Origin of the sequence: Psychrosphaera sp. 1_MG-2023 (assembly GCF_030548245.1) — a bacterium.
Lineage (GTDB): Bacteria > Pseudomonadota > Gammaproteobacteria > Enterobacterales > Alteromonadaceae > Psychrosphaera > Psychrosphaera algicola.
The window spans coordinates 1-57,671 of sequence record NZ_JAUORW010000008.1; the positions used below are offsets into that span (position 1 = coordinate 1).

The window sequence follows — 57,671 nt, forward strand, 5'->3', positions numbered from 1 at the left end:
CCATCTTCATTTAGCCAATACCCATCCACTCTTTTAGGTTTTCGGTTGCCTTTTTCCGTCATGTATTGATATATTTCTATCCCTTCTATAATTCCGGATTCAAGTAACTCGGTACTTGTTTGTTCAATAAAGTTCAACAATGACAATGAAGGCGTTTCAATATCACCTGTTGTAAAGTTATCGTCATAATATTCTTCAAGTGAATAGTTCATAAAAATCATCCCTCACATTATTGATTCATTAGCTCTGAGAAAAAGCCTATATCACGGTTTTCAGGTGTGCCAACAACAAGAGTCCGGTCTAATCCGTTATTCATAACTTCACAGGCAGTCTCAGGTAACAAGCAACAAGCTTGGCAAGCCGTTAAATTTAAATATGATGATCCCTTAGCTCCTACACTCTCTGAACAGACAGGATCGGTAGAACACCAAGCTCCTTTTTCTATAGCCTTAGTAAAGATATTCCCAAAAATATCAGGATGTCCTAACTTTACCAAGCCTCCCAAACTTCCTTCTGAATCACCGGAAGCTGTATATATCAATATTGATGACATTGGGGAGTCCAGGTCATTAGATATATACAATCTTTCTTTTAATGAGGCTGTGCTATATCCGCACAGATAAACTAGCTCCTTAATCAATAGATGGGCTATAGAATGAATCAGCATATACTTTATAGCCCACTCTTTTGTAGCACCTTTTTTGGGAGATAAAATCATCCAGTAATCTGATAATCTAGTTACTAGTGCATCATCCATTCGATTATAAAGCTCACTACCTTTCTCTAATAACCAGTCATCTATTTTCTGATTGTCGAACTCAATATAGATCCCTTCTCCATAGGACTTTGTTGCAGGTAGCCAAGAATCCATTTCCCCCGGAGCATCCTTAAACAGTTGTTTAATAGCACCTTTAGCCATAATATGGGGCTCATCATTCTGCGGTTCTAACCTATCAAAGCCTAAGAATACTCTTGTTTCCCTTAATCTTTCGACAAGATTTATTTTTGAAATCCATTTACTCAATGTATTAGGAGGCGTAGAGGGGATAATCCGAAGTTCATCAGGATCTGAGGATATAGCTAAGCTTAAACATTCATGCTCAACTCTCCTATATGAAAGCATAGAACTTTCGGGTTCCGAAGGTTGTTTGGGAGACGCACCAATATTGGGGTTTTTACTTGTCAAATTACAAAAAGCTTTGACAATTTTCTCATCTGAGTAGTTTAAATCTGGATTGATTCCAGCAATCTTTGGCCTTAATGCTGAGCACATAGTATCTTTATCTAAGCTCCAAAATGTCTTTGCTATTGCTAATAATTTAGGAAATTCAGAGAGTATTTTTTGGAGCTCATTGGTTTCAACATCAGTTTCTAATGGAGGAATAAAAATTGATGATATTAATTTTGAGTAGAATAAGTTGGTTTGATTTATCAAGCCACCTATCAACTCTTCATCACAATCGTCCATTTTTTCTAGTGTACCAAGCCACGGTTTACATCCAGGACAGTCTATTCCCATCTTAGCCATCGTTGATGGGCTATCACCAGAACCTCTTGATGTTGCTCCTATCATAGTTTTAGTTTTATGGCACTCTGTACAAGTTACTCTAATAGAGTTCAGGTCAGCTCCACCAAAATCATTTATTTTCAAATGGGTAACGTCATCACAATCACACTTAATCCACTCTTTCCAAGGAAAGTCGGTAATATGTCCATTTTTGCAAAATGCAATAAACCGAACAGGCTTCCAAAACTCCCCTTTAGATAATACTTTTGTATTAAGAGTAAACCTTACTAAATCACCACTCTGATTTGTATACCATGTAGGAAACCTTAAAACTGGAACTTTCAATTTAGCATTAACTGGAGGCTTAGTATTTCTTCTTACTGCCTTATATTGCGGAGGAGTATAAAACCTTGGCATTTGCAATAATTCTGACAACCGTCCCTCTGTAATTAAAAATTCATTTTGTTCTTCGCAATTTTCCCAACCCCCATCAACGTACTCTTGCATCCAATGATCTAAACCACCGACTATTAATGGAGTACCGTAACTATCGATATAAATACTACCTGGACCAAAGGGAGCTAATAGTTGGCCTGCTCTAATTTCTTTACCTGACATCATTAACTCCTTTTAATAGTCTTCACAAATTTCTAACAATGAACTTGAGTCTACTTGTCGCATACTTGACGGAACAAAAACCCCTTTTTTCTTTTGAGGTTCGCTATAAAACTGACCAGGCCAGAGCATTAGGTATTCATCATCAGTACTTGGCGGGAATTTTTCCCATTCTTGAGGGTTTTTATCCCACTTTAAAATTAAATCATCGACTATGATATTAATTACATCAATTGCTCTTTCCATAGATGGGATATCGTCCCTTAGGACAGATTTGCATCTAGATAATATTAGTAGCTCACATTTTCTAATCACGGCTTTATATTCTGATTTATTTCTAATATCTGTACTTGTATTTTGCCTGACCCAAGCTAATACGACCCCCGGTAAGGCCCTTTTAATTGCAGATTCGGAAAAAGGAGTCACGGATGTGGCTTCAACTTGTTCATATAATCGGGCATGGTAACTATTAAACTGTTCATAGTGAGATCTATCTCGGCTTTTGGATGGATTATATATCGTCGATATTAAGCCAGGCCTTTCTTCCCACTTACGTCCTACACGGCCTGTAACCTGTATATATTGAGCTGTATTTTTAGGCTGTCCGATTACTGACATTAAAGAAAGACGATCTATATCAACTCCAACTTCAATTATATTCGACGCTAAACAAACATCTGCAGCCTCACTTTTACCTGACGAAGTATGCTTTTTGTTTAATATATCCATTAATTCAACAAGTTTAGATTGAGAAAGACGACTGGTTAACTCATAAACTTTATTTACGTACCGTCTACTACTAGTGGGCGCATTAACTTTTGAGTATAGATATTTTAACCTAGCAGGAATATCAGAGTCGAAAAGAGTCCTACCGCCTGAAAGTTCACGAATACTGTTGTAGAAACAAAGCAGAGTCCACCAAGGATCTCTTTTGTCTTCACTAAGGCAAGAGGCGTGAAATATAAGAGAAGAGAAACAACGTACCTGAGTTGTTTGAACCGATCCAAATTCTGCTAACACCCCTAAATACATCCGACCTTTCTTTAAGTCGCCATTTTTCTCTTTAGCATATCGACCAAAGAAAGAATCTCCCATATCTAATGCTGGGCTCGGAAATAATTGTAAATGATCTCTATTGTAAAGGTTATGTATCTGCTGTTCCGCCCCTTTTATTGTTGCCGTACTAGCAATTATCTTTGGCTTGATATATTTACCAGAACTAGATTTGTAAGTACAAAGTTCTTCAAATACCGATTCATAAATACCGTATAAAGTTCCTAGTGGACCAGAGATCAAATGTAATTCATCTTGGATGATTAGCCCTGGAGGCTTATATTGTTGAACAACTTCCTCACCTGATATTTTCCTACCAAATAAAGAGCCCGCAGCAGGCCTATAGGCTAACATTGCGAATTTATCTGCTGTAGCAATATACATAGAAGGGGGATATTTATAGATGCGCTCATCTACAACCTCAACTGGCAGCCAGTTTTCACCTCTTCTCCCACCAAATTCACAAGAAACATCCGAACATTTCAATAACAAATCATCGGAAATTCCATTATTAAAAACCCCAACGCCTTTTACTTTTAAATTATTCCAATCAGCATCTTTTCTAATAAATTTAGGTCTTTCACTTTTAGAAGCTTTTCCGATTTGACTTTTGCACCAAGGACATTCAGTTAATACAAATGGGTTGCCTAAACTATTAGAATCATCCGACCTCTTAAATTCCTTAAATTTCTCTTTGGCATCTTTCATATTATTTGGGCATGCAGCAGAACCAAGCCATAATCCCAATGAAAAACGCTTACCTTTAATAGTTAGCCCATTCATTAACGGCTCGCTTAAAGACTTTCTTCTTAAAAGCTCCATTGAACAAATTAAACTTGCTGCACGTTGAAATTGTTGTGTTGTTAGCATACGCAGTGTATATCGCATAAAGACATTAACGCCATCACGCTTCAATGTATCATTACTGCTAATAAGCATTCTCTGGTGAAACATGTAATAGGATGCTGCAGCTAAATAAGCTTCTGTTTTACCTCCCCCTGTAGGAAACCAAATGAGATCAACTAATTCTCTGTCATCAATACTATTTGATGTTAAATCCTCTTCTGTAACTCCCCTTAAAGACATCAATAAAAACGCAATTTGGAAGGCTCTCCATTTACCAATATACCCACTTTCCTTACGGCCGGTATAGATATCCCAAGGGGAAACCCTATCACCTGTAGGGGTAACATCATCAAGACCATTCCATACTAACGGCCTATGATGTACTTGTTTTGAAGCTATTTGCTGAAGGAGCATTGATATGTTTGCAAGTTTAAACGAATCCCGTACGTTTTTATCGGAAGCTAATAATGATAGTCCAGCCTTCATTCTATCCAAGCAGAGTAAACATTTCTTGATGTGCTCCTTTGCAACTATTTTATGACTAACATCTAGCTTTTGTATCTCAGATTTTTTACAGTCAATCCAGTACTCAAACTCAGATATTAACATTTTCAAACCTGACCATGTTTCATCATTTTGATCGTCACTAATATCTGCGCAATCCCTCATACTTAGTATAATTTGATTGTCATACCTATCAGAAATATCAGGAGTCATGCTTGGTAGTTCTGCAACAGGAAATACATCTAAAAATATTTTTGTAGGACGCCCTTTCGAATTATTCCAGCCCGCCGCACACCCATGGCCGATAGCCCAAATAGCAGAGTCGCGATATAGTAACTTAAGGGATGCATCATCTTTATCTGCATTTTCTTGAGATGAATTACTTTCAGGGTAAGGTGAGAATTCACCATTTGAAATACTTAAATCTAAATAGGTCTGGAATAAAGTTTCCTCCACTTTACTCCCTTTAGATTTAGTTTCATTGCGAATAACTACAGTCAGAAGCCAGTTATCACCAACTTTTCTTGGATAGATTTCTAAAATGAGATCTAATGCACACCCCGAGGCTATTATTTTTTCTTTAGGTACAGTAATTTTTTTCCCATGGATAAATTCTTTGTTATCTATCGAAACTGAACAATTATCCAAAAAAGCAGAGCTCCTTTTCCATGCTCCTCTTTCTCTTTCAGCCCCTTGGGCATCTTTACAAACTTGAGTACACTTTAAATAGCGGCCATTTACCTCAAATGCCTCGTCACTTTCTTGCCAATCAAATTTCACAAACCTAGGTAGATTAATCGAAAGCGCCCCATTTTCTTCAAAAGATGCAAAAATAGAAATAGCCATATTCGAAGGAGCTCTGGCATCTGTATTACTTAGATCCAGGTCATCAGAATCACCTTCCTCTGGGCCAACCGATTTAGAGTTTTTGGCCCATCGCTTCTGTAACTCATCAAGTTCATCTTTTGATTTTTTACTCTCTAACTCTTCTATTTCAACTTCTGACTTTTCATCTATCACAAGTGCTGCTGCTACCTCCGCACTTTGTACATCGGCCATCGGATGCAAAAGTCCGATTGCATAGCTTTGCGTTGGTGACTCTCCTTTGAAATAAACAATTTCTTGTTTGTATTGACCATCATTCCAGTGAATCAAGCCTTGTTCATCAAGTTCTCTATGAAACTTATTTTCTACAAGGGTTACTTCTTTTGACGGTTCAATTGTACGAAAAGGACCTACTAACTCCCCTCTTACAAACTCAACTAATCTTGCTCTACTTTCAATCATGACCTATTCCTTTATTTATCTTAGCTATCAATTAGCCATGATAGAAGCGCTTCTTTACTATCTTGATGTACAAATAGTCTAATCGCATCAGTGGCTCTTGATATTCCTGTATACATTAAGTTTCTTTTCTGAATGTTATTGGAAAGTGTAATATCAAAAAAAATGATTATTCTATTTTCCATGCCCTTAAAGGTGTAAATAGATTCAAGTGATATATGCTCCTGCCCAATAGAAAAACGTTTAATAGTGTTACCTGCAAGCCTATTCCCAACTTTTATTGAGGCTTTCCCTATCGGGGAAAAAGACAACAGTGTTATTTCACTCGGTTTATAACCACTTTTTAAAACACCTTTAATTGCTTTTTCTATTTGGTCAACTTGTGAATTTGTATCATGGTATTCCAATATTTCATAAAGAGAGATGCTTGGAAGTTTTGTCTTCACATAATTTGAATAAGGGCTATACTGCATTCCGGATAAGGCAACCGCCGCATCCCCGACCTCCTTGTAATTCCTACAGTTTTCAGTCAAATTCCACTTTGTTGGTATGTACTCTAACTCAATAAGTTCTAGGTTTTGCTCTAGGTTATTCTTATTAAATAAAGTTTGATTCTCATAGTCTCCAAAAAACACATAATTTCCATTTTGAAAGCCCCCTACAAAAAATGTATTTAGTGCTTCAACCCAATGATCATTGGCTAGAATATCTTGAGCTTCATCCAAAATAATAATGTCAAAAAGCTCTATTTCATCTTCTTTAAATCTATTTACTATTTTGGTAGGTAGCCCTTCCCAAAAGTTATCCTCTGGATTACTTGGAATTTTGATACCGACATGACGTGCTAATGTACTATTTATTGCCCCTGCAACAATCTTATCACCATTAGTTGAACTAACTTCAACTTGAGCTTGTGTCCAGTCGCCTACCAATTTATTATGACAAAAAAAACCAACTTTCATTCCTGATAAGGCCATATGTTTTGCTAACAGGATAGCAATAAGAGTTTTTCCTGTACCAGCTCCACCATTGACAATAACCCTAGGATTCAACTGGGCAAGCTCCCACACTACTTTCTGCTGATTTTTTAGAAGCTGGCTACTTTCCTGCTCTAAATAATCTATTTCCTCCCTTTTAGTTTGCCGTACTTTACTTAAAGGCTGGCAAATTTTAATTAAGCTGAGAATCTCCCTTTTAGATAACTCTTTTTTAAGAGGACGAATAGGGGTATTAGCTTCAAGCGCCTTCATAGTCATTTGTTTTAAATGATTTGTGAAGTCATTCGAAGTTTTAAAACTTCTGTAAATACCTTTATCAATTAACTCGTGTTCCTGCGCATGAAGGTTTGGGCCCATATAAAAGTATGAGTTAGGAAAAATACAGCAATGAAGAATAGGGATTTTTTTTGCTTCAGGCCACAATTGAATAAGAGCTTTATAAAATGTAGCAGCTGCACTGGAGGACTGAGAAAATGGTGATTTTTTGATGCTGTGAGGTGCCCATTGCCTCCCATCAAACGTGATGTTTTTATGGGACTTTACCTCTATACACATAATTCCTGTTTCTGGAATTATAACAATAAAATCAATTTCTCTTCTTCGGGAGCGATAATTCTGTTTTATCAAAGGGGATATATCAACAGAATGAAATGTAACCCAATCAGATGTTGCCTGTGATAATAGGTTAAACACATCCTTTTCCCCAGGAGGTGTTTCATCATCACAATATTGGGGGATCATTCTCATATTAAGGCTCCAGCTTATTTATATATTTCAATTTCATTGATAGGTAAAATTGTATTTATTAGAGAATTCGGCGCTTCATATCCCAACATAATTTTTTTAATGGGAAGAAATGTAATAGGGATATTCAAACTCGATAGCTTAAGTTCATAAGTCAAAATACTAGTGCTTGTTAGCAATCCTCTAATTTCATCTAAAGATTCAGGTAACATGTCATTTATCAACTGATGATATTGATCATGTTTAGACTTTCCTTCCGTTATAGCTTCTCCCCTAGACATTAGTATTTCGTTCCATGCTTCCTCGATCCATATATTAAAATTTTCACTTTCAATATTATATCTCTGAATGATGTCACCTTTTATAGCTTTTAAAAGTATAACAAAGTTCTCTTTGTCTCCTGGTGCATGAATTATATCTTGAGAGTATTCAATCCAACTAAAGACTCTATCTTTCAAATTTTTTATTTTAATTCCGTCACTTAATAATTTCCCTAATAATTCATCTAGGTCCTGCTCTCCTAAAACATCTTTCCAGATATCTTCATAATTAGCTTTAAAGTTACGGTGACTCTCCGTTTCCAAAGCAGCATAATCAATATTTAAGAAGTAGCTTTTACTTAAGTCATCATTTATATAACTTACTGCTAAGTCATGCCTTAAAGAAGAATTATCGTTACTAAGACGATCTAGAATAAATATTTTACTATTAGGTTTAATGAAGATTGCCTCTCTATTATTTAGGATTAGGGCAATTGCAGGCAATTTATCAATAGAGAGTATTTTTAACTTTTCAAATTCATCAAAAATTGCGCTGTCTGGCTCCTCTTCTTGCTCACGGTTCTGAAAGTGATGACTAGTGAATACTTCTTTTTGTATTGTAAGCCCTACTTTAATTTCATTATCTAAATGGGGTTGTAAAATCGTCCTAATATTAGTTAATGGGTTGTTGAAAGCTGAAAAATCATTTTGTCCGCCCTGCCAGATGAATTGAACCAGATTTTTCCATTTTATATTTCTTAGTAAATAACTTGGAACTGAGCTCATGGAATCCATTCTAATAGGGCCAACAACGACCAAATTTTCGAAGTTCTTAGTTCTCTTATATTCTGTAACATTCATGATGCATGTCGCATTTATATCAGGGATACCTTGCGAGAGACTCATAAAATCGGCGTGGTGTCGTGTTTTGCAATATATTTTTGTTTCTTGAACATCACTTACTTTAAATAAATAATTTTCTAATGCTAAAAATAATGGATTACCGTATTCTATTGTTAGCTTCAGATTCTCTTTAATATGGAGAACTTCATTATTAATATCTTTACCGTAAACATTTTCAATTTCTAGTTTACTATTTTCAAAAGGAGTCCCTAAGAACAAGTCTTTCCAAGACATTGAAGGAGAAGATAAATGATAAAAAAGATTGTTTTTTAATAGGTAAGCAAGCTCATTATTTTCAGTTTCTAACAACAAAGAGATAATTTTATATATCGAAAGGCGAATTTGCGCTATATAGTTAGATTGTAACTCAACAACTACATGATTTTGGGGCACAACATTTTCACTTGGGTTAATTTCCATAACTTACGTTTCATTCAGAACTAAAACTGAAAGTCCTTTCGTTGTTAGTTGGGAATTTTTACTTTTTGTCAGCTCTTCGTTAATTGAAAACCACTGTCTATTAGTTGAATAATAATCATAAAGACTTTCGAGTTTTTGATCTGACTCTTCAGAATTTACAATTATAAATTTTGGAATATTTTGAAAAAAGTTATGATCTATTAGTTTGAAGGAATAGATATCCTCGAAGACTGCTGTCTTGGGTTTAATATGTCCATCTAGACCTTTTAAGGTTAGTGCCGATATATATCGTAACCTAGCTGTTACCAATTTATTTAAAGCTAATAAATTATAGAGTGAGTATTCTTTATCATTTACTTTTAAAGAAATAGAATCGATAAGACGCTCAGAGGCCATTTTATTACAACCGATATATACTAACCCTGAATAACTAAAAGTTAGATTATCAGAACAGACTTTCCCTTTAGTTAATTTGTTATAAAGTTCATAGCTTAAAGCATTGTCAAAATCAAAAAGTAATTGTGATTGTTCTTTAAAATGCCAGTTTTCAGAATAGTTTTGTTGTATCTTCCGAACAGTGGTAGAAGGGAATGGTGTCTTTTTAGTAGCTTTATTTGAATAACTTACACATATTTCTCTCGATGAAGCAGACTCCAATCTATAAACCTTAGATTCCTTAGTATTCTTTAGTTCATTTTTTGCTTTACTTGTTCTACCACACTCAGCTAAATCAGGGTTACAGGCAAAATTACAATTTTTACACTGATTCAAATATGCTACCGCATTGGAGTAGAGCTCATTGAAATGTTCTGCTCTATCATTTTTCTTTGGGTCACATAAATCTCTACACATTAATCCTAATGTAATCATCCCTGCAGCACTTTTCATCTGAGGGGTGTTAATTAATATGGTTTGATTACGAGATTGTTCTTCCCAATTGAAACCAAGAATAAATAGCTCATTATCAATACTTGTATTATTGTCTAAGTAATTCACAAAAGGCTTTAATTTCCATTTAAATCCTACCAACTCATAAAATTAACTTACTCTTTTTCTATATAAAGTTCAAACGATTAAAGCTCAATTTCAAGTTATAACAGCTTTAAAGTAGAATTTTATTTCATAACTTCAGGCAACTTTATAAAAAGCCACTAAAGTATTGAAAATTAACAATTAAATCACCCCTCAACTACTGCATTTCTTTTAGTCTACCAAGTTGCATAATCAGTGCTTCAAATACATCTTCTATTGATGTGTTAGCTGAACTTAGCCCCGGTAAAGCAATATTAGCCTCGGCAAAAAATCGTTTACTTTGTCCTTGTCTAAAATCTAATGACTGCTCCACTTCTGTAATTATTAAAGGTTCAGCATTTACTCTGTATGCGGCTGACAGTTCTTTTATTTCCAAGTTTGTTCGGTTTTGGTTTTGAACTTCTATTTGGGTTTTGTTCTGACTAAGCCAAGCTTGTTGCCACCAATGTTGAATGCGTTCTTTTGATGCTTTTAGCTTGTGTTCTGTTGGTAAACGGTCACTTTTTTGATTATTAATTTCACTGTTTGTTGGCAGTAAATTCCATAAATCGTTATTAGTCCAACGAGCAAACGGCATGCTGTGATCTATATCGTATTTTTGTTTTAATGACTTTGACGACCAAACACATTGCGCTATTTCTGGACTTTCTTGCTTTAGTTGCTCAACGTGAATACACACTTCTGTTGTTGAGTTTAAGTTCTAGCCAGTTTAGTGCATGCTGCAAATGATACTGGTTCTCAGGTGCTGAAAACTGTTGATTGCCTGAATAGCTTGCCATTGTTTCTACCCATCCGCTTACAAGTACAGCCTCTATCCAACATGTATAACGATTAAAGGCTAACCAGGTAGATTCAGGTAATAAAAACTCGCCCCACTGCTCAAACGTTTTTAAATCTTTAGTGCCATAGTGATTTTGGCCACTTAATTGAAGGATATTACGAGATTTTTCAGTTCTAAATTTCCCTTATATTTTCAATCCCGAGTCGAGCTTTGGCGCTGCAAGCTGGGTTGCCACACATTTTCTCACAAATTAGTTATAGCGCTCCTAACCAACATTCCTTTATTATGAGTAATCACTTACTGGCTTTAAGGATTTGAGATGAGTGCGATTGGTAATTTAATCTGGTTTATATTTGGCGGTGTAGTCATGGGGTTGGCTTGGTGCTTTTTTGGGTTCCTGGCCTTTATAAGTATTGTGGGTATTCCGTGGGGTCGCGCTTGTTTTGTTATGGCGGGGTTTTCGTTTTTTCCTTTTGGCAAAGAGGCTATTGCCCGCGACGAATTAACCTTGCAAGAGGACGTTGGCACTAGTGAGTTTGGGGTTGTGGGTAACGTAATTTGGTTTTTGTTTGCTGGGCTTTGGCTCGCCATTGGTCATCTTTTTTCTGCTATTGCCTGTTTTGTGACTATTATAGGGATCCCGTTTGCTATCCAACACCTAAAGCTCGCTGGTATTTCAATTGCGCCTATTGGTAAAACCGTTGTAGACAAAGAAGTCGCGGCTGCAGCCCATGAAGCGAATGCTGCTGCCGAAGTGGCTAATCTGCGTCGTCGTTATTAACTAACGGCCTTGTTGTATTCGCGCCCACTTTGCTTGGTCAATTCTGCTTGGTCATTTCTGTTTGGCCAATACATTAGCGATACAAATTGCTGAGTGGGCGTCGTTTGCGGCGTATTGGATTTGGCTTGGTTTAAGTGGGTAAGCCCCCCAATTGGATTTTTGTGCGCCCTTGCCGAGTCGTGCGTTTAGTACCATGGCAACTGCGGTTCGAGCGCCAATTAGGTCTTTATCGCCAATCATTACTTTTAATGTCACAGCTAAGTCTTCTACATTGTTCAGTTCTATGTCGAGCTTATTGCGCAGCTCTTTTTTATCACCTCTTAGCCCAAAACCGACTTTTTTGATCTGTTCATTGTTTAAAATTTTTCGAGCGGCGGTTACTGCACACTTAAACCGAGTGGGAAATAAATAGCCATGTGAGTCGGTAGCCAGTTGGATCAAGGTCGGTCCAGGCCCGGTTTCACCTTTATTAAAAATAGGCTTCATTTCTGTATCAAACCCAACACAGCGCTCTTGGTTTAATGCCGCAAATGCTTGTTTTGCATCTTGCTCATTTTCAACAATGGTGATGTCTTGTAAATTTAGACCTAAGTACATAGGTAGCGCTCGAATTTGCTCTTTGGTTGGACGTTTCAAATTTATCTCTTTTATCTTTTTGCAAATAACTTAGTTATATATTACTGCTTCAACGTTACTCTTTAACTAGCTAAAGCAACCTAGTTGCCCATTTTCCAACTAATACACACTAACGCCATTGGGTCTCTGACACATTCAGTTTTCCCATGTTACACGCTTCACACAGGATTTGAAGATTGTCTAACTCTAGTGCTAAATGTGGGTATTTAGACCGTGGTTTTATGTGATCTACATGCAACACGGCTCCGGTGTCTGGGGTTGCGCCGCAGCAAGCACACTTATTTCCAAATTGCTCAAACGCTGCTGTCCGCAGGCGGAGCCATTTAGCCGTGCGATAAAAATCGGTTTCGGTTTTGGTTCCTTCATATGGCAGTTCGTTACTGTCGGTAAATGTTTGCGGCATGCTGTGTGGGGAGAAATAATTCACAGAACCTTTATTGGCATTAAGCCAATTCCACATTGCCTTCATTGCGCCGGATTCGGTTTTGTATTTCTTCTTTTTAGAAATGCTTTTAGCGCTGCCCTTTGCACCGCTATTCGAACTCGCAGAAGAATGGTTGTCGGTACCTTCGGCGGCATGGAAACTTACGGTATACATAGCTGACTCCCTGCATTTATGGCCATACCTAATGTGTTAAACGGCGGCTTAACTTTGCTGTAATTAGCTCAACAACGGTTATTTATTTAGTGCAAAGCAAGCCAAACTGTTTTGATTTCTTAGCAAAACTCTAGCAAAAAGTGTTTGTTTTGTTAAGTCACAAACCAATGTGTACGCGGATATATGAGCACCTATGTTGCGGGATAGCTGGGGTTAACTGTCTGGTTGATTTAGATTTAACTCTTTTTGTTTTATTTTGGTTAATCCTAACGACACTAAACGATAGGATTCAGACAAATAATATGTAAGTTGTTCGTCGAGTTCTGGGTTGCTTGATATCTGCTGGATCCATTTCATTCCGCGATTAGCTAAATATGGCGCTGGTCGATATCCTTCGCTTTCACTTAAAAATCCGTAGTTTTGTTCTGAAGTTTTAAATGTAAAGGCTGGGGTCTTGTCTTTTGTCCAACCTCCAATAGCAAAGACTTTGCCGCCCACTTTCCAAACATGAGAATTGCCCCATTGCACAACATATGTGGTGGCAGGGAATGAACGGCAATATGTATTAAATTCGTCGTAATTCATCATCTATCCAAAGTGGCGTTTTAAGCATTTATCTGAGTTTGCTCTACTTAATCACAATAGTGTAATACCATTTTGAACATTATAAAAAGTCAGTCATGAGAAACGCAAAAAGCCCTTAAAAAAGGGCTTTTTGGGGAATGTCATAGTTACCTTGTGGGTAAATGTGCATTAGTGTTCTTTTAAGGCTTTGTGCTTTTTCCAACTTTAAGTTTAGTGAAAGTCACTTGAGTGTAGTCACCATTGGCCTTGTCGATTTCCCAATCGCCCGTACCTGGACAAGCAGTATACCAACCAGCGACGTCATCTTTAGTGCTACATTGGTTGTAAGCACCGGCTTTAAAGTAATGCCAATCAAGCGTATAGCCAAATGGATTGTCTTTAAGGTCTTGGTTGCCGTACGCATCAATATTGTTACTAAGGTCGATTGCATAGTTAACCGTTGGTTTACCTGCGGCGGTAAATTCTAGGTACATGGTATTTTCATGGACGTTGATAACGTAACTAAATTCTTCACCAAGTTTTATGCCTTCTGCGCCTGGATCGGCAGGGTTTTTCCAAGTGTTACCCCAAACAGGATAAGCAATGTCGGTACGGTCTTTTGCTGTTTTTGGCAAGTTACGTTCGTAGGTCCAAAATACTGAGCCTGTATCGTGGTTTGGCCATTTTTTATAGAAGATCTTAATTGGTTCATTACCCCAACCAAACTGCTCGTTGGTTTTTTCCAATAAGTTTTTGTCTTTACCCGCGTGGATTTGACCAACTACTACTGAAAACGCCGGTGGCTTGTCTGGGTAACCTGCGCGTACTGCAACTTGGTCGACTTTTAAACTTGCTTCCATCTTGCCGCCAACTTGCGCAAATTTATCAGAAAATGTATGTCTCGCTATGGCAAAGTTATTTTTAAATGAGGCCGTTTTAATGCCCTTGTTGTCACCGCGTAACATATGTCGTAATTCACTACGCGTGTTTGATGAATTAGCAGAGGTCGTCGCTTTATTTGGTGTTGCGAATACCATGTGGCCGTTGTCGTCTAAATAGAAAAAGTCTGGGTGGGCGTAATCTTGGATCGCACGCACACCAACTTCGTCAATTTTACCGTTATTGTCTTCATCTAGAGGTAAAGTGATCTTCCATTCACGTAAGTCAAACTTAGATGCTGGCGCTTTTGAATTTGCTCTTTCTTTAAATGGTGCCGGTTGTTCTTCAGTCGCTGAACAAGCCAATAAACTTGTTGTTAACGCTGATATTACGGCGATTCTAGTTAAACGCATGCCTACCTCTGTTATTCTAATTTTATTTTTGATTGTAATCCTGTGGTGTATTGTTAACCAATTAACATCCAAAATACAAGTCATACTTACAATTTGGTTGACCATTTTTAAAATAAATTAGACGAAAATGCTTAAATTGGTTTGTTAACTTTATAATTAGAACGGCGATAAATAAAAATGCGCGCAATGCGAAAAAATTGAGAGAATGAATAAGTTAGTGGAAAAGACACGTTCAAAGACACACCTTAGTGCATCTTTGAACCGCTTTAATAAAAGACCAGAACAAAGGTCCTCAGTTTAATTATTGATAACAAACCTCAGTATCTGTGCCACATGGCGCGCCAGCTAAGATCCAGTCCAATAACATAGTGTATTGTTTTTCACCTTCCACCGTAGAACGGTCAATCACAACCCCACCACCATGATTTTCAGACGTGGGTTTAATTAAAATTGGACTGTTTGTTGGGTCGACAAAATCGATCCGCGAGCGTACGTCAAAGTATTGATCAGGGTTCGAATCGGCATAATACGCTGGGATATTAGGATAGCTGCCGGTGGGTCGGTGACATAATGAACAAGAACTATTGTCGCTAGTCCCCATAAGAGTCCGAATTTCGTTATCAAACGTCACTGGTGTTGCGTCTGCGGCATCAACGACGGTAACTTCTATCAGACTTGGGCTACTAGCGGTTCCTTCCTTATTGCTCACCACAAGCTCAAATTCGTATTGCCCAGGTGTCGCCGATAAAATTGCTAAGTTAGGCGTATTTAAATCTCCCAACACAATATCTGTATCATCTGCTTTATTAACTAATCGCCATGCATAGGTTGAGGCAAATATACTGCCTTCACCTATCACAAACCCCGGGGCAACAAGTGTTGATGGCGCAACGGTTTTGGCATAAGGAAATTGTGGTTGGGCGACTTGTCCGTTTTCATCTAAGACGTCAAACCCAGGTAAAAAAGATGCTAAGAATGTAGGTTTACCCTGTGGATTTTGCCAAAAACGTTCGTAATTTCTTAACGACATTGGCATTTGCCCACGGCGATATACGTAGTCGATAATTCGATCCGACATACTTATGAATTTTTCATAACTGCTAAAATTCACCGCATTGGCTAAACTGATTAACTCGCCATCAACTTCAACTTTTGTCGACTCGCCAATTTCTGTACCCCGAAGCGAATGGCAACTGACACAATGCGGTTCGATAACCGTTTTATATAAAGACGCTACGCCCGATGGACGAGAACCGTTTTGTTGCCACCCGGCGGGCACATATGCGGTATCAAAACTGCCGTTGTCTAAATCGTCACCGTAGCGACCTTTCGCAATTTCAATGGCAAAATCGGCTGACCAATGACCTTTAACACCCGTTTGATTTTTCTGTTGCTCAAACGTATCAGCGATGATGCTGTTGAATGTACGTAAATTTTCACTTTGTTCAAGTTGACTAAAGCCCGTTAAATCACTGTATTCAAATGTATCTATTTCCAATAGATTTAACTTTGCTGTTTGTAAAGATTGTAATTGAAACTCGCCATTTTTATCCAGCGGCAGCATAGCGCCACCGTGACAACTAATACAAGTGGTTGGCACTGGCTTAATGCCGCGTCCATCTAGATCTGCTTCAAGTAATCGTTCTTGCACACCGCTGCTATCGGCCGGTTTGAAAGTGAAAAATTTAGTGATCATTGGCGAGTTGGGGTCACTTGCGTCAATGGGGCTAAACTCGATGGCATTAGTGCCCGCATGATATTTTCTATTTTGTTCAACGGCAGCGTGTACATTAAGTGGGCCATAATTGGCCGGTGACGGACCGCCTAATTTAACAATATAATTATCAACGTATATCGCCGTACCACCGTCTGCGCGTTTACGGGCGAACATGCTGCGGCCGTATCCGAGATCTTTGGTATCTCTAAATGCCACATAGGTTTCATCACCTTGGTCAAAACCATTTGCGTCTAACCAACCCGCCAAGGTTGTGCGAGTGTTGTCTGGGTCAACCGCTCGATAATACGCATCAGAATAAGCTGCATTACTAATGTTACTTGCAGCAATCGAAATAACAGCGGGTTCGGTTGCGCTGGTTGTTTGTGTCGCCGCCATGAGTTGGTCGTTTTTATACAGGCCAATCGTCAATTCTGCCGATGACGCCATGGTAATTTCCACACCTATGGCTTGGTTTAGTAAAAAGGTTTCTGTACTTGTCTGACCGGAAATCCACTCACCGGTAAACGTTTCTGGCTGCAAATTTGAGTCGTCAGTTGCGGTTCCTTTTACGACTTCTATTTGGTAACTGATATTGTTGAAAGTGCCATTAGAAGACATTTTTAGTTGGTATTCACCTGCAGGTAACCCCGCTTGGGTGTTAACGTACTTTAAAAATTTATTGGCGTGGATCTTTGGAAAAGCACTTTCTGTTTCCGGCGCGACAGCGTCTTCACCGCAGGCCACCAGCATGACTGTTATTGCGCATATTAAAAATATTTTCATCATTAGAATCTCACCAATAAACTTGCTCGTACCAGCATTCGCTGATATTCAACCCAGTCTGACGCACTGCTATCGATTGCCGTGGCCGAAATATCGACACTGTACTTATGGCTCAGCGCGTAGTTAACCCCTAACGCTAAACTTGTTGTTGTTGCGGCCAAACGATACGCAAACCAGTCGCCACAAAAATGTTGATTAAATGAGTCGTCACGCCAAATTGCTTTTGATTCGCTAATTAAGGGATAGATGTCGTCTGCGGTAAGGCCGTTACAAAAGGTGGCCTGCGCTACAGAATAAACGTCGCCAGATATGACACTCCCGGTAAGATAAGCGACGAGCTCTCTTGACCAAAGATAGTCGACGTTGGCAAACAACCTGTGTTCCGAATTATCAAATACCGCATTGCCCGCTGTAACATTGGTATATTGATAACCTAGTCGGCCGGTAAAGTCGGTGCTAATTCGTCTTGTTGCAAATGCTTGAAAACTCAATATATCGGAGGTGCGGCCGGCACTATCAAACTCTTTGTGTTTATAGGTCAAGCTGGCACGGTAAAAAGGGGCTAAAAAACCAAAACTGTTTTGCCAACTGTAAGCAACTTCAACCCCAGCTGTGAGTGAATTGAGGGTATCAACCGTGTCGTAAAATTCAGACTCTGCTAAAGCACTCACCGACAACAAGCTTTTATTACTTTCCCAGCGATATTGAAATCGGCCGTTGAGTTGCACCACTTCATCTTCAACGGTATCTCGAAGGAATTTGGCTTTGCCGACGTTTGAATCGTAAAAGCTACCAATATCGGCATCGATAGACCAATTACGCTCTTCGCCTGCAGCGTTCACAGCACTGGAAAAACAGGCAACCAGTAAAGTGGCAGCAACACCAACTCTTGATTTACTTTTTGAAAGGGTGTTTAGCTTTAAAAAGGCATTGTTCATTTTGACATCTCCTTTTTAAGCTCGCGGCATGTGGCCATTGTTAATTTGCGACGTGTGCCAACTAAAAACGTTGCGAATAACAACCACAACATATTCATCGAACTGCCCCCTTCTGGTTGTTCTGTTGGTTTCTCAAGCACTGGTGTATCAAACGATACTGTCAGTTTGGTGGTTGTAATTGCTACCCCTCCTGGGTCAACAATGACGCCATTTACAACGCCGTCGGCGTCATTTGGTCCCCCGTCTGACAAGGTCAACCTTATGCAATTATCAAAAGAAGTTAATCCCGCGGTATACACATCGTCTTCTGGATCTGGGCATATTCCTGCAATCGTTTTTGCCGAGGCAATTGCGTTGTTTGCATCGGCCACAAAGTCGAGCCACTGACTGCCGTCAAACTTGCGATATGTCGCATTTAACGGAATTGATTGGCTAAGCGGAATGACCACTCGTGCTTGACGAATGGCATCATTTAGTCCTGAGACCTCAAAGTCATAAAGCCCGCCAATGACGGAGAAGCCATCATCTGCCACTTGTTCACCCGCGTCATTAACGATATTTTGCTGATTGATTAAAGCGCCACCAGAAAGATCTGCGGCCGCCAATTCACCTAACGATAATTGTAAGCCACCGTCTGTTGCTATGAGTTGGTCGCCTCCTATACTTGTGGCGATTAAACTTGGTTCATCAATTGAGTCTAAATAGTCCGGTACTTTGTCACCGTCACTATCGCCAAACCCTTCATCTGCGTCTGTGATGCCATCGCCATCGCTATCATTAGATGCGCTAAGTGTTGGTGCTGCAGCGACAATATCCAACCGCTTAGTAAGAGTTGTGACTTGTTGTCCATCGTCTGCGGTGGCGGTCACTCGCACAAAGGCTGTGTCGAGCAAAGTTGGGTCAAACGTAATTTCATTGTCGCTTATGGCGTCAAAAGTCACGCCATTTGTCATCGATATTGCCAGCGTAATTTGATCATTGTTGGCGTCAAATGAGCTGGCTGTCACTGTGACTAACCCCTGGTCTTGATAAATGCTCGCGGCAACTTGTGCATTTTGACGCGCCACGAGTTTTAGTTCTGGCGCAACATTGCGGTCTACTATCATTAGGGTTTGTTTTTGCTGATTGGCGATGGCATTTAAGCGCGCAAAACCGTCGACAGAAGTGAGTTGAATGAGCACAGATTCATCTTCTTCCACCAGCGTATCCGCGAATGTTGAAAACATAATTTTGCCTTCCTGTCCCTGTTCAATAACAACACTGCCATTAACCAGATCCATATCCTCACTGCTTGCGGTGCCTGACACTTCAAAACCAACTGTCACCGGATATTCAGGTGCCGAGCCGTTTAATCGTAAGGTCACTTCCACCGCCTGATCTTCACCAATCACCCGCGTACCATTAACACTGATAAGCGGTAATACATCGAGTCTTTGCGTTGTTGTAGCAACGTTGCCTTCCGCATCACGGGCTTGCCAAACCAAGTCATAACGACCCGGGCGGTAAGGGCCGACATTACTTAATGTGGCATCGACGTTACCAGAAACTAAGTCGTTTGCAGTGGCATTGCCGGTGAAATCAACTGCGGTAAGTAAGCCGGTTGAAACAACCGTTATGGCGTCGTTTTCCACCGTAATCACAGGTGGCACATTGTCGCGATTAAAGGTTGAACAACTTGTATCGCCTTCACTTTGACATAAAAGGTATTCGTCTAAATTAGACAAGCCGTCACCGTCTAAGTCGGTTAATGCATCGTCTTTATCAAGAGGGTTCAGCCCAAACGCCAATTCAATTTCGTCACTTAAGCCGTCGCCATCGTCGTCAGAATCACATACATCGCCGGCACCGTTCATATCGGTATCGAGTTGAGCTGTATTACCAACTAATGGGCAGTTATCGGCATAATCAGCAACCAAATCACCGTCGCCATCTAATAATAAAACGCTGACAACTAAGGTTTGTTGACCTAGATGATTGGTATCGCCGCCGTCATCCGCAACGACATCAACGGTATATTGACCTGCACTAAACTGCGGTGCTTGCCATGAAATTAGGCCATTTGCCGATATCGACATACCAAGCGGTGCGCCACTTAATGACCATGCGACCTCAGTAGAATCAACATCAGTCGATATGGCCTGAATGGCGATAGATTGTAATTCGGTGATTTGTTGTGGTTCAAATGCGCTCACCTCTGGTGCGTCATTAACGGCGGTAACGGCAATATCAAACGATTGTAGTTCAGTAATAAGTCCATCTGACAATGACAAATTAACACTGCCGGTAACAACGCCCTCCGTTGGTGTCCAACTTAATTGATTATCAACTAATGTCATGCCATTTGGGCCCGACAATAACAACAATGTCAGATTTTCAGAATCAATGTCGCTTGTAATAATATCGTAGGTATAAAGCGTATCTTCAACCGCAAGGGTAATAGGTTGTGAGTCAAAACTCGGCGCGTCGTTGACCAAAGTGACTATTATCGAAAAGCTCTGTTGAACGGTTAGTTCACCATCACTTACAACAACCACAATATCTGCATTTGTTGCATTGTTACCTGGCGTCCAGTTCAATTCGCCGTTAACGATCGTCATGTCCGTTGGCCCCTGAAGTAGGCTAAAGATCAGCGCGTCATTATCGTTATCTACATCGGTCGCAGTCACTTGGTAAGTATAAAGTTGACCTTCAGTCGCTTCAGTTATTGGGCTGCTATCAAACACAGGTGCGTCGTTAACTGCAGTGACCGTTATAACAAACATGACCGATGCTGCTTCCGCCCCATCTTCACCACCGTCAGCAACCTGAATAATGACATCGCCAGACGTTAATTGACCTTCTGCTGGTGTCCAATCGATAACCCCGGTAGCAGACACTGTCATGCCTATAGGACCACTAATTAACTGATAAGTGATATCTTGTCCGTCGTTTTGATCGTCAGGATCCGTAACCTCTAATGTATATTGATAAGGCATGTCTTCCGTTGCGTTCAGCGATGTCACCGCCGCAACTTCGGGACCTTGATTGACACTTGTGACACTTACTGTGAAAGTTTGTACAGCACTTGCCGCACCATCTTCACCGCCATCTGTCACCGTGATGATGATTTCACCCGAACTTAAATCGCCCTCTTGCGGGGTCCATGACAATGCACCACTGTCGGTGACATTAAGCGCGTTACCTAATGTTGAAACCACAGTCGTTGTTAATGCCGATGCGTCTTGAGTCACGTCGTCATCTGGGTCAACAATCGTTAATTGATACAGCCATTGTTGTCCTTCAAGGACCGCGAGTGTTGGCGTCGATGTAATTGTTGGCGCGTCATTGATTTGAGTAACAACAATATCAAATGCTTGTGTGGCCGCTTGGCTGTCATTCTCGCCACCGTCGGTCACTGTAAGTAATATGGCACTCGCTGATTCAACGCCCTCAAGTGGTGTCCATTGTATTAACCCTGTACTTGTCACAGACATACCGTCGGGGGCATTCGTTAATTCGAAATTGATGTCTGTACCGTTATTTTCATCGTCGATATCTTCAACAACCACTTGGTATTCATACAGCACATCTTCAGTCGCGGTAAGAACCGGTTCTGAGGTGATCTCAGGTGGAAAGTTAAATACACTAACCGTAATAACAAACGTTTGCTCTACAGCTACGGCTCCATCTTCGCCTCCATCGGTAACGGCAATGGTAATATCCCCAGAGCTTAAGTCTTCTGAACCTGGCGTCCAGGTTAGCAATCCACTCGCAGATAGAGTCATGTTGTCCTGAGTAGACGTTAACGCAAAGGTTAATTCGCTAACATCATCATCAACATCTGTTGCCACGACCTGATAAGTATATTCAACAAAACGTACCGCCGAGGTGCTCGGGCTTGATGTAATTATCGGTGCATCGTTAACGGCGGCGACCGTAATGGAATAAGATTGAATATCCTGTTGGATATCATTATCGGCACCGTCTCGTACTCGCACTTGAACATCAAAGTTACCGGTTTGTTCATCACTTGGCGTCCAGCTAATTAGCCCAGATGTATCGACTATCATACCTTCTGGTGCTTGGAGCAAAGTATAAACATGGTTAGCACCGCCACTTGTATCGTCTGAATCTACTACAGATAATTGATATTGGTATAAGGTGTTTTCAGTGGCTGTTGTGACTGCTGTACTTGAAATAAATGGGGCGTCGTCGTCTGCAATGACGTTTATAGTGAAGCTTTGACTTTCACTGCTATTGCCATCGGAGACCTCTACAACCACATTTTCGGCATAACTTGCGGCCGCCGCCGCAGGAGTCCACGTAATTAAACCGTTTGTTTCGTTGATTGACATGCCACTTGGCGCAGTGGTTAAGCTAAAGGTCAAGCTGTCATTTTCTTCATCAGTCGCAACAACCGTATATTGATAAACGACCGACTCAGCACCATTGGTAACCGCTACTGACGTTATGATAGGTGTGTCATTAACCGCGGTTACGGTAACGGTGAAGTTGTGAGAAATACTGGAGTTACCATCGGATATTGCAACAACCACAGCGTTGTCGCCAATTGCAGAGGCCTCTGGTGTCCAGTTAATTTCTCCCGTTGAAGAACCGATAACCATGCCAGTTGGTGCCGTCGTTAATTCATATCCGAGCGTATCGCCCTCTTCGTCAGTTGCTCCAACGTTATAAACATAACTCTGATCTTCAGTTGCTGTTGTCACTGCAGTTGTTGTTAAGGTTGGCGAGTCGTTTACCGCCGTCACGGAAATAGAAAACGTTTGTGTTGTTGTGCCTTCATTTGTTGCATCGTTATCCGATACTTTAATAATGACTGAACCACTTGTTGTTTGGCCATTGACCGGCGTCCATGTTATTTCGCCGTTTGACGCATTGATACTCATCCCTACCGGTTTTGACAGCAAGCTAAATGTAAATGCACTGTCGTCGTCATCAACAACCACGGGATTATAGGTATAAACCGAGTCTTCCGTCGCAACTATCACTGGAGTTGAAGTAATTTGGGGCGCATCATTAACTTCGAAGGCTTCAATTGTATAACTTTTCTGTGCCGTCGCATTAATATCAGCGGTCGAATCAGTTGCGGTCACAGTTACGGTATAGCTATTACCAGATTGTTCTTCTGTCGGTGTCCAACTAATTAATCCATTTAAGCTTCCTATTGTCATGCCTGTTGGGGCAGTGGTAAGCGCGTACTGGATAGTGTCGCTTTCTGCATCGGTGGCGGAAATTGTTTGCTGAAATAACGTTTGTTCTGTCGCGTTGTTTAACGTGGTCGTAGAAATTGTCGGGCCATAATTACAGGCCGATGTTGTAAAATTGTCCGTAGATGAATAATTAGTGCCATAGGCATTTGTCGCATATAGCCGCCAATAATAGGTTGTACCACAACTTAATCCGGATAGGCTTGTACTGACTTGTTTAACACTGTAATAACCACTATTGACACCACCACCGCCAGTACCAACGGCACTTTCTTGGCTGCTGGTTGAAACTACCGAATTAGTCCATGATCCATTTACTGTACTGTAATTAAAAACATATGCAGAAGGTTTAAACCCATTTGGGTCAATTGAAGCATAAAGAGTAGCGCTGGTTTTCGAGCTCACAATATCGGTAACTACGGCAACGGTTGGTGCTTCAGCGTAAACAGAACCGTCTGCTACCCACTGACTAATTAAATTTTTCTCATTGGTATTTAAGTCTGCATCGCTATAGGGCATAAACCCAGTCGCTATATAGCTACTGGAGGTACTGCCGTGAGTTTTAAACTTTGAATAGGTACTGAGGTCGGTATAACTGGAAGAGCCTGAGTAGTGGCAACTGGCACAAGCGGTAACAGAATTACTCAAATAAATTTTCTCATAAACCCCATTATCCCCGAGATACGTCACTTTTGCTTCACTACTTGAGGAAAAGCAAATTGCAATGAATATGCAACTTAGCCAAATTATCGATTTTATGGTTTTCATAACGTTACTCGTATTTTTATTATTTGAGAGATTAGCCCAGTCACACATGGTGAATGAAAATGGCCTAAACGTTTTATATTTGTCTGTAACTATTTGCTGGTATGCACAAACACGCCATCCCAACCATCACCCGGTGGGTACTGCTGGAAGTGACGGATGCGGTCTTCGTACATGGTCAACAATATTTCATTAATACTATTTTCTTGCTTGAAGCGTTTTATAAAGTCTAACGCAACTGTCCAATTTTGCTGTTTATATGCGTCTAAAAATTGTGCAAAGTTTGAATTTAGCTCAGGTTCAATTTCTTTGTCGATGTGGAAAATCGCCACAGGTTCGTTTTTACCCTTCACTTTTACAAAATCGACTTGCCTCAATGAAAATTCATTCTCCGCGAGATGCTGGGCTGTTTTAGGTCCAACAAGACAGAATACGCCGTACTGTTTCGTTAAAGCCTCTAGCCTTGAACCAAGGTTGACCGAGTCGCCCATGACGGTATATGCCATCCTAAACTCTGATCCCATGTTGCCCACAAACATAGTATCGGTATTTAGGCCGATCCCTATTTTGATTTCAGGCCAACCACGCGCGGTAAAGTCGACATTGAGTTTGGTTAACTCGTCGGCCATATCCATAGCCGCTCGCGCTGCTAAGAGGGCATGTTCCTCGGTATCAATCGGTGCGCCCCAAAAGGCCATTATCGCATCGCCCATGTACTTATCGATAGTGCCATTATGGCGGTGAATAACGGTAGTCATTGCGGTTAGATATTGGTTCATTAGATCGGATAGTTCGTCCGGAGAGAGGCTTTCAGAAATTGTGGTAAAACTTCGGATGTCAGAGAACAAAACAGTAAGTTCTTTATTGGTATTTTCCAAATGGTATTTCTCAGGTTCTCGGCTCATTTGAGCAACCAACTCTGGCGGCACGTACTGCCCGAACATCTTCACGATAGACAACTTTTGTCGTGCTTCGGTCATCATATTGATCACGGTTAACGTGACAAACAATACAATTGTTAGCAATAAGCTCGACGCTAATGGCATAACAAAACCTTTGTTCCAAAACACTTGGCTTAACACTAATAATCCGACGATAAGTACTAAGACAGAAACAATTTGCCAACGCGGATCTCGAAGTGAAATGATGAGCAATAACAGCACGGTACAGGAAATAATACTGGTGATTTCAAACGATAACGCAAATTCTGGCACTTGCATTACTCTATCTTCAATAATGCCGGAAACGATGTTCGCGTGAACTTCAACACCTGGGTAGGTATTGGCAAATGGGGTGGTTCGCAAATCCAGTAACCCGGCGGCGTCAGTACCAAGGAGCACGACCTTGCCTTTTAACGTTTCAAGATCAGCTGTTTGTTGAATGATATCGATAACAGAAAAGTAAGGAAAACTGTGTTCGTAACCACGATAAGGCACTAATATTTCACCGTTTTCAGCCACGGGTACAATCCGATCACCTAGTCGTACCGACTTCACAAAAGAACGTTGTTCATACCGATCAAAATGAACGTCTATTTTATCCGCCCCTAATCCTAAACGAGCGAGCTCTAGTGCCAATGACGGGTACACATAACCTTGTATATGTTGCAATAAGGGAACTCGACGAAACACCCCATCGTCATCCAACAATGGATTATCAAAAAATCCGGCGTATGAAGCTTCTTCATGCAATAAAGGTAAATTGGCAACAAATGAGTGGGCTTCAACTAATGAGTTGTTACGTTTAACTTCAGGTGTCAGGTCCATAATAGGAAGCGGTAATCGATTTACATTGTCTTTTGGTGTTTGTTCAAATACAAACCCGGTTACGACATCTCGGCCCTTTAGGCTTGTGGCAAAGGCCAAGTCAAAATCCAGTTGCGGCTGCAATGCGTTATAAGCCATTTGAAAGGTCGAATTATCTTTTAAATCACTGTTGGCAAGTAACTGCAAAACTTCCTGTCCGGTATTATCCGACGCTTCGGCAAACACCATATCAAATCCCAACGCCTTAATTTGATAATGGTCAAATAAGGTGTCGACCATTTGCGCCAATACATCCCTGCGCCATGGCCATTGACCAAGCTCAGCTATGCTTTTTTCATCAATATTAGCGATGGCAACATGTTGGTCGGTGTCGTCGGTTAAATGGATTTTTAAACTGGTATCGTAAAGTGATTTTTCGATGGCGCTGATAAGCGGTATTTCAAAAGCAGTAAATGCATGACACAGCGTAACTAAGCATAACAGCAAAGTTATGCAGAGCCGGTCTGCTGAAATCCGCTTAAACATGAACTTTATATCTCATTCTTTAGCACCACTTTAATAACCCCGGCGCGGTGCGTTGTATTGCATCAAAGAAGAAAACGGAGGCGCGCGGCCTACTAAGGCTTCAATGATCATGAGTTCTTCATCGGTGTGGTTTTTCATTGGTGCAGCTTCAATCAAGCTACCGGCTTTGCCATCTTTTAAAATATATCGAGGTGCATCATGATGTGTTGTTGTCACTATCTCTGAGCTGCTCGGATCGGTCAAAGAAGCAATTTCAGTTTGACCATAACAGGTACATACATAGCTGTGATCTTGGTGTGACTCAGAATAAACCCCGGTTCCTCGAATACCTATTGTCGCCGTCGTGGTTTTGAGCTTTAAACTGCCTTCACCCTGCCCTCTTTTACCAAAGACCGACAATACTTTCCCTTTCGCTAGTTGCAACCCTGCTTCTAAGCTTGAGGTATTGTCGGTTAAAATCAGCTTACTGTTTTCTCGTAAAATATGTGCATCTTTACCAACCACAAATATGAGTTGACTGTTACTGTCTGTTTCAATGGTATCGTTGGCGGTAATAATGGATGAATCAGAAGCTTTTTTTCCGTTTATTTTTACTTTTCCCGACAAGGTAAAAATAGACTCACCGTCGTCCAGTTTGGTTGGGACTTTGCCTAGCGCATGCACTAGCGGCGCAAGTAAAGAACTACCAGCAGTTAGGGAATAACCAGCGGCCATTAATGAATAACGAACAAATTCTCGGCGAGTAAAGGGTGACGATTTCATAACTACAACCTATTGAACAAAAATAATGCACTTATAGATACTATGAAGTAGTTGTAATTTGATTACAATCAATCAATTAATTTTATAAATGTGATAGCAACAACAAAAACGCCCGAGACATAATCTCGGGCGTTTTTTAAAAATACAGACTCTACTGACTAATCAAACGAACAACGACGCCAGTTTAATGTTTCTGCGCATTAAAAACTAAGCACTAACAGCTGACTCAGAAAACGCATGTTCGTTTACAACCACCATTTCTGCGCGTTTAAAGAAGTTAAAATCGGTTGCCGTACAAGAGCAATAAGCTCCCATCATAGTGCTCACTATCAAATCGCCATTGTTTAGTTTTGGCAACATGATGTTTTCTGAAATCACGTCGATACTGTCGCACGTAGGACCGGCTAACACAGCTGGGAATAATTCGTCAGACTGTTTAACGCTTGTTGTTTGGTATTTTGCTTCGTCAAACATCAAACCACTAAATGACCCGTAAATTCCGTCGTCTAAGTAATACCAAGTTTTGCCGTTTCGCTCTGCTTGACCCATAACAGAAGCAATATTAGTTACCGCAGGGGCAACAATAAAACGTCCAGGTTCAGCAATCACACGAACTGTGTCTGGTAATTGCGCTAACGCATCACGAATTGGCGCACAAAAGATATTAATTGGTAGAACGTCCGCTGTGTATTGCACAGGGAAACCGCCGCCAATGTCCAACGTATTAAGGGCTGGTAAACCGGCTTCGGTAACTTGCTCAATAATGTCGGCGCAACGTGAGATTGCAGTCGCGTATTTGTCACCAGAACGAGTTTGCGAACCAACATGGAACGACAACCCTTTTACACGAATGCCCAAGTTGTGCGCGTGATTAATCAATGCAACAGCGTGTTCTGGTTTACAACCAAACTTTTTCGATAAGTCGGCTAAAACGTCGGCGTTAGGAAAGCTCACACGAACCAGTAACTCAACGTCGTCTTTGAAGGCCACAAACTTGTCGATTTCGTTAATGTTGTCTACCACAAATACACAACAACCGTATTCAAGCGCATATTGAATGTCGCTTACACGTTTGATCGGGTGAGTCTGAATCGTGCGATCGCTTGGTACACCTACTGAATTAACTAAGTCAACTTCGCCGTTTGTCGCCAGATCAAAATATGCACCTTCCGCTAACAATGCTGACACTACAGCAGGATGAGGCAATGGTTTTAACGCGTAATGTAAATCTACGTTTGGCAACGCTTGTTGCAAAGCTCGGTATTGTTGACGCACGACATCACAGTCAAGCACCATTAACGGCGCGCCGTATTGGGCAACTAAAACTTCAGCAGAATCGACATGGTTAAATGACAAAGATTGAGCGTGAATAGGCGTAACAATTGGGTTGATAGACATAGTGTTCTTTTATTCTCCAGACGTCTTCAATAAAACAAATATATAAACCTCAAAAGTGAGGCGAGCGAGTCAAAACATAACTAAACATTCAAAGTCACTCTTGGATAGTTGCTCAACTGCCTGGCCGTGTTTTTCACGATGTACTTGGATTGGCTATCAACAAGAAGTGGCGGTATTTTAGGCAAAAAAACATTCAGTGCAATATTTTTTTTCATTATTTTGAAATTAATTTTAACCTCATGTTTTTAATGGATTTTAATTTATTTTTAGTGACATATGATCGACAATAAAGACCACAAATTGAGTATTTCCCCTTCTGTTTATGCTGAGTTAGCGTTAAAAGGACAGTTGAAAATACGGATAAAAAGCGGATTTTTAACTGTAACTTTTCAGTAAAAATTTCGTCTTTCCAAACTATCTTCAATTTGGGTCATTGCTGCTTGAGACAAACCGAATAAAACCAAGTATAATCGAGAAAATTTTGAACAAATGCGACCTAACATGACCAATAACGACGCTCTTCGAAGACTTCGATTTACCCTTAGCTATGACAACGCTAAAATGCTTTCAATTTTTGACCACGTTGGTTACAAAGTTGAAAATGCTCAATTAACTAGCTGGTTAGCTAAAGACGAAGACGAGCGTTACAAAAGCTTGCCTGATGAAGCTTTTGCCAACTTCTTAAATGGTCTTATTATTGAACGACGTGGCAAGCGTGAAGGCCCATCACCGGCAGCAGAAACCACCTTGAATAACAACATTGTATTGCGCAAATTAAAAATCGCGTTTGATTTGCAATCTAAAGGCATGTTGGAAATTTTAGAATTAGCGGACTTTCGATTCAGCGAACATGAACTAAGTGCACTGTTCCGTAAAGCAGGACATAAACACTTCCGTCCTTGTAAAGACCAAGTATTACGTAACTTCCTAATGGGACTGCAGCTTAAGTTTGCGCCTAAAGAAGACTAAGTTAGGTAGACTCTACGTTATCAAATAACTTATGCCGCGTTTATCGCGGCATTTTTGTGTCTGCTTTCCTATGTTTGCCAATTTACATAAAAAACCAAGCTAGAGTTCCTTTATCAGGCACTTTGTTGTTTTGCTAGCGCCACAAATTCATCGACAAATCGGCTTTGGGTTTCACCCTTTCTTACCGCAATAAAGGTCGACTTATGCAGGCCTGTTTTTCCTAACCGTAATGACATTATTTGATCTTTGTTTTCAGCTTTGGCCACCAGCCAATCGGGCAATACCGCAACCCCTCGATTTGACGCAACCAGTTGTAGGATCATTTCAGTGTTTTCTAATGTTTTATGTTGTTTCACTGTGCGTCCAGCCGGTAACAAAAACTGATTAAAGACATCCAATCGCGTGGTTTCTACCGGATACGTAAACAAAATTTGATCTTCGAGTTGTTCGGGCAAAATATGCTCTAACTCGGCAAAGGCATGTTGGTTACTGACCACTAAAACCTGTTCGTAGTCAAAAATTGGAATGTATTCTATCGCTCTATTCAATAAAGGATCCGGCGTGATAAGCAAATCAATTTCATGAGCAAATAACGCGCCCATGCCACCAAATTGAAATTCGTTTTTTATATCCACATCGACGTCTTGGTATTTGCTGAGATACGGTGATACCACTTGCAATAACCATTGAAAGCAGGGGTAACATTCAATGCCTAACTTTAACGAGCCAACAAAACCTTGCTTGAGTGCCTCAAGTTCAGACTCAAAACGCTCAAATTGCGGCAGTATTTTATTTGCCGCTTGTAAAACATGTGCACCGGCGTCGGTCAATAACAAGGTTCGCCCAGACTTGCGCCAAAGTTGAACGCCTACCCGCTGTTCGAGCTTTTTAATCGCATGACTTAATGCCGATTGCGTTAAACATAAGTGTTCTGATGCCTTAGTCACTGTGCCGTAGTGGTCAATGGCGCGTACCATTTCGAGTTGATGTCGGTCTAACATGATCTTCCATGCAATTATTTCATGAGCCATTTTCATGTATTTATGAAAATAAACCATTTTTATTAATAGAACAGTCACTCTACCATACTTCAAAATCATTTCAATTTAGGGGTATAGATGGCTAAATCACATTTATTGGGCGCGGCACGGATCGGTCCAAACAGAGAACTTAAATTTTCACTTGAATCATACTGGCGTGGCGACATTACTGCTGACGAACTGCAGTTAACGGCAAATACGATTCAACAACAAAACATTCAATCAACGGCAGATTTAAACTTCACCCAAGTGGGAGATTTTTCTTTTTACGACCACGTGCTCGATACCAGCTTTTTATTAGGTAACGTGCCGAAGCGGGCTCAAAACGACGATGATTCAAGACTCGACAATTACTTTAAAGTAGCCCGTGGCAAAGCGCGCAACCATAACAATTGCTGCACGCAAGCAGGCGAAATGACCAAGTGGTTCGACACCAACTACCATTACATCGTTCCAGAATTTGATCAAAACACTGAGTTTTCGCTAAACCCAGAACAACTCATTCGTCAAATCAATCAGGCCAAAGCATTAGGCTCAACGGTGAAACCTGTGATTTTGGGTCCGGTCAGTTATTTACATCTAGGAAAAAGTAAAGATCAGTGTGATAAATTGGCCTTATTAGACAAATTATTGCCTATCTACCAAGAACTCTTTGCGGTCATCGAACGCCACGGAATTGAATGGGTACAGATTGACGAACCCGCTTTAGTTGTTGATTTATCACCTGAGTGGCAACTTGCTTATCGCTATGCGTTTAATGCTCTAAAAACATCGTCACTGAAAATTTTGTTAACCACTTATTTTGGGCCACTGGGCACCAATCTCGATCTCGTTGCCACATTACCAGTCGCGGGTATTCACCTCGACGTGACTCATGACATTGATGAAGCGTCATCGTTAGTGCAATCCCAGTCGGTTGACCAAGTATTGTCTCTTGGCGTGATTAATGGACGAAATATTTGGAAATCTGATCTCACAAAAATTTTAGACTCGATAGAACCCCTTGCCCAGGTGAAACAAGACAATCTATGGTTAGCGCCAAGTTGCTCGTTATTGCACGTTCCTGTCACTCTCGCGAACGAAACGTCATTAGCGGACGAACTCATCGACTGGCTAGCCTTTGGCCAAGAAAAAATTGCCGAACTAGAATGTTTAACGCTGGCATTAAATAAAGGCCGTAATGCGGTTGTACAGCAACTAAAGGATAATGAAACAAGTCTGCTCCGTCGTCACCACTCTCCTTTAGTGACCAACCAAGACGTGCAAAACGCCCTAAGTAATATCAATACTCAACATTTAAATCGAATAAGCCCGCATGTCGAAAGACAAGCGATACAACAACAAAAACTTAAACTGCCGGCGTTCCCCACAACAACCATAGGGTCATTTCCGCAAACCGCTGATATTCGTCAAACCCGCAACCAGTATAAGCGCGGTAAAATCGACCACGCTGAATACGTAACAAAAATGCAGCAGGAAATTGAATCGGTTATTCAATACCAAACCGATTTAGACCTCGACGTATTAGTGCACGGCGAACCTGAGCGTAATGACATGGTTGAATACTTTGGTGAGTTGCTCGAAGGTTTTGCTCAAACGCAACTGGGCTGGGTACAAAGTTACGGTTCTCGTTGTGTAAAACCGCCAATTTTATTTGGTGATGTTTACCGTAGCCAACCATTAACAACACAATGGGCTGAATACGCGCAGTCGTTAACAAACAAGCCAGTTAAGGGCATGTTAACGGGGCCTGTGACCATTTTGAACTGGTCGTTTGTTCGTGATGATCAAGCCTTATCTACCACTTGCTATCAGATTGCGTTGGCAGTTAAAGAAGAAGTACAGGCGCTGGAGCAATTAGGCATTAACATAATTCAAATAGATGAAGCGGCACTAAGAGAGGGATTGCCTCTGCGTAAAAATGACTGGCAGCACTACTTAGACTGGTCAGTAAATGCATTTAAATTATGTGCCCGTGATGTCGCTAATTCAACACAAATACATACTCACATGTGTTACTCAGAATTTGATGACATTATCGATGCAATCGCGCATATGGACGCCGATGTGATTACGATTGAATCGTCTCGTTCAGACAATGAGTTGTTGCAAACTTTTGAACGTTTTCAATATCCAAATCAAATTGGCCCTGGGGTTTACGATATTCATTCACCTAATATCCCAACGCTGGAAAGTATCCAGACGTTGATCAAAAAGGCGACGACAATATTTGACCGTGACCAGATATGGATCAATCCCGATTGCGGACTAAAAACCCGTCGGTGGGAAGAAGTAAAACCGGCATTAGAAAACATGGTAAAAGCAGCCAAGTCACTGCGTAACCCTTCAGTGGTAATCGCGGACTAATCAAAGAACACAAAAAAACCGTACTGTTTTAACAATCCAGTACGGTTTTTCCGTTTAGTTATGTATTAATGGATAAACTGGCTATTTCAATTAGTAAAATATCAACACAAGTTTATTTGGTCGAAATAGCAACCAGCGCGCTCCGACGTCGTCTAAATCCGACAATCCCTAAGGCAAATATCAAATAACCTATCGACAAACTTAATCCAAATTTAGGGCTTGAGTCATCCTTTTCGTCTGCCTCGTCGGGTGTTTCTTCATCTGGGGTTTCAACAACAACGTCGACCACAACAGTTACATCTTTGTAAACGGTAAACTGACCATCATTTACAACCAATCGAAATTTCAGCAACACAGATTCGTCACTTTCAGGCGCAATAAAACTGGGCGTTAACGTATCATCATCAATAAGTTCCACTGACGGCCCGGTGGCTTGCAACCAATTAAAGACTAACTCATCATCATCGGCATCAAAAATTACCCCAGCTAACCACACTTGTTCGCCAGGTCGCGCTGTTAGTGTCTCTCCTAGCTCGATTGTCGGAAGGTTATACCCCGGAATATTAGTGCCGATAGGAAATACATTGATGTCATATAATTGCTCTGCCGAAGATCGACCATCACTCGCCACCAACTTAAATTGCAAGACTTGATGTTCGTCAACACTTGGCGCAACAAACTCTAACTCTTGTCCTAATTGCCGTAAAATATTAGCGTCTGGACCACTAAGCTGTTGCCATTGAAATGTTATCGGATCGTCTTCGGGATCGGAGACTTCAGCGATTAACAGGTATTTGACATTGCTCACCAAATTCACTTCTTCGGCTGGCACAAAAACAGGCACCGTATTGTCACGTTTGACGACGTTTACTGTAAGACCTGATTGATTATCAAACACATCGAAATATGAGGCAGAACTTTGCACCAGAACATCTAGGTCTTGGTCGCCGTCAACATCGGTAAAATGCGGGAAGACATTGCCTTCAAATTGCCACTGGTTAAATGGGTTCAACAATCCTTCGGATTTAAATAAGGGCTGGGTTACCGTGCCGAGGTTTTTATAATAAAACAGTCGACCTGAGTCGCTGCCTACGAGCAGATCAACGTCGCCGTCGGTATCAAGATCAGCAAACGCCAAACCTAAAACATTGCCCACTAAACTTAAGTCAATTAACGTTTGGTTTTGCAGTTCAAATACGGCATTGCTAACACTGCCTGTATTTTCGTAATAAAATAATTCGCCGTCACTGTTGGTAATATACAAGTCGAAGTCTAAATCATTATCAGCATCGACTAATGTCGGTCTGGCCCCAGCGCCAACGTCAATAAACCGGCCGGGGTTATCTCGGCCAATTTTACTGACAAAAGTGAGTGCCCCACCGTCGGTGGTATTTTCAAAATAGCTCAAAAAACCAGACTGATTTCCCACGAGCAAGTCGTTGTCACCATCATTATCTAAATCAGCAGCAAAAGGCACGGCATCTGATCCAACGTCAAACTGCGCTAACGCTCCATTAGCTGTACTTTGCCAGTCAAGCATTGCGCTGGCGTTGTTGATATATACAGCGAGTTGTCCATCGCTTTGGCCAACCACTAAATCAACTAAATTGTCGTTATTTATGTCAGTTAAATGAGTGTTCGAGTCATCTGTTAATGTAAAGCTTGGCTGATACTGATCATCTTCAATCATATCTAAACTGTTTATGAGCCTAATAACTTTGTTGTTTTGGTCCACTAACTCAAAATAAATCAAACGACTTTCGACCGGTAAAATTGCACTATTGCGATAGCTAATGGCCGACAAAATGACATTTGCAGCGTCTGGCGTCGTAAACTCATTAAAGGTAATTTCTAACGGTGCACCCGCTTCGCCTTTTTTGCTCGGTGTGATTTGGGCAACAATTTCCCCCATATAAATGACCTGACCGGTTTGCGACAACACAGTTAATTCTGCGGACAGATCACTTTCCAATACAATTGAGTCTTCCGGTAAGTGGCCCCAAATTGTCAAAACTTGACCAGCAAATTGTGCGTCGGGCTCAACCCAAGTAAGACTTTTAAACAGTGGCGAGCTTTCACCATTGCTGGCGTCAACTTCGTAAATAACAATAGGTGCAAGACCTGTGAAATACCCTAATTCTTGGCGGTTCAATACCGAAAAGTTAACGGCTAATTGCCCAACATTGCCATTTATATCTTCAGCTAAAACAATCAGCTCATAATCATTATTCGCGTCTTGGTCCTGTGGTTGTTCAAAGTTTAAGGTGAATATCGGCGTGACCTGAAAGTCCTCCGACAACAAAAACAACTCGGCGTCTGCACCACTAATTGAAAACGTAAATTCGTCGCCGTCTTCATCACTTGCCGCTAAACCAAAACTAAAATTGGTGTCTTCATAGGCCGAATAGTTGTTGTTGATTGAAATCACGGGTGCTTCATTCACATTAATAACGATGATTTGAATGTCTATGGCTGACGGATTTCCCTGGCTGTCCCTTGCATTTACCCTCAAGCTGTAAACATTATTGTGGGTATTGTCGCCGGGCTGCTCATAATTTGGGGCTTGGGAAAACGTTAGCTGGCCTGAATTTAAGTCGAATAAGTCGCCATCTTCACCTTCTAGACTAAGCGTTTTAGTGCCATTAAATTCATCATCAATGATAAAATTGGCAACAAACGTGCTGTTTTCATCTACATCAATTTGAGCGCTGCCGGAGACGTCACGCGGGACATCTGAAGGCGCAGCAACAAGTGGCTTAATGCTCAAAATCACGAGGAGAATGACCAGTAACAATTTATTCGGCATAAAACATCTTCACCATCTAAGTATTGACTGTCGACTAATTCAAACAGCTTATTTAAAAAATGACACAACTGAGCCTGCGATAGACTCCAGAAAATATCTAGGGATTACACAAAAGATACGTTTTAGTGTAATCCACTTGGTTAAAACTCTGATAAAAGATCAGCTTATTAGCTATTATCGACCGCTAACGCTAAAAAGTGAATGTGATATTATTCACCCCCAAATTTCTTTTCAGTCTTGCATTTGGCACAAATTGGCCTTTAAATGCATTACTATTGACTGAATTTGTTAACGAGAAACGTATGTTTAAATTAATTCTGAAAATCGCCGTTGTATATTTAGTTCTTCAATACGGTTTAAAAGTCGATATTAATGGTTATGTAAAACCTTATATTGAGCCGCTTTGGGCTGAAGCACAGGATAACATGCCAGAGTCGGCTAAAATGTTGTTAGAAAAAGCAGAACCATTAGCGGATGCCGCGGTAGATAATCCACTTGTTGGTTATGTTACCGAACGAGCTCAGGCACTTGATGAAGCTAAAGCGAGCGTCAAAGCGTTAGAAGAAAAAATGAAAGAGATGCAAGAAGCCGCTGACAAAGCAGCCGATGGCGGAAATTAAGTTCATCAATTAAATAGATGATATACTGACGCGCTTTAAAATAGTCCAATTCAAAAGAACGAGTAATATGAAAGGTAATTTGTTCATCATTTCCTCACCAAGTGGTGCGGGTAAATCAAGTTTGATCAGCGCATTGTTAGCAAAACATGACGATATGAAAGTATCTGTGTCTCATACAACACGCGCGCCAAGACCCGGTGAAGTTGACGGTGTTCACTATCACTTTTGTGATAAAGATGAATTTAAAGCGGTTATTGAGCAGAATGGTTTTTTTGAATGGGCTGAAGTATTTGGCAATTTTTATGGCACCTCTAAACAAGCGATAATTGATCAACTTGACCAAGGCATTGACGTATTTTTGGATATTGATTGGCAAGGCGCGCAGCAGATGCGCAAGTTAGTGAGCGAAGTTATTTCGGTGTTTATTTTACCACCATCAAAAACTGAACTGGAAAATCGCCTTAATAAACGCGGCCAAGATTCACAAGACGTGATCGCCAAACGCATGGACAAAGCGCAAAGCGAAATGTCTCACTATGACGAATATGGATTTGTTTTAATAAACGATGATTTTGATACCACTTTGGCTCAATTGGAGTCCGTTGTACTCGCACATCGGTGCAGAAAAGCAAACCAACAAATTAAACATCAATCCTTGTTAAATGATCTGTTGGCTAAAAGCTAACCTTAGTGTAATATTACGCCCCTTAAAAAATTTTTAACTTAGTGCAATTTTTGCGTTAAGTGTTGAAGTGAATAATCCGCAAAATGCGGTAAAACTGGAGATTGTAAATGGCTCGCGTAACTGTAGAAGACGCTGTTGATAAAATTGGTAACCGTTTTGATTTGATTTTAGTTGCATCACGCCGCGCGCGTCAGTTAGCAACTGGAGGCAAAGAGCCGTTAGTAGATGCTGGTCTAGATAAGCCAACTGTAACTGCTCTACGTGAAATCGAAGCTGGTTTGATCACAAACGAAGTAATGGATCTGCAAGATAACGAAGCAGAACATGTTCGTGAAGCGGAAGAAATGGCAGCTGTTGCCGCTATCGTTGGTAACGAATAGTAGAAAAACTTTATCGCCAACGTGTAACTTCACGTTGGCTTTACCCCTCAAACATCGTATATTTTAAATAATTCCATCCACCATCTTTTTGAACTGATTAATTAGTGTACTTATTTGAAGGCTTAAAACAAAAGATCTGCGAATACTTGCCGACCGAGCAAGTTAAAATCATTCAGCGTGCCTATGTTGTAGCGCGAGATGCGCACGAAGGCCAAATGCGTTCGAGTGGCGATCCGTATATCACCCACCCTGTGGCTGTCACAGTGCTACTTGCAGACATGCGTCTTGATCATGAAACATTAGCCGCAGCGTTAATGCACGATGTTATCGAAGATACACCAGTAACCAAAGAAGAGTTAGCTGGCGAATTTGGCGATACCATTGCCGATTTAGTTGAAGGTGTTTCTAAACTCGACAAACTTCATTTTAAAGACAAAAAAGAATTCCAAGCCGAAAATTTTCGAAAAATGATCATGGCGATGACTCAAGATATTCGAGTCATATTAATTAAATTGGCAGACAGAACGCACAACATGCGTACCTTAGGATCACTAAAACCTGAGAAAAAACGTCGCATCGCCAAAGAAACATTAGAAATCTACGCGCCAATTGCTAATCGCTTGGGTATTCACGAATTTAAAAACGAATTGGAAAATCTTGGTTTTCAAGCCCTGTATCCAATGCGTGCGCGGGCCTTATCCGCTGCGGTAAAACAAGCCCGCGGCAATCGTAAAGAAATCATTCAGAATATTCAGGAAGAAATTGAAACCCGACTCCAAGAAGTTGCGATTGCTGGCAATGTGCTGGGTCGCGAGAAACATTTATTTAGTATTTATCGGAAAATGTTGAACAAAGAACTGATGTTCAACGAAGTCATGGACATTTATGCCTTCCGAATTGTCGTTAACGACATCGACACGTGTTACCGTGTCATCGGCGTAATGCATAATCTTTATAAACCTATTGAAACTCGTTTTAAAGACTATATTGCGATCCCAAAAACCAATGGTTATCAGTCACTGCATACCTCTTTGGTTGGTCCTCATGGCATTCCAATTGAAATACAAATTCGTACAAGTGAGATGGATCAGTTAGCTGACCGAGGTGTTGCTGCACATTGGGCATATAAAGGTGAAGGTGAAACCACAGGCAATACATCGCAACAACGTGCGCGCCAATGGATGCAAAGCTTATTAGAGTTGCAGCAAAGCGCAGGTTCGTCATTTGAATTTATTGAAAACGTAAAAACAGATTTATTCCCTGAAGAAATTTATGTCTTTACTCCTGATGGTAAAATTCATGAATTACCTATGGGGGCAACGCCTGTTGATTTTGCCTACAGTGTACATACCGATGTCGGTAATACATGTATCGGCGCTAAAGTTGACCGCAAACATCATCCGTTAAGTAAAGCATTAGATTCTGGCCAAACTGTTGAGGTTATGACCTCCAAAAACGGTAAGCCGAATGCCACTTGGCTCAACTTTGTAACAACCGCCAAAGCGCGCTTGGGGATCAGAAATTACCTCAAGCACCAACGTCGTAACGAAGCCATTAATTTAGGCAAACGTCTGCTAAATTCAGCATTGGGCGAACTCAATATCGAAGATATTGAAGAAGATAACAAAATACAGCTATTAAAAGATCTGCATTTAAAATCGATGGATGATCTGTACCGAGAAATTGGTTTAGGTAATTTGATGGGGTTAAGTGTTTGTAACCGTTTGCTAAATTCTGACGAGCAAGACGACGAAACAATGGCTAAGGATCATACTCCAATTGCCGGCGCTCACGGCATGTTGGTCACGTATAGTAAATGTTGTCACCCTATATTCGGTGATGAGATTGTTGCGCACGTGTCACAAGGCAAAGGGCTTACCATTCATCGCGAAGACTGCCCGAACTGTCGTCATTGGGAAAAAGAACCCGCAAAATTCTTTAAAGTGAAGTGGGATACAAATACCGACCGTGAATATGTCACGACACTTAAAATTGAATTAATCAATCATCAGGGCGCGCTAGCGAAAGTCACTCACTTGATTTCTAAGAGTAATTCCAATGTTGAACACATCAACACTGAAGAAAAAGATTCCAATTTATATGTGATCACCGCCGATGTAACGGTCAAAGACCGTATCCACTTAGCCCGATTGATTAAAAAACTTAGAACGATGCCAGATGTTCAACGCATCAGTAGAAAATAAATAAGGAACGAACATGACTCGAGTAGTTATCAGTACAGACAACGCACCAGCGGCGATAGGTACGTACAATCAAGCGATTAAAACGGGCACAACAGTATATTTGTCAGGTCAAATTCCGTTGGTACCAGAAACAATGGAAGTGATCTCTGAAGATTTTGAACAACAAGCAGAGCAAGTTTTTAAAAACTTAGCAGCGGTTTGTGAAGCTGCCGGCAGTTCACTTGGAGACGCAGTTAAGCTCAATATCTTTCTAACCGATTTAGGTCAGTTTGCGAAAGTAAATGAAATCATGGCCAAATTTGTTGCTGAACCTTTCCCAGCAAGAGCCGCGGTTCAGGTATCTGCTTTGCCAAAAGGCGTACAAATTGAAATCGACGGTATTCTAGAATTAGCAGACTGCTAATCCTCCTATGACCCCAGAAAGATTTAAACGGATCACTGATCTGCTCGATAAACGCCAGACAGATTTAACCGTATGTATGGAGCAGGTCCATAAAACCCATAACTTATCAGCTATAATTCGTACGGCGGATGCCGTCGGCATCCACAATATCCATGCGATTTATACGACCGAAAGTCGGTGGCTTAGTGGTGGCCGTGCCTCTGGTAGCCAAAAGTGGGTGAAAGTAACCGAACAGCCTGATACCACAACAGCGATTAATCAGTTTAAGCAACAAGGCATGCAAGTACTTGCTACTAACTTGTCTGATAAAGCAGTGGATTTTCGTGATATCGACTATACAAAACCGACGGCACTGATCTTAGGACAAGAGCGGGATGGCATTTCTGAACAGGCATTAGAAATGGCCGACCACCATATTGTTGTGCCTATGTATGGCATGGTTGAATCACTCAATGTCAGTGTTGCAGGCGCATTAATAATGTACGAAGCACAACGGCAACGTCGAGAAGCGGGAATGTACAACCAGTCGCGAATCGACAAATCGATTCGTCATCAAATGTTGTTCGAAGGTGGGCATCCAATTTATGCCGAGTTATGTGTTCGCACACAAACGCCATATCCCCCACTAGATGAATACGGCCAAATTGCAGCAGACCCAGATTGGTATCAAACGTTGAAGCAACGTTTTGCATTATTGAGCCCGGAACAAAAATCGAAACGTGTGGACTTTACCCATAGCGATCAGCAGTTTGAACTCGATCCTTTACCAATGCCTGATAAGCGTAATTAACGATGCGTATTTCTTCGTTAGCATCTGTTCCAGTAACGACATTAAAAGGCATAGGGCCTAAAGTTGCTGAAAAACTAACGAAGATCCATATCTACTCAATTGAAGATGCCCTATTCCATCTCCCGATCCGTTACGAAGACCGTAGCCGCATAGTCCCCATTTCAAATACAGTTGTAGGGACTCATGTTTCTGTTGTGGGCGAGGTGATCAGTAGCCAAATTCAGTTTGGTCGTAAACGCATATTATTGGTTAAAATTGCCGATAAAACGGGTGGCATGACGTTACGATTTTTCAATTTTAGTGCAGCACAAAAAAATCAGCTCGAACCCGGCACGTGGTTAAAATGTTTTGGCGAAATTAAAGGTGGCCGCAGTGGCCCTGAAATTATACATCCAGAATATAAGTCCATAACCCCTGACGCGCCTATTGAATTAGAAGAAACGTTGACGCCAATTTACCCCACAACCGAGGGGGTAAAACAAGCAACTTTGCGCATGATCACTGAACAAGCCCTTCTACGTTTGCAAAAGTATCAAGTGACAGAGCTTATTAAACCAAGCTTAATGCCATTTTCATTTACCATAAAACAAGCACTCGAACTTTGCCATCGACCACCCGTAGACACGCCTTATCACTTGTTAGAAGACGGCATTCACCCAGCACAACAACGTCTAGCGCTAGAGGAATTGGTGAGTCACCAAATTAGTATGTTGTCGCTCAAGCGAAAGGTTCAGGCAGATAAAGCCACCAAATTTACGCCAAACGATGCGCTGCACAATCAATTTATTGCGACATTACCCTTTACGCCAACCGGCGCTCAACAACGAGTTGTTGCGCAAATTAAAGCGGATCTCGCGCTTCCGCAACCAATGTTACGACTTGTACAAGGCGATGTTGGATCGGGTAAAACGTTAGTCGCCGCCCTTGCAGCTTTAAGTGTTATTCAACAAGGTCATCAAGTCGCCTTAATGGCCCCCACTGAAATATTGGCTGAACAACATTGGATCAATTTCCGCAATTGGTTTGCGCCTCTTGGCATCGAAGTCGCGTGGATTGCGGGTAAGGCAAAAGCGACTGAAAAAAAACTCGCATTAGAAGTGATTGGCAATGGTCAGGCTAAAATGATCATTGGGACCCACGCGATATTTCAAGACAGTGTTGAGTTTCACCAACTATCCATGATCATCATTGATGAACAACATCGCTTTGGTGTTCACCAACGACTTGAACTTAGAAATAAAGGCGTTTGGCACGATGCAGGTCATACTTACTTTCCGCATCAATTAGTAATGACCGCAACCCCAATTCCACGAACGCTAGCAATGACGGCCTACGCCGATTTAGATTGTTCGGTTATTGACGAGTTACCACCGGGTCGAACTCCGGTTACGACTGTAGCAATGCCTAATACGAAGCGCGATAGCGTTATCGCGAGGGTGGAAGAAGTGTGCAAAACAACCGGGCAACAGGCTTATTGGGTCTGTACTCTGATTGAAGAAAGTGAAGTTTTGCAATGCCAAGCTGCTGAAGAAATTGCTATCGAGTTGCAACAAGCCTTGTCAAATCTAACCGTAGGTCTTGTCCACGGAAGAATGAAAGCGGACGAAAAACAGCACGTAATGGAGCAGTTTAAAGCAGGGGCAATCAACCTACTAGTTGCAACAACCGTTATTGAAGTTGGCGTTGACGTTCCGAATGCCAGTTTAATGATAATTGAAAACCCTGAACGCTTAGGGTTAGCGCAATTACACCAATTACGTGGCCGAGTTGGCCGCGGTGCGTTAAAGTCGCACTGTGTTTTGTTATATAACCCGCCTTTAACTCAGACGGCACAAAAACGATTAGCCGTTTTGCGCGAATCTAATGATGGCTTTGTCATTGCGCAAAAGGATTTGGAAATACGTGGTGCCGGGGAAATATTAGGAACAAAACAAACAGGCCTCGCCGACTTTAAAATTGCCGATATAGAGCGCGATGCAGAGCTTATTCCAACCGCGGCAAATATTGCAAAGCACATAGTATTAAAATCTCCCAAAGAAGCCGAACAGTTAATGACTCGATGGCTTGGGGAAAAAAACCTTTACGGTTACGCATAAAAGAAATTGCCCTGCCGATACAATCTAATCTTGTCTTCGCCTTGCTGTTCTCTTTTTATAGTGCTTAACTCTAACTTAGCGTAGTAAAAATTATTAAGTCTATGAACAAAATATTAATCGTCGAAGACAGTTTACCTATTATTCAGTTGCATTCTTTTTTAGTTAAAAAGGCGGGATTTGAACCTGTAACTGCAACAACGTTTGAAGAGCTCAAAAACCTCAAAGTTGCTCTCAATGAGTTCTTTTGCGCGATAATAGACTACAGTCTGCCGGACGCGCCGGATGGCGAAGCAATTCATTATCTACTTGAGAACAAAGTTCCCGGCATTGTTATGACCGGTATGTTAGATGATGACATTCGCGACAAAATGCTGAAATTGCCAATCATTGATTACATCACCAAGGAAAGTAAACAAGCCTACAATTATCTGCACAATCTAATTTTAAGACTCCAAAAAAACGAAAGAGTTAAAGTGCTTGTCGTAGACGATTCTCAAAGCGCACTTAGCTTTTTACGTCGATTGTTAGTGCGACATAACTACAAAGTGTTAACCGCAAATAGTGGTTCAAAAGCATTAGAACAACTCAAAGCCAATCCCGACATTAAGCTTGTTATTACTGATAAAGAAATGCCAAATATGAACGGCCTAGAGCTTTGTAACGAGATCAGAGCAATACACAATAAAGATGAAATTAGCATCATTGGTATTTCTGGCGCTGACAATCCGTCGTTAACGGCAAAGTTCATTAAAAATGGTGCAAATGACTTTTTGAAAAAACCATTTTGTCCTGAAGAGTTTTATTGCCGCGTTCAGCAAAATATTGAATATATTGAAAATATCGAAACCATCACTCGACAAGCCAATACCGACTTTTTAACGGCTTTGTATAATCGAAGATACTTTTTTGAGTCTTTGGCACACTTAGTTAAATCAAAAGAGAATCAAACTTTAGCAATGTTAGATATCGACTTTTTTAAATCGATAAATGACAACTACGGACACGAAGTTGGCGATGTTGTACTAAAAGAAGTTTCCAGCCTACTCGCCAAACACTTTTCTGAACAACTCGTTGCACGATTAGGTGGCGAAGAGTTTAGTGTCCACTTTGGCTCAATGCCTATAGATGAAGCGGAAGATTTATTGGAAGACTTGAGGCTTGAGCTTGCTGCGATGTCGATCAATGCCAATGGTCAAAATGTGTCTTGTACAATAAGCATCGGCTTAACTTGCGGAGTATTTGCTAGCCTTGACCAATTAATCAATCGGGCTGACGAGCTACTTTACGAAGCAAAAGACACAGGCAGGAATAGAATTGTCGCTAATCAATAACACTTATGTGCCATTTTATCTAATTTGTTTGCCCTCACTGTAATTTTAAATTCGATAATAAAATATCTAAATTGTTGTATAGTTTAGATATTTTATATTATTGGATATCAAATCAACTTACTATTCTGCTAATGTCAACTATACTTTATATTCATAATTTTCTAGGATTTCTTTCGCACATGAGAATTCGTCACGTCATTGCTTGCCCTGCATTGTTTTTTTGCAATGTCATTCACGCTGTGGATAAACACGAACTTGAACATATTGAAGTAACAGCCCAAAAACGAGTGGAGTCGGTGCAGCAAGTGCCAATTTCAATTACGACTTTGAGCCGCGCTCAACTGACTAAAATGTCGATCACTCAATCCCAAGATATTGCGGAATTAATCCCAAATGTAAATACCACCCGAGCGATCAGTGGCATGCATAATTATTTTATTCGTGGCATAGGGCTTGATGATTTTAATTTGTCCTCGGTTTCTGCTGTTGGCCTTTATATTGATGACGTAGCAATTAACAACCCGATGTTAGCGGCATTTACATTAAATGATATTGAACGCGTTGAAGTATTACGTGGCCCACAAAACACCCTTTATGGTAAAAATACAACTGGGGGGGCAATTAAATTTATGTCCACGTCCCCTCAACTTGAATCCGACTTAAACGGCTTTGCTAGGCTTTCCATCGGCAGTTTTAATCGTCGATTTTTTGATATCGCAAGCGATATATTTATAAACGACACAACAGGACTTAGGCTGTCCTTCTTTAATCACACAGCAGACGGCCAAGTGACCAGTAAACAACTTGGTAATAATACTGAATATAACGACGTTGATAAACAAGGGTTTCGAGCCCATCTTCGACATCAATTTAGTCAAAATATTCAGCTAGATATGAGTATTTACGGCGGTGCACAGGATCAAATATCCGCCGTGAAGACGCTGGTTTCAGGCACTGACGAACAACCCACAATCGATATAGATAATATTGACCTAGCTTACAATCAGTCACGTATTATCGACCCAAGAAATGACATCACCGCCTTTGGTGGATATTTCAAACTTAATTGGCAACTTAGTTCAATGGAATTTAACTCAATTACATCGTTTGAAACCGTTGAATCTGAGCGCATGGATGACTGGGGATCACAAAATATACCTTCAGCGATTTTCCAAGCCCTGACTTATAACTCAACGGACACCAATAATTTATCCCAGGAATTTCAACTGCTATCGACCAATCAAAAATCCGCTTGGTTGGTTGGTTTGGCCTTCAATAAAGATACCGGCGACCTGGCACAGGCCGCTTATATTGACCCCGGTACTCAAGGCCGACCAGATGACGCAATCGATGATGCCGGAGGGGGCCCTTTATTTGACCGAGCCGCAATTGTTGAAACCAATACAACAACCACATCAATTTATGGCCAATACTCACAATCTTTGACGGAAAAACTACAGTTTACCGGCGGCTATCGCTGGACCCATCAAGGGTTAGCACCTACTGTGAATTCCGCTGGTATGATGATGGATGATCCCGCTACCCCATTTCCACTAGGTACTTTGGGTTGGTACAGTTTAGGTAATCCTAACTTTAATATTTATCAAGATTATGTTGGGTTTAAAGAATTAAACCAATTTGTAATCGCGAACAATGGCTACGGCGGCTCTGCAAATATTGATGAGTCATTTTCCGAATGGGGTGGCAAACTGGCGCTTGATTATCAAATAATTGATGACACTTTGTTATACGCCTCAATTTCGCGGGGGTTCAAAATGGGCGCGGTAAATTCTAACCCGACAACCATAACATTCAACAAATTACTCGATAAAGTCGTTCTCCCTGAAACACTAATTACGCTAGAAGCTGGGTGGAAGTCGCAGTTTTTAAACAATAGATTGCGGATTAACGGCGCAGTTTTTACCAACAACTGGCAGAATTATCAGTTTTACCTAGTGTATAATCCAGGTAATCCGGCGGAGCTTTATGCGTCGCTCGTTAACTTACCTGAAGCTAAGTCAACGGGTGCTGAGGTAGAAGTTGACTGGCTGATTGCCGCCAATTTACAGGCTAAATTAGGTATCAGTTGGTTAGATACTGAAGTGACTGATGCTAAGTTAGATGTGAGCCATTTACCGCAGAGTCAACAGGTGGGGTTTCAGAACCAAGTTGTTGCTGGCAACAAACTAACAAATGCGCCAGAATTAACATTAAATGGCTCAATTGAGAAAACAATTGAATTTTCTCAAAGTGAATTAGAATTGCGGCTACACTTAAGTTATGCCGAACAACATATCCATGCATTGGCTGGTGAAAATAGCACGATTTGGCAAGCAAACTTTTCAGAGCCGGCCGTCACATTGCTAAATACCAATGTAAATTATACCTTTGGCCATGACAGACAGTACCAGTTAAATTTGTGGGTAAAAAACTTAACTGATGAACAATTTTGTAGTGAACGTGCGACTGTCCCTGGCACGTCTACCGAATTGGTAAGGCTATGCGCGCAAAGCCACCCTAAAACAATTGGAATAACACTTGAATACTTATTTGATTAGAATGCTAAATGAAATACTTTAATTTACAAAAACATTCCTCAAAAATATTGACGCTAATTGTCTTTTTATTGGGCCTTGCTGGTACTTTTTATCTCTATGATTTAAAGCAAGCTCAAGAGCGTATGAATGCAAATGTCGAATTTCAATCACAGGCAAACTTGCGAGCTAGAGATATATCCTCAGAATTTAATCGATCTTTTTTTCAAGTTACATCTGTTGCCAATCTATTTGCATCTTCCAATTGGGTAAATTACGTCGAGTTTTCCAATTTCATCGAAAGTGTTTATCCCACGTTTCCAGCCGGTAGAAGGCTTTCTGTTCTGCGGTCTATAGATTTAGACCAAAAAGAAGAAACAATCGCCAAGATAAAAGAAAACCCACAACCACAATTTTCAGACTTTGCTATTTTTGATCTTATTGATGGCAACGTTGTCACCCCTCCGAGTATTCATCAAAATCGACTCAACTTCGTTCAATACACATTTCCACAGCCTACACAGAACCATTTTTATGGTCGTAATATAAGGCCACAGTCGCCTGTAGGCCCAAGGTTTTTTCGCGTAATAGAAAACCAACAACCTTACATCAGTAGTATTTCCGGACCTTTACCAGGCCTTATTTCAAAACCTTTCTTTTTACATATGCAACCGATTATAAAAAAGCAAGAAAACGGTAGCACTACTTTTGAAGGGATAATTGTATCAAGCCAGCATATTGAAGATATTTTTGGCAATAACGTAATTCAACAGTCTTTAGACCAATTTAATTATAGGATCCTCGACCAAAACGGAAATTGTTACCAATACCCACAAAAACAGTTTACCCCAGCATCCGAGCGTAGCTCTACTGAACTGCCGCCATTAAGTTTTCAAAGCACAATAAACGTAGAAGGTAGCCAATGGCAATTGATCATATTGCCAAAAGTTGCACTTGAAGACACATCAATTGAACTTCTGAGGAGCATTTTGGTTGCCGGCATCGCCTTGTCTGCACTAGTTGCCTTGCTCATTTTTCAAATTTTGAATCAGCGAACAAAATTGACTCAATTAGTTAAAGTCAAAACGGAGCAACTGCATGATCAGAATGTTCAACTGGAATCGGCAGTTACCTATGCAGAGAAGTCCGCACAAATAAAATCTGAGTTTCTTGCCAATATGAGTCATGAAATTAGAACACCGTTAAACGGTATATATGGCTTTTCTCAACTTCTATTGGAAACCGAATTAACAAAACAACAGAGTAATTTTATCAAGCAGATGGACACCTCAGTTAATCACTTGATGACTGTTATTAATGATATTTTGGATTTCTCTAAGATTGAATCGGGCAATATTGCAATCGAATCAGTCCCATTTTCCATCTATAAATTGATCGACTTTATTCATAATTCCCTCAATGAAAATGCAAAAGAAAAAGGCATAGATTTTAATATTAATATTTTGAGCGACATAAAGCCGGATCTATTAGGAGATATCGTCCGGACCAATCAAGTCCTGTTAAATCTCTGTTCTAACGCAATTAAATTTACCAACAAAGGCAATGTTACGGTCAATATATATATGGAACTTGTCGATCCGACAGACAGCAGTAGTGACATTACACTTCGATTTGAAGTTGTTGATACTGGTATTGGACTGACACCTGAACAGCGTAAAGGACTTTTTGTCGCGTTTACCCAAGCAGATACATCAACAACGCGTAATTTTGGCGGCACGGGTTTAGGCTTGGCTATTAGTCAACGATTGTGTCAGTTAATGGGTGGTGAAATCACCGTTAAAAGTGAATATGGTGTTGGCAGTACATTTACTGCTTCTATGGTGTTTCGCCAAAATAAAAATATTATTATTGTCGATGATTTAGATGAGCGTTATGAGCCACCTTTAAAACTATTAGTGGTTGACGATAACCCATTAGCATTAGATGTTTTGCAACTTCATTTAACAAAAATGAATGCTGTAGTGACAAGCTTTGACAATGGTAAAGATGCTGTCGCGCATTTATCTAATAACCCAGATCCTTACGATGCTGTTTTATTAGATTGGACTCTACCTGAGATGGATGGCAAACAAATTATTGAAGCCATATTAGCATTACAGCTTAACAAGCTGCCTAAATTTATCGTTATTTCATCCTATGACCTATCAATAATAGAAAGTGCTTCAACAGATCTTCCGATAAAGTCGATTTTGCAAAAACCATGTTTAGAATCAAAATTATTTTATGCCATAAAAGGCGCGGTTAATGATACGGAAGTTGATGCTCAACTTATTACCGACAGTAAAACGCTAATTGGTTTTAATATATTAGTTGCAGAAGACAACCCAATTAATCAAATTGTTATAAAAACTATGTTGACCAACGCTAAGGCCAATATAACCATTGTTAATAATGGGCAAGAATGTATCGATACCCTAGTTAAGTCAGACACATTTGATGTCATCTTAATGGATATTCACATGCCGATAATGGACGGGATCGAGGCGGCAAAATTCATACGAGCCCTAGACAATAAAAAACAAGCTTCGATTCCAATAATTGCATTAACCGCTAACGTTATGAAGAAAGACGTCGATTATTACCTATTAAATGGTATGGATTCACACGTCGCAAAACCAGTCGATTTTAACCAATTGAAGTTGACTATTATTGAGCTTGCCGCAAAAAATAAGTTGCATAGCAAGTAGTTGATGAGAAACCGTCTTTCTAATCGCCCTCTAGCGTTGGTCTGAGACATAAATTAAAGTTGTTAAGTGAATAAGCAGACTACAACTTTAAAAGGGTATAAATAAAGCTGGAGGCGCTTTGGGGTTTGGGTTTGGGTTTGGGTTTGGGTTTGGTTTGGTTTGGGCTTGGTTTTGTCTTTGGTTTTTCTTGGTTTCGCTTGGTTTGCAGTTTTTTTGATTCTTAAATGTAAAAAGCAGTATTTATCCAAAATACTGCTTTTTAGGATCAATTAGAAAATTGAAATTAACTTGCAAATTCTTCAATGATTTTAGTTAAATCTTCGGTAATTTGCGACTCTAGTTGTTGCTCTGCTTGCCAACGGGTCATATCCATTTTAGCCATTTCTTTTTTAGTCAGCTTTTTACGAGCTTCATGTGTTGGCATATCTTTAATAATTTCATATAGACCTGCAAAACCTGGGTATAAGGTGTAATAGTCTGCATCGAGCTGAGCGTCTCGCTTATAATGCTCAAGCAAAACCCATATTCGCAACACTCCTTCAGAATATTCACATTGCTCAGCCTGCATTGCCAAAGCGATATGTTTGATACTATCTGTTAGATAGGTTTTACGCTTCTCAAGTTTAGCTTGTTGTTGCTTTTTTTGCTCTTGTACCTGCCATAACAACTGTCCGGCGTAATATGCCAAACCAATTACCACTAAAACGGCTACTGCGATTACTGCATACCACATAGTAAGCTTACTTATCCTTATCCATCAAATCACTCCACTCATCACCGCCAAGCGATTCTAATGGGTCTACGTACTCTTCTTCGTCGTATTCATCTTCGTCATCAATATCGTCTACAAGTCCAAGCTTCTCAGCGAGTTCGTCGTAACGATTCATATTGCGGTTAAAGTACTTTGCGTCCTTACCTGTCAGCAATTCACCTGCTTCAACACGTTCGGCAAGTGCTATAAGTAGCTCATCATTTTCCAGCGCAGCAAATTCTTCTGCTGGCGTTAATGTGACTGGTTGAATTTTTTCAAGTTTAACACCTGGTACACCGTGAACCACTTCCACTTCTTTAACTGGCTTTTTAGGCACTAAATCAATTTTGATTTTACTACCCAATTTCTTATTTAGCTTTTTCCCAGAACCGGCTGTATTAGCAGAGTTAGCAACTTTGCCATCAACTAAACTATTACGTGAGCCTGATTTCTGACCCTTATGCGTTTTTTTTCTACCCGATTCTTTTTTATCTGCGGGACGGGTTTCTTGCTTTCTGATCCCAATTTGACCAACTTTTCTACTTTTTTTCTGACGAGTCATTATTTACTCCGGGTGAGGGATTAGAAGACATTATAATTTATATCAATTGATCTAATACTTTTTATTCAGTTATACAAAATCACCAGTTCAGATCACGAGCATTTAAGGTCGAAACTTTTTAAACTTTGAATAACAAATAAAACACTTTAAGCATTTGCTTTTCATACGTTTAACAAGCAATTATGCCGCAAGTTATGAATTTAGACGCAAAAAAGCTGCGCTTTTAACCATCGCTTGTCCAAATACTTATTAATTCCCACTGAATGCAAAAAATATTAGATGAATTGATATTATGGGGATTTTACTGGTTTGTTGAATTTCAGGCAATAAAAAAGGCGATAGTGTGACAGCCATCGCCTTAAATTTATATCAGTCGCCAAAAATATATTGGCACCTCTCCTATTTTACTTCGATAATCCTTCCGAACGCACGACACCTTGTCTCGTCACTAGATAAATTTTCCGTATTCTTTTTATTTAATGTCCATATATGTTTTTATTTTTTATCGGTCATCATGACACTTTATTCAATCTTCCGTGTGAACTCACCTGAGTTATTGTTAGCAATCACCACTGTGACTTCCTTGAAACTTATCCGTTTTTTTATTCGCTGCGTGGCAACGGGGATTAATTTACTCCTATCCCAAAAACTCTCAACCTTTAATTAACATTTTTTTACATTTATTTAATGAACCAATTAACTTATCTATATATTTCAACGGATTGAGCTATTCTCGGTATATTTTTTGGGACTTATCTCATAGTAAAATTGAGATATATCTCACAAATATTCCACTAATTTTTCCTATTTTGCCCCATATTGGTGGGATATGCTGATTTTAGAATGAAATTTTATTCCAATATACCGGTCTAATACTGCTTCACGTAATAAAAATGCCATTATGACCATTTCGTATATATAGTTCATTAGTTATTAAACATAAAAAAAGCGCCTAAGAGGCGCCTTTTCTTTAATCAGTTTTATACTGATTAAGCTTAAATACAATGACTAGTGAAGACCAGACAAGTACTTAGATAATATTTCAATATCTTTGTCTGTTAATTTCACAGCGATATCTTGCATCATGCCATTCATGTCATTCTTACGATCACCAGAACGGAATTTTTCTAGCTGTAACTTAAGGTATTCAGGGTGCTGAAACGATACTTTAGGAAAGCCCGCTAAGCTTTGACCAACACCACGTGGTCCATGACATGCGATACATGCCGGAATACCGCGTTCCATATCACCACCGCGATATAATGACTCGCCTTCTTCAACAACATTTTCTGGTGTAGAACCCGACTTAGTTGTTTGATTTGAAAAATAAACGGCAAGATCTTTCATGTCTTGATCATTTAAAGGCATGGCCATACCACTCATCGCGACATCGTAGCGACCTTGCTTGCCGCCGGTTTCCATTCCTAATTTAAATTCTTTTAGCTGTTTATAAATATAATCAGCATGTTGTCCTGCTATCTTTGGATACATTGCCAAAGTGCTGTTACCATCTGGTCCATGACATGCGCCACAGGTAACTGACTTAGTTTTCCCTGCTTCAGCGTCGCCGGTTACAGCATTGGCAGAACTGATGAGTCCGAAAAGCAAAGTGAGTGATAATGCGATATTTCTCATATTTTATTCTCTGTTTTAAAGTTATCTCATTTCCTTTGGCTATGAAGCAGTTCACGCAAAGAGTATAATTAACGTATTCTACACCAAATGTCACAATGTGGAAGATTCTTAAGACGGTTATTTTAGGCCAAGTCTTTGAATTTCTGACATTCGGCTAAATTAATCGAGGAATTTTTGTGTCACGATCTATTATTAACTACAGAAAGGCGGCGTTTTTAACGTCTGCACCGGATATTTCGAAACTGCCAGCCGATCAAGGATACGAAGTTGCCTTTGCTGGACGTTCGAACGCCGGTAAGTCTAGTTCACTCAATACACTTACCGAACAAACAGGATTGGCTCGTACCAGTAAAACACCTGGCCGAACACAATTAATCAATGTTTTTTCTTTGGACGCGCCTGACCGTCGTTTAGTCGACTTACCTGGTTACGGCTATGCAAAAGTACCATTGGAGATGAAATTAAAGTGGCAACGCTCACTTTCAGAATACCTAGAAAAAAGAACCTGCCTTAAAGGGTTGGTGGTATTAATGGATATTCGTCATCCGATGAAAGAACTCGATCAAGATTTAATTCATTGGGCGGTTCATAGTCAATTATCTGTGTTAGTTCTGTTAACTAAAGCCGACAAATTTAAGTCGGGTAAACAAAAAGGCGAATTGCTTAAAATTCGCGAAGCATCGTTGGCATTCCAAGGAGACGTGACTGTTGAGTTGTTTTCATCTTTGAAAAAACAAGGTATCCCGCAGTTATCTAAAAAATTAGATGAATGGTTATCTGCAGACGAATTACTTGGCGACAAAATTGCTGATAAAAAAGCCGAGCAAAACACCAATAAATAGTAATTTTGATCTTATTAGCTAGTTAAGTCAGTTTCTAAAGCGCCTACGTTGGCGCTTTTTTTTATATTGAGTTTCAACCAAGCGTTATATCACCAATAACAATCCCACTTAATATAGTTAAGTCAATTGGCTGCACATTGAGATTGAACAAAATTAGAACGAGAATTGAAATGCAAAAATTGCCTAAACCCACGCTAGCTTGTGGTGCAGCGTGGCAGGTTGAAGCCTAAAGGATAATAAGTATCGAGCGGAAAATTTGTAGTTCAAAGTAATTGAGAGATCAGATTACACTTACCTTCTTGTAAAGTGATTAAAAAACGCCCTTCAAATGTAGTTAAATAACATAACTGTCGGTAAAAACCGTAAAACTTTATTTTTGGCAAAAAAAAACCGATGCTTTTGGCACCGGTCATAGCAATAAGGGGAGAGGCTATAAAAATTCTCGTCAATATCAACAGGGTCTGCTCAAAGAGCGACTGTAGCTATAATAGCGTTTTCAAATAAAAAGTAAAGTCATTACTCTAAAAAACCTGAGTTTATATTACTAAATAATACATAACTATTTGATAATAAAGAAATATTAAAGATTAAATAAATTAACTCCACGAACAAATAATACTCACCCACTAAATTTCAGACAAAAAAAAGCCCCATCCAAAGGATGAGGCGGCAATTTAAGCCTATTTCATATTATGAAATAAAAGGTCTGAAAGATAGAACATCTTACGTCTGTACCCTACGCCATAAAGCATAATATTTGCTCATTAATAAAGCAAGGGTTGTGTAATAAAATTATGTAATTTACTTACATAAAATAATTCTATCTTATACCTAGGTTCAATCTTTTGTTAATGAGCTTGGTCCCAATTCTCGCCTATCCCTGCTTCCGCAATTAATGGCACATTGAGTGAGGCTGCTTGTTCCATCAGGTTCACTAACGTTGACACATACATATCCAACTTACTTTCTGAAATTTCAAATACTAATTCATCGTGGACTTGCATTACCATTTTCACATCATCGGCGGCGTTTTCTTTTATCCACTGGCTAACAGAGATCATTGCCAATTTAATAATGTCAGCCGCAGTACCTTGCATAGGCGCATTAATTGCGGCACGTTCCGCTGCTTTGCGCCTTGGTACATTACGAGCAGTAATGTCTGGTAAATAAAGTCGACGACCAAAAATGGTTTCAACAAAGCCATTTTTCTCGGCATTTTGACGTGTGGTTTCCATATAGGTTAGTACACCAGGGAAACGCTCAAAATATTTGTCGATATAGTCTTGAGCCTCAGAACGTTTAATATCTAACTGTTGTGCAAGACCAAACGCCGACATGCCATATATAAGTCCAAAGTTAACTGCCTTAGCCGCTCGTCGTTGGTTGTTTGTAACCTCAGCAAATGGTGTCGCAAACACTTCCGAAGCCGTGGCTCTATGAATATCCTGGTTATTCGCAAACGCATTAACCAACGATTCATCACCACTTAAATGCGCCATGATCCGCAGTTCTATTTGCGAATAATCTATCGCGACGATTTGCTTACCTTCAGGGGCAATAAATGCTTCTCTTATTCGACGACCATTGGTATTACGAATCGGAATATTTTGCAAATTAGGATCGGTTGAGCTCAAGCGTCCTGTCGCGGCCACAGCTTGGTGGTATGACGTATGGACGCGCCCTGTGCTAGGCTTAATCATCGAAGGCAGTTTGTCTGTGTATGTCGACTTAAGCTTACTTAAACCACGGTGTTCTAAAATTAGTTTCGGTAATTCATGAGTCAACGACAATTCTTGTAGTACATCTTCCGCTGTTGAAGGCGCTCCCTTAGGAGTTTTCTTAAGCGGCGTTATGCCCATTTTATCAAATAGGATCACTTGTAGTTGTTTCGTAGACGCTAAATTAAATACTTCACCTGCAACGTCATGGGCTTTTCGTTCTAATTCTTCAAGTTTAATTGCAAATTCGCTACTAAGGCCATGCAAGTGATCAGCATCAATCAATACGCCGCTTTGTTCCATTTGCGTTAAGACTGGCATAACCGCAAGTTCAATGTCAGCGAGAAGTTCTTTTAAGCGAGGAACTTTGTCGAATTGCTCATTAAAATAGAAAAATAAGCGCAATGTGATGTCGGCATCTTCCGCTGCATATTGTGCCGCTTTTTCTAATTCAATTTGATTAAATGTGATCTGCTTCGCGCCTTTACCGGCAATATCTTCAAAAGAGACACAGTTATGCCCTAAATATTTTAGCGCTAGGCTCCCCATATCATGACGGGTAGCCGTACTGTTAAATATATACGACTGCAACATAGTGTCACCTACTATGCCTGCAATATTTAGGTCGTATTTAATGAGGACATTCATATCATATTTAAGATTTTGCCCAACCTTTTTAACATTGTTGTCCATTAAAAGTGCAGATAGTGAGTCAAATACGCTTTCTAAAGATAGTTGCTCCGGCGCGTCCTCATAATCATGCGCAAGTGGCACATAAAACGCTTTGATGTCCCCTTGCCACTCATAGGCCATGGAGAAACCAACGAGTTTAGCTTCCATATAATCTAATGAGGTCGTTTCTGTATCAAACGCAATTAGGCCAACTTGATTTATTTCATCCAAACATTGCTGCCACTGCTCCAATGTAAAGATAGTTAAATATTTCTCTTGATTAATAACAACCGACTTCACTTCTTCATCGATTATTTTCGTGACATCTTGCTTGGTCTGGCCGACTGGCGGCGGGGTTGCTCCACCAGATAAAACTTCTTTTAACCATCGCTTAAATTCACATTCAGCGTAAAGCTCAGCGAGTTTTTGCTTGTCGGGTGAACCTAATGTCATAGCTTCATCTGGACAGTCGTGTTCGACATCCATCTTAATCGTGGCTAATTCGTATGATAACTGCAGTTGTTCTTTATTATCTTCCAACTTAGCGACCATGGTTTTAGAACCTCTAAAACCAAGACCAGCAACTTTATCTAAGTTTTGGTAGATATTTTCAATACTGCCTAATCCCTGTAATAAGGCTACCGCCGTTTTATCACCAACACCTGGTATACCAGGAATATTGTCAACTTTATCTCCCATCAATGCGAGGTAGTCGATAATGAGTTCGGGCGCGACACCAAATTTTTCAACAACCGCATCAGGGGTCAATAGGGTATTTGTCATGGTATTAATTAGCGTTACTTTGTCGTTAACTAATTGCGCCATGTCTTTATCACCGGTACTTATTAAAACATCGTGTCCTAAGTCCGCTTGTTGCTGTGCAATGGTCCCAATGACATCATCGGCTTCTACGCCCGGTATCGAAACAAGAGGAATTCCCATTGCCCTGATTATTTTGTGCAACGGTTCAATTTGCGTTCTTAAGTCATCTGGCATCGGTGGACGATTGGCTTTGTACTCAGAATACATTTCGTTTCTGAATGTTGGTCCTTTAGCATCGAAGATCATGATCATGCGATCTGGCGAATATTGACGGATCAAACTCTTTAGCATGTTTACGACGCCATAGATTGCACCTGTGGATTCGCCTTTCGAATTTGTGAGATGAGGTGGCGCATGATATGCACGAAAAAGGTACGAAGAACCGTCGACTAGCACGAGTGGTTTATAGTCAGAAGTAGTCATGTGGATTGTTTCCATTAGGCGATGGATTATTTAGGGCATAAGGATGCCATAAACGTGGCAATCCCGCTATATGAATGATTTACAAAATATTGATCGGATATAAATAACGCGTTATGCCTGTGGATAACTTTGTTAATAACCATTTTTCCATAGCACACCACCCACTGCGATTTTAAGTCAATGGAATAGCTTATTTAAATTGTTTTTGAAATAAATATACGAGACTAGGCTCCGCTATATTATTATTTTTTTTATTATATGCGGCCAGAAACAAAACGGCTGGACGAATCAATCCCCGCTCGAGGGATGAATAATTTACACATAAAAAGATCATTGATCTAGATCTTTTTATATATTTTTTTTGATCGTCACTTAGATTCGTTATTCTTTTTACATTTTGTGGATTCCTGCTTTAATAATGGGACAAAAAGTAGAAATATTTTCAATATATAAATCAATAATATTGCAAGGGTTATTTCTATAGGTAGAATGTGCAGGATAATTATTGCTATCCCGCAAAATCATAGGTGATTCAAGATGAAAAAACTGCTTGTTATATTAGTGTCTATTTTGTTTGTAACATTTGCCCAAGCTGGCGAATCGACAAAAGACGAAATTGCTGAACGAATTAAAC

At 40.3% G+C, this 57,671-nt stretch carries 38 protein-coding genes (1 of these 38 running past the window's edge); 15 read left to right on the forward strand and 23 right to left on the reverse strand.

Annotated features, from left to right (window positions below; translation table 11 throughout):
- From Q4575_RS09090 to Q4575_RS09120, 7 genes are all read right to left on the reverse strand, one after another.
- A partial coding sequence (locus Q4575_RS09090) for a hypothetical protein (protein ID WP_303522504.1) occupies positions 1 to 212 on the reverse strand: 212 nt, incomplete at its 3' end.
- A 17-nt stretch (positions 213 to 229) separates the two neighbouring features.
- Positions 230 to 2,125, reverse strand: a complete 1,896-nt coding sequence (gene drmB, locus Q4575_RS09095) for a DUF1998 domain-containing protein (RefSeq protein WP_303522505.1) — start codon at positions 2,123 to 2,125, stop codon at positions 230 to 232.
- 12 nt (positions 2,126 to 2,137) lie between these two features.
- Positions 2,138 to 5,812, reverse strand: coding sequence for a helicase-related protein (locus tag Q4575_RS09100; RefSeq protein ID WP_303522507.1), 3,675 nt, complete (start codon positions 5,810 to 5,812; stop codon positions 2,138 to 2,140).
- Positions 5,813 to 5,832: 20 nt separating this feature from the next.
- Complete coding sequence (locus tag Q4575_RS09105; RefSeq protein ID WP_303522508.1) at positions 5,833 to 7,554, reverse strand: nuclease-related domain-containing DEAD/DEAH box helicase; 1,722 nt, start codon at positions 7,552 to 7,554, stop codon at positions 5,833 to 5,835.
- A gap of 14 nt (positions 7,555 to 7,568) precedes the next feature.
- The gene (locus Q4575_RS09110) at positions 7,569 to 9,134 is read right to left on the reverse strand and encodes a hypothetical protein (RefSeq protein ID WP_303522510.1); all 1,566 of its coding nucleotides are present in this window, start codon (positions 9,132 to 9,134) and stop codon (positions 7,569 to 7,571) included.
- A 3-nt stretch (positions 9,135 to 9,137) separates the two neighbouring features.
- Positions 9,138 to 10,130, reverse strand: a complete 993-nt coding sequence (locus tag Q4575_RS09115) for a hypothetical protein (RefSeq protein ID WP_303522512.1) — start codon at positions 10,128 to 10,130, stop codon at positions 9,138 to 9,140.
- Between the two features lie 193 nt (positions 10,131 to 10,323).
- Entirely contained in the window at positions 10,324 to 10,743 is a 420-nt protein-coding gene (locus Q4575_RS09120) for a hypothetical protein (protein WP_368393067.1), read from the reverse strand.
- Between the two features lie 523 nt (positions 10,744 to 11,266).
- On the opposite strand from Q4575_RS09120, the gene Q4575_RS09125 reads away from it, so the two are divergent.
- On the forward strand, positions 11,267 to 11,728 hold the full coding sequence (locus Q4575_RS09125) for a YccF domain-containing protein (RefSeq protein ID WP_303522514.1): 462 nt from the start codon (positions 11,267 to 11,269) through the stop codon (positions 11,726 to 11,728).
- A 51-nt stretch (positions 11,729 to 11,779) separates the two neighbouring features.
- Here the strand turns inward: Q4575_RS09125 and Q4575_RS09130 are convergent, their stop codons facing one another.
- The 10 genes from Q4575_RS09130 to Q4575_RS09175 form a co-directional block, all read right to left on the reverse strand.
- On the reverse strand, positions 11,780 to 12,364 hold the full coding sequence (locus tag Q4575_RS09130) for a 3'-5' exonuclease (RefSeq protein WP_303522516.1): 585 nt from the start codon (positions 12,362 to 12,364) through the stop codon (positions 11,780 to 11,782).
- 109 nt (positions 12,365 to 12,473) lie between these two features.
- Positions 12,474 to 12,962 (reverse strand): HNH endonuclease, encoded by a 489-nt coding sequence (locus tag Q4575_RS09135; RefSeq protein ID WP_303522518.1) that lies wholly within the window; start codon positions 12,960 to 12,962, stop codon positions 12,474 to 12,476.
- Positions 12,963 to 13,175: 213 nt separating this feature from the next.
- The gene (locus tag Q4575_RS09140; RefSeq protein ID WP_272182653.1) at positions 13,176 to 13,547 is read right to left on the reverse strand and encodes an MmcQ/YjbR family DNA-binding protein; all 372 of its coding nucleotides are present in this window, start codon (positions 13,545 to 13,547) and stop codon (positions 13,176 to 13,178) included.
- A gap of 179 nt (positions 13,548 to 13,726) precedes the next feature.
- Positions 13,727 to 14,818, reverse strand: a complete 1,092-nt coding sequence (locus tag Q4575_RS09145; RefSeq protein WP_303522521.1) for a polysaccharide lyase family 7 protein — start codon at positions 14,816 to 14,818, stop codon at positions 13,727 to 13,729.
- A 301-nt stretch (positions 14,819 to 15,119) separates the two neighbouring features.
- Positions 15,120 to 17,321 (reverse strand): hypothetical protein, encoded by a 2,202-nt coding sequence (locus Q4575_RS09150; RefSeq protein ID WP_303522523.1) that lies wholly within the window; start codon positions 17,319 to 17,321, stop codon positions 15,120 to 15,122.
- The gene (locus tag Q4575_RS09155; RefSeq protein WP_303522525.1) at positions 17,321 to 18,256 is read right to left on the reverse strand and encodes a hypothetical protein; all 936 of its coding nucleotides are present in this window, start codon (positions 18,254 to 18,256) and stop codon (positions 17,321 to 17,323) included. Before Q4575_RS09155 ends, Q4575_RS09150 begins: the two co-directional genes overlap by 1 nt.
- A complete protein-coding gene (locus Q4575_RS09160; protein WP_303522527.1) occupies positions 18,253 to 24,231 on the reverse strand; it encodes a putative Ig domain-containing protein in 5,979 nt (1,992 codons plus the stop codon). Before Q4575_RS09160 ends, Q4575_RS09155 begins: the two co-directional genes overlap by 4 nt.
- A gap of 89 nt (positions 24,232 to 24,320) precedes the next feature.
- Positions 24,321 to 26,519, reverse strand: coding sequence for a CHASE2 domain-containing protein (locus Q4575_RS09165; RefSeq protein ID WP_303522528.1), 2,199 nt, complete (start codon positions 26,517 to 26,519; stop codon positions 24,321 to 24,323).
- Positions 26,520 to 26,549: 30 nt separating this feature from the next.
- Complete coding sequence (locus Q4575_RS09170; protein ID WP_215962472.1) at positions 26,550 to 27,281, reverse strand: FecR domain-containing protein; 732 nt, start codon at positions 27,279 to 27,281, stop codon at positions 26,550 to 26,552.
- A gap of 207 nt (positions 27,282 to 27,488) precedes the next feature.
- Positions 27,489 to 28,679, reverse strand: coding sequence for a type III PLP-dependent enzyme (locus tag Q4575_RS09175; RefSeq protein ID WP_272181639.1), 1,191 nt, complete (start codon positions 28,677 to 28,679; stop codon positions 27,489 to 27,491).
- A 501-nt stretch (positions 28,680 to 29,180) separates the two neighbouring features.
- Here Q4575_RS09175 and Q4575_RS09180 point away from each other — a divergent pair.
- Positions 29,181 to 29,648 (forward strand): DUF1456 family protein, encoded by a 468-nt coding sequence (locus Q4575_RS09180; protein WP_215962474.1) that lies wholly within the window; start codon positions 29,181 to 29,183, stop codon positions 29,646 to 29,648.
- Between the two features lie 113 nt (positions 29,649 to 29,761).
- Here the strand turns inward: Q4575_RS09180 and Q4575_RS09185 are convergent, their stop codons facing one another.
- Positions 29,762 to 30,727 (reverse strand): LysR family transcriptional regulator, encoded by a 966-nt coding sequence (locus Q4575_RS09185; RefSeq protein WP_272181638.1) that lies wholly within the window; start codon positions 30,725 to 30,727, stop codon positions 29,762 to 29,764.
- Positions 30,728 to 30,766: 39 nt separating this feature from the next.
- Between Q4575_RS09185 and metE the strand changes: the two genes are divergently transcribed.
- Positions 30,767 to 33,055 (forward strand): 5-methyltetrahydropteroyltriglutamate--homocysteine S-methyltransferase, encoded by a 2,289-nt coding sequence (gene metE / locus Q4575_RS09190; protein ID WP_303522534.1) that lies wholly within the window; start codon positions 30,767 to 30,769, stop codon positions 33,053 to 33,055.
- A 112-nt stretch (positions 33,056 to 33,167) separates the two neighbouring features.
- Here the strand turns inward: metE and Q4575_RS09195 are convergent, their stop codons facing one another.
- Positions 33,168 to 35,861 carry an FG-GAP-like repeat-containing protein gene (locus tag Q4575_RS09195; protein WP_303522536.1) on the reverse strand — a complete coding sequence of 898 codons (2,694 nt, stop codon included), beginning with the start codon at positions 35,859 to 35,861 and terminating at the stop codon, positions 33,168 to 33,170.
- A 302-nt stretch (positions 35,862 to 36,163) separates the two neighbouring features.
- Between Q4575_RS09195 and Q4575_RS09200 the strand changes: the two genes are divergently transcribed.
- From Q4575_RS09200 to Q4575_RS09245, 10 genes are all read left to right on the forward strand, one after another.
- The gene (locus Q4575_RS09200; RefSeq protein ID WP_215962477.1) at positions 36,164 to 36,481 is read left to right on the forward strand and encodes a hypothetical protein; all 318 of its coding nucleotides are present in this window, start codon (positions 36,164 to 36,166) and stop codon (positions 36,479 to 36,481) included.
- A 67-nt stretch (positions 36,482 to 36,548) separates the two neighbouring features.
- Positions 36,549 to 37,166, forward strand: coding sequence for a guanylate kinase (gene gmk / locus Q4575_RS09205; RefSeq protein ID WP_215962478.1), 618 nt, complete (start codon positions 36,549 to 36,551; stop codon positions 37,164 to 37,166).
- A 107-nt stretch (positions 37,167 to 37,273) separates the two neighbouring features.
- Positions 37,274 to 37,546 (forward strand): DNA-directed RNA polymerase subunit omega, encoded by a 273-nt coding sequence (gene rpoZ / locus Q4575_RS09210; protein ID WP_215962479.1) that lies wholly within the window; start codon positions 37,274 to 37,276, stop codon positions 37,544 to 37,546.
- Positions 37,547 to 37,650: 104 nt separating this feature from the next.
- Positions 37,651 to 39,750, forward strand: a complete 2,100-nt coding sequence (gene spoT, locus Q4575_RS09215) for a bifunctional GTP diphosphokinase/guanosine-3',5'-bis pyrophosphate 3'-pyrophosphohydrolase (RefSeq protein ID WP_215962480.1) — start codon at positions 37,651 to 37,653, stop codon at positions 39,748 to 39,750.
- Positions 39,751 to 39,763: 13 nt separating this feature from the next.
- The gene (locus Q4575_RS09220; protein ID WP_215962481.1) at positions 39,764 to 40,153 is read left to right on the forward strand and encodes a RidA family protein; all 390 of its coding nucleotides are present in this window, start codon (positions 39,764 to 39,766) and stop codon (positions 40,151 to 40,153) included.
- 7 nt (positions 40,154 to 40,160) lie between these two features.
- Positions 40,161 to 40,943 (forward strand): tRNA (guanosine(18)-2'-O)-methyltransferase TrmH, encoded by a 783-nt coding sequence (gene trmH, locus Q4575_RS09225; protein ID WP_215962482.1) that lies wholly within the window; start codon positions 40,161 to 40,163, stop codon positions 40,941 to 40,943.
- A 2-nt stretch (positions 40,944 to 40,945) separates the two neighbouring features.
- On the forward strand, positions 40,946 to 43,039 hold the full coding sequence (gene recG / locus Q4575_RS09230) for an ATP-dependent DNA helicase RecG (protein ID WP_303522542.1): 2,094 nt from the start codon (positions 40,946 to 40,948) through the stop codon (positions 43,037 to 43,039).
- A gap of 101 nt (positions 43,040 to 43,140) precedes the next feature.
- On the forward strand, positions 43,141 to 44,370 hold the full coding sequence (locus Q4575_RS09235) for a diguanylate cyclase (protein WP_215962484.1): 1,230 nt from the start codon (positions 43,141 to 43,143) through the stop codon (positions 44,368 to 44,370).
- A gap of 179 nt (positions 44,371 to 44,549) precedes the next feature.
- Positions 44,550 to 46,928 (forward strand): TonB-dependent receptor, encoded by a 2,379-nt coding sequence (locus Q4575_RS09240; RefSeq protein ID WP_303522544.1) that lies wholly within the window; start codon positions 44,550 to 44,552, stop codon positions 46,926 to 46,928.
- An 8-nt stretch (positions 46,929 to 46,936) separates the two neighbouring features.
- Positions 46,937 to 49,612, forward strand: coding sequence for a response regulator (locus Q4575_RS09245; protein ID WP_303522546.1), 2,676 nt, complete (start codon positions 46,937 to 46,939; stop codon positions 49,610 to 49,612).
- Between the two features lie 283 nt (positions 49,613 to 49,895).
- Here Q4575_RS09245 and Q4575_RS09250 read toward each other — a convergent pair whose 3' ends face one another.
- The 3 genes from Q4575_RS09250 to Q4575_RS09260 form a co-directional block, all read right to left on the reverse strand.
- The gene (locus Q4575_RS09250) at positions 49,896 to 50,345 is read right to left on the reverse strand and encodes a DUF2489 domain-containing protein (RefSeq protein ID WP_215962487.1); all 450 of its coding nucleotides are present in this window, start codon (positions 50,343 to 50,345) and stop codon (positions 49,896 to 49,898) included.
- Between the two features lie 7 nt (positions 50,346 to 50,352).
- Entirely contained in the window at positions 50,353 to 50,925 is a 573-nt protein-coding gene (gene yihI, locus Q4575_RS09255) for a Der GTPase-activating protein YihI (RefSeq protein WP_215962488.1), read from the reverse strand.
- Between the two features lie 1,008 nt (positions 50,926 to 51,933).
- A complete protein-coding gene (locus tag Q4575_RS09260) occupies positions 51,934 to 52,560 on the reverse strand; it encodes a cytochrome c (protein ID WP_215962489.1) in 627 nt (208 codons plus the stop codon).
- Positions 52,561 to 52,748: 188 nt separating this feature from the next.
- Here Q4575_RS09260 and yihA point away from each other — a divergent pair, with 188 nt between their 5' ends.
- Positions 52,749 to 53,402 (forward strand): ribosome biogenesis GTP-binding protein YihA/YsxC, encoded by a 654-nt coding sequence (yihA, locus tag Q4575_RS09265; RefSeq protein WP_215962629.1) that lies wholly within the window; start codon positions 52,749 to 52,751, stop codon positions 53,400 to 53,402.
- 848 nt (positions 53,403 to 54,250) lie between these two features.
- Here the strand turns inward: yihA and polA are convergent.
- Entirely contained in the window at positions 54,251 to 57,037 is a 2,787-nt protein-coding gene (gene polA / locus Q4575_RS09270) for a DNA polymerase I (protein WP_303522549.1), read from the reverse strand.
- Positions 57,038 to 57,574: 537 nt separating this feature from the next.
- Here polA and Q4575_RS09275 point away from each other — a divergent pair.
- Positions 57,575 to 57,671 carry the beginning of a cytochrome c5 family protein gene (locus Q4575_RS09275; RefSeq protein WP_215962491.1) on the forward strand. 299 nt of this gene lie beyond the right edge of the window, so only the first 97 of its 396 coding nucleotides appear in the window; it begins with the start codon at positions 57,575 to 57,577; its stop codon lies beyond the right edge, outside the window.

Excerpts from the sequence above, each read along its gene's own strand:
- Q4575_RS09145 (WP_303522521.1), bottom strand. The coding sequence starts at position 14,818 with ATGCGTTTAACTAGAATCGCCGTAATATCAGCGTTAACAACAAGTTTA.
- Q4575_RS09235 (WP_215962484.1), top strand. The coding sequence starts at position 43,141 with ATGAACAAAATATTAATCGTCGAAGACAGTTTACCTATTATTCAGTTG.
- Q4575_RS09105 (WP_303522508.1), bottom strand. The coding sequence starts at position 7,554 with ATGAGAATGATCCCCCAATATTGTGATGATGAAACACCTCCTGGGGAA.
- Q4575_RS09135 (WP_303522518.1), bottom strand. The coding sequence starts at position 12,962 with ATGTATACCGTAAGTTTCCATGCCGCCGAAGGTACCGACAACCATTCT.
- Q4575_RS09250 (WP_215962487.1), bottom strand. The coding sequence starts at position 50,345 with ATGTGGTATGCAGTAATCGCAGTAGCCGTTTTAGTGGTAATTGGTTTG.
- Q4575_RS09100 (WP_303522507.1), bottom strand. The coding sequence starts at position 5,812 with ATGATTGAAAGTAGAGCAAGATTAGTTGAGTTTGTAAGAGGGGAGTTA.
- Q4575_RS09175 (WP_272181639.1), bottom strand. The coding sequence starts at position 28,679 with ATGTCTATCAACCCAATTGTTACGCCTATTCACGCTCAATCTTTGTCA.
- Q4575_RS09120 (WP_368393067.1), bottom strand. The coding sequence starts at position 10,743 with ATGCCGTTTGCTCGTTGGACTAATAACGATTTATGGAATTTACTGCCA.
- Q4575_RS09245 (WP_303522546.1), top strand. The coding sequence starts at position 46,937 with ATGAAATACTTTAATTTACAAAAACATTCCTCAAAAATATTGACGCTA.
- Q4575_RS09110 (WP_303522510.1), bottom strand. The coding sequence starts at position 9,134 with ATGGAAATTAACCCAAGTGAAAATGTTGTGCCCCAAAATCATGTAGTT.
- Q4575_RS09260 (WP_215962489.1), bottom strand. The coding sequence starts at position 52,560 with ATGAGAAATATCGCATTATCACTCACTTTGCTTTTCGGACTCATCAGT.
- Q4575_RS09160 (WP_303522527.1), bottom strand. The coding sequence starts at position 24,231 with ATGAAAACCATAAAATCGATAATTTGGCTAAGTTGCATATTCATTGCA.
- Q4575_RS09200 (WP_215962477.1), top strand. The coding sequence starts at position 36,164 with ATGTTTAAATTAATTCTGAAAATCGCCGTTGTATATTTAGTTCTTCAA.
- Q4575_RS09180 (WP_215962474.1), top strand. The coding sequence starts at position 29,181 with ATGACCAATAACGACGCTCTTCGAAGACTTCGATTTACCCTTAGCTAT.
- Q4575_RS09155 (WP_303522525.1), bottom strand. The coding sequence starts at position 18,256 with ATGAACAATGCCTTTTTAAAGCTAAACACCCTTTCAAAAAGTAAATCA.
- Q4575_RS09195 (WP_303522536.1), bottom strand. The coding sequence starts at position 35,861 with ATGCCGAATAAATTGTTACTGGTCATTCTCCTCGTGATTTTGAGCATT.
- Q4575_RS09125 (WP_303522514.1), top strand. The coding sequence starts at position 11,267 with ATGAGTGCGATTGGTAATTTAATCTGGTTTATATTTGGCGGTGTAGTC.
- rpoZ (WP_215962479.1), top strand. The coding sequence starts at position 37,274 with ATGGCTCGCGTAACTGTAGAAGACGCTGTTGATAAAATTGGTAACCGT.
- yihI (WP_215962488.1), bottom strand. The coding sequence starts at position 50,925 with ATGACTCGTCAGAAAAAAAGTAGAAAAGTTGGTCAAATTGGGATCAGA.
- Q4575_RS09140 (WP_272182653.1), bottom strand. The coding sequence starts at position 13,547 with ATGAATTACGACGAATTTAATACATATTGCCGTTCATTCCCTGCCACC.
- trmH (WP_215962482.1), top strand. The coding sequence starts at position 40,161 with ATGACCCCAGAAAGATTTAAACGGATCACTGATCTGCTCGATAAACGC.
- polA (WP_303522549.1), bottom strand. The coding sequence starts at position 57,037 with ATGACTACTTCTGACTATAAACCACTCGTGCTAGTCGACGGTTCTTCG.
- Q4575_RS09165 (WP_303522528.1), bottom strand. The coding sequence starts at position 26,519 with ATGTTTAAGCGGATTTCAGCAGACCGGCTCTGCATAACTTTGCTGTTA.
- metE (WP_303522534.1), top strand. The coding sequence starts at position 30,767 with ATGGCTAAATCACATTTATTGGGCGCGGCACGGATCGGTCCAAACAGA.
- Q4575_RS09220 (WP_215962481.1), top strand. The coding sequence starts at position 39,764 with ATGACTCGAGTAGTTATCAGTACAGACAACGCACCAGCGGCGATAGGT.
- gmk (WP_215962478.1), top strand. The coding sequence starts at position 36,549 with ATGAAAGGTAATTTGTTCATCATTTCCTCACCAAGTGGTGCGGGTAAA.
- Q4575_RS09170 (WP_215962472.1), bottom strand. The coding sequence starts at position 27,281 with ATGAAATCGTCACCCTTTACTCGCCGAGAATTTGTTCGTTATTCATTA.
- drmB (WP_303522505.1), bottom strand. The coding sequence starts at position 2,125 with ATGTCAGGTAAAGAAATTAGAGCAGGCCAACTATTAGCTCCCTTTGGT.
- Q4575_RS09240 (WP_303522544.1), top strand. The coding sequence starts at position 44,550 with ATGAGAATTCGTCACGTCATTGCTTGCCCTGCATTGTTTTTTTGCAAT.
- recG (WP_303522542.1), top strand. The coding sequence starts at position 40,946 with ATGCGTATTTCTTCGTTAGCATCTGTTCCAGTAACGACATTAAAAGGC.
- Q4575_RS09150 (WP_303522523.1), bottom strand. The coding sequence starts at position 17,321 with ATGATGAAAATATTTTTAATATGCGCAATAACAGTCATGCTGGTGGCC.